53 protein-coding genes, 3 tRNA genes and 1 pseudogene (2 of these 57 cut by a window edge) are annotated in these 56936 nt (G+C 72.5%); 36 read left to right on the top strand and 21 right to left on the bottom strand.

The window, feature by feature from the left end:
- Nucleotides 1-78: the end of an aldo/keto reductase gene (locus AB0C25_RS21690; RefSeq protein ID WP_357375755.1), read on the top strand. The gene continues 921 nt to the left of window position 1, outside the view; only the last 78 of its 999 coding nucleotides appear in the window; the start codon falls outside the window, past its left edge; the stop codon is at nucleotides 76-78.
- Between the two features lie 73 nt (nucleotides 79-151).
- Entirely contained in the window at nucleotides 152-748 is a 597-nt protein-coding gene (locus AB0C25_RS21685) for a TetR family transcriptional regulator (protein ID WP_357375753.1), read from the top strand.
- Nucleotides 749-761: 13 nt separating this feature from the next.
- Here the strand turns inward: AB0C25_RS21685 and AB0C25_RS21680 are convergent, their stop codons facing one another.
- On the bottom strand, nucleotides 762-1628 hold the full coding sequence (locus AB0C25_RS21680) for a 3-methyladenine DNA glycosylase (RefSeq protein WP_357375751.1): 867 nt from the start codon (nucleotides 1626-1628) through the stop codon (nucleotides 762-764).
- 35 nt (nucleotides 1629-1663) lie between these two features.
- Nucleotides 1664-3172: a hypothetical protein gene (locus AB0C25_RS21675; protein ID WP_357375749.1), complete on the bottom strand. Its 1509-nt coding sequence runs from the start codon at nucleotides 3170-3172 to the stop codon at nucleotides 1664-1666.
- Nucleotides 3173-3346: 174 nt separating this feature from the next.
- On the opposite strand from AB0C25_RS21675, the gene AB0C25_RS21670 reads away from it, so the two are divergent.
- The 4 genes from AB0C25_RS21670 (at nucleotide 3347) to AB0C25_RS21655 (ending at nucleotide 4763) form a co-directional block, all read left to right on the top strand.
- Nucleotides 3347-4150 carry a fumarylacetoacetate hydrolase family protein gene (locus AB0C25_RS21670; RefSeq protein WP_357375747.1) on the top strand — a complete coding sequence of 268 codons (804 nt, stop codon included), beginning with the start codon at nucleotides 3347-3349 and terminating at the stop codon, nucleotides 4148-4150.
- 108 nt (nucleotides 4151-4258) lie between these two features.
- Nucleotides 4259-4330: transfer RNA gene (locus tag AB0C25_RS21665), tRNA-Gln, on the top strand.
- Nucleotides 4331-4465: 135 nt separating this feature from the next.
- Nucleotides 4466-4538: transfer RNA gene (locus AB0C25_RS21660), tRNA-Glu, on the top strand.
- Between the two features lie 152 nt (nucleotides 4539-4690).
- Nucleotides 4691-4763, top strand: a tRNA-Glu gene (locus AB0C25_RS21655).
- A 309-nt stretch (nucleotides 4764-5072) separates the two neighbouring features.
- Here the strand turns inward: AB0C25_RS21655 and AB0C25_RS21650 are convergent.
- On the bottom strand, nucleotides 5073-5759 hold the full coding sequence (locus AB0C25_RS21650; RefSeq protein WP_110562481.1) for an IclR family transcriptional regulator: 687 nt from the start codon (nucleotides 5757-5759) through the stop codon (nucleotides 5073-5075).
- Nucleotides 5760-5808: 49 nt separating this feature from the next.
- On the opposite strand from AB0C25_RS21650, the gene leuC reads away from it, so the two are divergent.
- The 4 genes from leuC (at nucleotide 5809) to AB0C25_RS21630 (ending at nucleotide 10854) form a co-directional block, all read left to right on the top strand.
- The gene (gene leuC, locus AB0C25_RS21645) at nucleotides 5809-7254 is read left to right on the top strand and encodes a 3-isopropylmalate dehydratase large subunit (protein WP_357375745.1); all 1446 of its coding nucleotides are present in this window, start codon (nucleotides 5809-5811) and stop codon (nucleotides 7252-7254) included.
- A 14-nt stretch (nucleotides 7255-7268) separates the two neighbouring features.
- The gene (leuD, locus tag AB0C25_RS21640) at nucleotides 7269-7856 is read left to right on the top strand and encodes a 3-isopropylmalate dehydratase small subunit (protein ID WP_357375743.1); all 588 of its coding nucleotides are present in this window, start codon (nucleotides 7269-7271) and stop codon (nucleotides 7854-7856) included.
- Nucleotides 7857-8028: 172 nt separating this feature from the next.
- Complete coding sequence (locus tag AB0C25_RS21635; protein ID WP_357375741.1) at nucleotides 8029-8733, top strand: HU family DNA-binding protein; 705 nt, start codon at nucleotides 8029-8031, stop codon at nucleotides 8731-8733.
- Between the two features lie 141 nt (nucleotides 8734-8874).
- Entirely contained in the window at nucleotides 8875-10854 is a 1980-nt protein-coding gene (locus tag AB0C25_RS21630) for an endonuclease/exonuclease/phosphatase family protein (RefSeq protein WP_357375739.1), read from the top strand.
- A 14-nt stretch (nucleotides 10855-10868) separates the two neighbouring features.
- Here the strand turns inward: AB0C25_RS21630 and AB0C25_RS21625 are convergent, their stop codons facing one another.
- From AB0C25_RS21625 to cofC, 5 genes are read right to left on the bottom strand one after another with little or no spacing between them, the layout of a single operon-like run.
- Nucleotides 10869-11747: an NUDIX hydrolase gene (locus AB0C25_RS21625; RefSeq protein ID WP_357375737.1), complete on the bottom strand. Its 879-nt coding sequence runs from the start codon at nucleotides 11745-11747 to the stop codon at nucleotides 10869-10871.
- Nucleotides 11735-13255, bottom strand: coding sequence for a CYTH and CHAD domain-containing protein (locus tag AB0C25_RS21620; protein ID WP_357375735.1), 1521 nt, complete (start codon nucleotides 13253-13255; stop codon nucleotides 11735-11737). The genes AB0C25_RS21625 and AB0C25_RS21620 overlap by 13 nt, the downstream gene beginning before the upstream one ends.
- 24 nt (nucleotides 13256-13279) lie before the next feature.
- The gene (locus AB0C25_RS21615) at nucleotides 13280-15640 is read right to left on the bottom strand and encodes an RNA degradosome polyphosphate kinase (RefSeq protein WP_357375733.1); all 2361 of its coding nucleotides are present in this window, start codon (nucleotides 15638-15640) and stop codon (nucleotides 13280-13282) included.
- A 54-nt stretch (nucleotides 15641-15694) separates the two neighbouring features.
- Complete coding sequence (locus AB0C25_RS21610; RefSeq protein WP_030335323.1) at nucleotides 15695-15892, bottom strand: hypothetical protein; 198 nt, start codon at nucleotides 15890-15892, stop codon at nucleotides 15695-15697.
- A gap of 36 nt (nucleotides 15893-15928) precedes the next feature.
- On the bottom strand, nucleotides 15929-16576 hold the full coding sequence (cofC, locus tag AB0C25_RS21605) for a 2-phospho-L-lactate guanylyltransferase (protein WP_357375731.1): 648 nt from the start codon (nucleotides 16574-16576) through the stop codon (nucleotides 15929-15931).
- Nucleotides 16577-16703: 127 nt separating this feature from the next.
- Between cofC and AB0C25_RS21600 the strand changes: the two genes are divergently transcribed.
- The 5 genes from AB0C25_RS21600 to AB0C25_RS21580 all read left to right on the top strand — a co-directional run bounded on the left by AB0C25_RS21600 (nucleotide 16704) and on the right by AB0C25_RS21580 (nucleotide 21833).
- Nucleotides 16704-17441: a lysophospholipid acyltransferase family protein gene (locus tag AB0C25_RS21600; RefSeq protein WP_357375729.1), complete on the top strand. Its 738-nt coding sequence runs from the start codon at nucleotides 16704-16706 to the stop codon at nucleotides 17439-17441.
- A 58-nt stretch (nucleotides 17442-17499) separates the two neighbouring features.
- Nucleotides 17500-18507 (top strand): NAD(P)H-dependent glycerol-3-phosphate dehydrogenase, encoded by a 1008-nt coding sequence (locus tag AB0C25_RS21595; protein ID WP_357250529.1) that lies wholly within the window; start codon nucleotides 17500-17502, stop codon nucleotides 18505-18507.
- Between the two features lie 7 nt (nucleotides 18508-18514).
- Nucleotides 18515-19633 carry a cystathionine gamma-lyase gene (locus AB0C25_RS21590; protein WP_357375727.1) on the top strand — a complete coding sequence of 373 codons (1119 nt, stop codon included), beginning with the start codon at nucleotides 18515-18517 and terminating at the stop codon, nucleotides 19631-19633.
- An 8-nt stretch (nucleotides 19634-19641) separates the two neighbouring features.
- On the top strand, nucleotides 19642-20421 hold the full coding sequence (locus tag AB0C25_RS21585; protein ID WP_357375725.1) for a putative protein N(5)-glutamine methyltransferase: 780 nt from the start codon (nucleotides 19642-19644) through the stop codon (nucleotides 20419-20421).
- 362 nt (nucleotides 20422-20783) lie between these two features.
- Entirely contained in the window at nucleotides 20784-21833 is a 1050-nt protein-coding gene (locus AB0C25_RS21580; protein ID WP_357375723.1) for an ROK family protein, read from the top strand.
- A gap of 101 nt (nucleotides 21834-21934) precedes the next feature.
- Here the strand turns inward: AB0C25_RS21580 and AB0C25_RS21575 are convergent, their stop codons facing one another.
- Together AB0C25_RS21575 and AB0C25_RS21570 are read right to left on the bottom strand one after the other, a co-directional pair.
- The gene (locus AB0C25_RS21575) at nucleotides 21935-22135 is read right to left on the bottom strand and encodes a DUF397 domain-containing protein (protein WP_357250519.1); all 201 of its coding nucleotides are present in this window, start codon (nucleotides 22133-22135) and stop codon (nucleotides 21935-21937) included.
- A 6-nt stretch (nucleotides 22136-22141) separates the two neighbouring features.
- Nucleotides 22142-22987 carry a helix-turn-helix transcriptional regulator gene (locus AB0C25_RS21570; protein ID WP_357375721.1) on the bottom strand — a complete coding sequence of 282 codons (846 nt, stop codon included), beginning with the start codon at nucleotides 22985-22987 and terminating at the stop codon, nucleotides 22142-22144.
- Nucleotides 22988-23265: 278 nt separating this feature from the next.
- Between AB0C25_RS21570 and AB0C25_RS21565 the strand changes: the two genes are divergently transcribed.
- Nucleotides 23266-23484, top strand: coding sequence for a hypothetical protein (locus AB0C25_RS21565; RefSeq protein WP_357250513.1), 219 nt, complete (start codon nucleotides 23266-23268; stop codon nucleotides 23482-23484).
- A gap of 194 nt (nucleotides 23485-23678) precedes the next feature.
- Nucleotides 23679-24779, top strand: coding sequence for a D-alanine--D-alanine ligase family protein (locus AB0C25_RS21560; RefSeq protein ID WP_357250510.1), 1101 nt, complete (start codon nucleotides 23679-23681; stop codon nucleotides 24777-24779).
- Between the two features lie 53 nt (nucleotides 24780-24832).
- On the opposite strand, the gene AB0C25_RS21555 is transcribed toward AB0C25_RS21560, so the two are convergent.
- Together AB0C25_RS21555 and AB0C25_RS21550 are read right to left on the bottom strand one after the other, a co-directional pair.
- Complete coding sequence (locus tag AB0C25_RS21555) at nucleotides 24833-25516, bottom strand: DUF3515 family protein (RefSeq protein ID WP_357375719.1); 684 nt, start codon at nucleotides 25514-25516, stop codon at nucleotides 24833-24835.
- Nucleotides 25517-25525: 9 nt separating this feature from the next.
- A complete protein-coding gene (locus tag AB0C25_RS21550) occupies nucleotides 25526-25759 on the bottom strand; it encodes an Lrp/AsnC ligand binding domain-containing protein (protein WP_013284547.1) in 234 nt (77 codons plus the stop codon).
- Nucleotides 25760-25855: 96 nt separating this feature from the next.
- Between AB0C25_RS21550 and AB0C25_RS21545 the strand changes: the two genes are divergently transcribed.
- Nucleotides 25856-26845 carry a thiamine-phosphate kinase gene (locus AB0C25_RS21545; RefSeq protein ID WP_357375717.1) on the top strand — a complete coding sequence of 330 codons (990 nt, stop codon included), beginning with the start codon at nucleotides 25856-25858 and terminating at the stop codon, nucleotides 26843-26845.
- A 29-nt stretch (nucleotides 26846-26874) separates the two neighbouring features.
- Nucleotides 26875-27336, top strand: a complete 462-nt coding sequence (locus tag AB0C25_RS21540) for a GNAT family N-acetyltransferase (protein WP_357375715.1) — start codon at nucleotides 26875-26877, stop codon at nucleotides 27334-27336.
- Between the two features lie 88 nt (nucleotides 27337-27424).
- Here the strand turns inward: AB0C25_RS21540 and rpmB are convergent, their stop codons facing one another.
- Nucleotides 27425-27616, bottom strand: a complete 192-nt coding sequence (gene rpmB / locus AB0C25_RS21535; RefSeq protein WP_091671657.1) for a 50S ribosomal protein L28 — start codon at nucleotides 27614-27616, stop codon at nucleotides 27425-27427.
- A 302-nt stretch (nucleotides 27617-27918) separates the two neighbouring features.
- On the opposite strand from rpmB, the gene AB0C25_RS21530 reads away from it, so the two are divergent.
- Nucleotides 27919-29532, top strand: coding sequence for a DAK2 domain-containing protein (locus AB0C25_RS21530; protein ID WP_357375713.1), 1614 nt, complete (start codon nucleotides 27919-27921; stop codon nucleotides 29530-29532).
- Nucleotides 29529-31727: an ATP-dependent DNA helicase RecG gene (gene recG, locus AB0C25_RS21525; protein ID WP_357375711.1), complete on the top strand. Its 2199-nt coding sequence runs from the start codon at nucleotides 29529-29531 to the stop codon at nucleotides 31725-31727. The genes AB0C25_RS21530 and recG overlap by 4 nt, the downstream gene beginning before the upstream one ends.
- 372 nt (nucleotides 31728-32099) lie before the next feature.
- On the opposite strand, the gene AB0C25_RS21520 is transcribed toward recG, so the two are convergent.
- Entirely contained in the window at nucleotides 32100-33134 is a 1035-nt protein-coding gene (locus AB0C25_RS21520; RefSeq protein ID WP_357375709.1) for an LPXTG cell wall anchor domain-containing protein, read from the bottom strand.
- 452 nt (nucleotides 33135-33586) lie between these two features.
- Between AB0C25_RS21520 and rsmD the strand changes: the two genes are divergently transcribed.
- From rsmD to AB0C25_RS21475, 9 genes and pseudogenes are all read left to right on the top strand, one after another.
- Nucleotides 33587-34150 (top strand): 16S rRNA (guanine(966)-N(2))-methyltransferase RsmD, encoded by a 564-nt coding sequence (rsmD, locus tag AB0C25_RS21515; RefSeq protein ID WP_357375707.1) that lies wholly within the window; start codon nucleotides 33587-33589, stop codon nucleotides 34148-34150.
- On the top strand, nucleotides 34147-34629 hold the full coding sequence (gene coaD, locus AB0C25_RS21510; protein WP_357375705.1) for a pantetheine-phosphate adenylyltransferase: 483 nt from the start codon (nucleotides 34147-34149) through the stop codon (nucleotides 34627-34629). Before rsmD ends, coaD begins: the two co-directional genes overlap by 4 nt.
- Before the next feature lie 245 nt (nucleotides 34630-34874).
- The gene (locus AB0C25_RS21505; protein WP_355391821.1) at nucleotides 34875-35372 is read left to right on the top strand and encodes a hypothetical protein; all 498 of its coding nucleotides are present in this window, start codon (nucleotides 34875-34877) and stop codon (nucleotides 35370-35372) included.
- A 110-nt stretch (nucleotides 35373-35482) separates the two neighbouring features.
- Nucleotides 35483-36046, top strand: a complete 564-nt coding sequence (locus tag AB0C25_RS21500; protein WP_110562455.1) for a YceD family protein — start codon at nucleotides 35483-35485, stop codon at nucleotides 36044-36046.
- A 5-nt stretch (nucleotides 36047-36051) separates the two neighbouring features.
- Nucleotides 36052-36225, top strand: a complete 174-nt coding sequence (gene rpmF, locus AB0C25_RS21495) for a 50S ribosomal protein L32 (protein WP_252416735.1) — start codon at nucleotides 36052-36054, stop codon at nucleotides 36223-36225.
- Nucleotides 36226-36339: 114 nt separating this feature from the next.
- Nucleotides 36340-37326, top strand: a complete 987-nt coding sequence (locus AB0C25_RS21490; RefSeq protein WP_357375703.1) for a phosphate acyltransferase PlsX — start codon at nucleotides 36340-36342, stop codon at nucleotides 37324-37326.
- Nucleotides 37323-38030: pseudogene (rnc, locus tag AB0C25_RS21485) on the top strand (ribonuclease III); the annotation flags it as partial. The gene AB0C25_RS21490 and the pseudogene rnc, both read left to right, overlap by 4 nt.
- 334 nt (nucleotides 38031-38364) lie before the next feature.
- Nucleotides 38365-39222 carry a bifunctional DNA-formamidopyrimidine glycosylase/DNA-(apurinic or apyrimidinic site) lyase gene (mutM, locus tag AB0C25_RS21480; RefSeq protein ID WP_357250480.1) on the top strand — a complete coding sequence of 286 codons (858 nt, stop codon included), beginning with the start codon at nucleotides 38365-38367 and terminating at the stop codon, nucleotides 39220-39222.
- A 221-nt stretch (nucleotides 39223-39443) separates the two neighbouring features.
- The gene (locus AB0C25_RS21475; RefSeq protein ID WP_357375701.1) at nucleotides 39444-41663 is read left to right on the top strand and encodes an MMPL family transporter; all 2220 of its coding nucleotides are present in this window, start codon (nucleotides 39444-39446) and stop codon (nucleotides 41661-41663) included.
- A gap of 251 nt (nucleotides 41664-41914) precedes the next feature.
- On the opposite strand, the gene AB0C25_RS21470 is transcribed toward AB0C25_RS21475, so the two are convergent.
- Nucleotides 41915-42757: an endo alpha-1,4 polygalactosaminidase gene (locus tag AB0C25_RS21470; protein ID WP_357375699.1), complete on the bottom strand. Its 843-nt coding sequence runs from the start codon at nucleotides 42755-42757 to the stop codon at nucleotides 41915-41917.
- Nucleotides 42758-42874: 117 nt separating this feature from the next.
- On the bottom strand, nucleotides 42875-44224 hold the full coding sequence (locus tag AB0C25_RS21465) for a CAP domain-containing protein (protein ID WP_357375697.1): 1350 nt from the start codon (nucleotides 44222-44224) through the stop codon (nucleotides 42875-42877).
- Between the two features lie 373 nt (nucleotides 44225-44597).
- Between AB0C25_RS21465 and AB0C25_RS21460 the strand changes: the two genes are divergently transcribed.
- The 3 genes from AB0C25_RS21460 to AB0C25_RS21450 all read left to right on the top strand — a co-directional run bounded on the left by AB0C25_RS21460 (nucleotide 44598) and on the right by AB0C25_RS21450 (nucleotide 49384).
- Nucleotides 44598-44792, top strand: a complete 195-nt coding sequence (locus AB0C25_RS21460) for a hypothetical protein (protein ID WP_030487463.1) — start codon at nucleotides 44598-44600, stop codon at nucleotides 44790-44792.
- A gap of 357 nt (nucleotides 44793-45149) precedes the next feature.
- Complete coding sequence (smc, locus tag AB0C25_RS21455; protein WP_357375695.1) at nucleotides 45150-48764, top strand: chromosome segregation protein SMC; 3615 nt, start codon at nucleotides 45150-45152, stop codon at nucleotides 48762-48764.
- The gene (locus tag AB0C25_RS21450) at nucleotides 48764-49384 is read left to right on the top strand and encodes an HAD-IA family hydrolase (RefSeq protein WP_357250465.1); all 621 of its coding nucleotides are present in this window, start codon (nucleotides 48764-48766) and stop codon (nucleotides 49382-49384) included. Before smc ends, AB0C25_RS21450 begins: the two co-directional genes overlap by 1 nt.
- Nucleotides 49385-49397: 13 nt before the next feature.
- Here AB0C25_RS21450 and AB0C25_RS21445 read toward each other — a convergent pair whose 3' ends face one another.
- The 5 genes from AB0C25_RS21445 to AB0C25_RS21425 form a co-directional block, all read right to left on the bottom strand.
- Nucleotides 49398-49928 carry a DinB family protein gene (locus AB0C25_RS21445; protein WP_357375693.1) on the bottom strand — a complete coding sequence of 177 codons (531 nt, stop codon included), beginning with the start codon at nucleotides 49926-49928 and terminating at the stop codon, nucleotides 49398-49400.
- 42 nt (nucleotides 49929-49970) lie between these two features.
- Entirely contained in the window at nucleotides 49971-50465 is a 495-nt protein-coding gene (locus AB0C25_RS21440) for a universal stress protein (protein ID WP_357375691.1), read from the bottom strand.
- A gap of 9 nt (nucleotides 50466-50474) precedes the next feature.
- The gene (locus AB0C25_RS21435; protein WP_357375689.1) at nucleotides 50475-52094 is read right to left on the bottom strand and encodes an MDR family MFS transporter; all 1620 of its coding nucleotides are present in this window, start codon (nucleotides 52092-52094) and stop codon (nucleotides 50475-50477) included.
- Between the two features lie 144 nt (nucleotides 52095-52238).
- Nucleotides 52239-52679 (bottom strand): MarR family transcriptional regulator, encoded by a 441-nt coding sequence (locus AB0C25_RS21430; protein WP_357250448.1) that lies wholly within the window; start codon nucleotides 52677-52679, stop codon nucleotides 52239-52241.
- 10 nt (nucleotides 52680-52689) lie between these two features.
- Nucleotides 52690-54417 (bottom strand): alkaline phosphatase D family protein, encoded by a 1728-nt coding sequence (locus tag AB0C25_RS21425; protein WP_357375687.1) that lies wholly within the window; start codon nucleotides 54415-54417, stop codon nucleotides 52690-52692.
- 150 nt (nucleotides 54418-54567) lie between these two features.
- Here AB0C25_RS21425 and ftsY point away from each other — a divergent pair, with 150 nt between their 5' ends.
- From ftsY to AB0C25_RS21410, 3 genes are all read left to right on the top strand, one after another.
- Nucleotides 54568-55755, top strand: a complete 1188-nt coding sequence (gene ftsY, locus AB0C25_RS21420) for a signal recognition particle-docking protein FtsY (RefSeq protein ID WP_357375685.1) — start codon at nucleotides 54568-54570, stop codon at nucleotides 55753-55755.
- 6 nt (nucleotides 55756-55761) lie between these two features.
- Nucleotides 55762-56625, top strand: coding sequence for an aminoglycoside phosphotransferase family protein (locus tag AB0C25_RS21415; RefSeq protein WP_357077819.1), 864 nt, complete (start codon nucleotides 55762-55764; stop codon nucleotides 56623-56625).
- Between the two features lie 275 nt (nucleotides 56626-56900).
- On the top strand, nucleotides 56901-56936 hold the 5' end (the start) of the coding sequence (locus AB0C25_RS21410; RefSeq protein ID WP_357375683.1) for an ammonium transporter. Its footprint extends 1377 nt past the window's final position; only the first 36 of its 1413 coding nucleotides appear in the window; the start codon lies at nucleotides 56901-56903; its stop codon lies beyond the right edge, outside the window.

Raw genomic sequence — 56936 nt, 5'->3', positions numbered from 1 at the left:
GCCGTCCCGGCCGGCGCGGCATCCGGCTCCCGTTACGACGAGGCGCAGATGGCGTTCCTGGACAGCGAGCGCGCATGACCGCAGGCCGTGGCGCGACCGTAGGTCGGGGGGCCGCGCCACGGTTGCCCGCGCGGTCAGGGAGGCTGGGCTGATGAGCGACGCCACCGCCCTGACCGCCGACCGCATCCTCGACACCGCCGAGGAGGTACTGCGCCGCTACGGGCCGGCGAAGGCCACGGTGCTGGACGTCGCACGTGCGCTGGGCGTCAGCCACGGCAGCGTCTACCGGCACTTCGCCAGCAAGGCCGCCCTGCGCGAGGCGGTCGCCGAACGCTGGCTGGCCCGGGTCTCCACCCCACTGATCGAGGTGGGCACCGGCCCCGAGCCGGCCGCCCTACGGCTGCGTCGGTGGCTGGCCGAGCTGAGCGGCACCAAACGCCGGATGGCCCGCGAGGACCCGGAACTGTTCGACAACTTCCACCAGCTCGCCACGCTCTCCGAGGGCGCCGTCGCCAACCACTTGGAGGTGCTCGCCGGTCAGCTCAGCCTGATCGTCGCGGACGGGGTGGCGGCCGGAGAGTTCAGCGTGCCCGACGCGGCGGTGGCCGGGCGGGCGCTGCTCCAGGCCACCGCTCGGTTCCACCACCCGTCACACCGCACCGAGTGGACCGAGCCCGGGCTCGACGACGACCTGACGGCAGTGGTCGACCTGCTCGTCGACGGGCTGCGTACCCGCACGGCCGGTTGAGCCGAACCCTCGATCAGGCCGCGACGGCGGCGAGCAACCGGTCACGCAGTACGGCGGCCCGGTCGGCGAACCCGCGTTGCGCCGCCGCGTACTCCGCCCGCCCGTCGGCGGTCTCCACCCGCACCGCTGGGTAACCCAGCGCCGCCAGGTCGTACGGGCTGGCCCGCATGTCCAGCGTGCGGATGTCCCGGGCCAGCTCGAAACAGTCCGCGACCAGCTCCGAGGGCACCAGCGGCGACAACTTGTACGCCCACTTGTACAGGTCCATGTTGGCGTGCAGGCAGCCCGGCTGTTCGTGCGCGTGCTGCGTCTCCCTGGTCGGGGCGAGCAGGTTCAACGGCCGGGCCGGCGGCGTGAAGAACCGGAACGCGTCGAAGTGGCTGCACCGCACGCCCCGCTCCTCGACGACGGCGGCGGTCCGTTCCGGGGTCAGCCGCAGCGCCCAGGCGTTGTGTCGTACCTCCTCGTGGGTCTGCCGGTAGACCATCGCCCACTCGTGCATCCCGAAGCAGCCGAAGTGCGGCGCCCGCCCCGCGGTGGCCGCCAGCAGGGAGCGGATCCAGGCGATCGAGTCGCCGCGCCGCGCGCGTACCCCATCGGTGTCGAGGGTGACCCCGGCGGTGGTGGCGCGGTAGTCCCGGCCGAACTCGGCCGGGTCGGCATCGCGCAGCTCGACCCCGGCACCCGGATGCCAGCGACGGAGCTGGGCCGGGCGGTGCGAGTAGTAGGTGAACAGGAAGTCGGCCACCGGATGCCGCTCGCCGCGTCGCCGGCGGGCCAGGTGCGGGGTCAGCCAGACGTCCGCCCGCTCCTCGTGGGCGCGCCGGCGGGCCTGCCACTGCGCCGCGTCGAGCACGACGGGGGCGAGGGCGGCGGTCACGCACCCCAGGGTACGGCCGCCGCCCGCGCATCCGGTCAGGGCATGTGCACCCGCACACCAGCGGAGAACACCCCACTGCGCAGCTCCAGCTGCTGCGGCGGGTCCCGTCCGTCGACGGTGAAGACCAGCGGCAGCACCATCCGACTGCCCGCGGCCATCGGGTCGGCGAAGATGTCCCGACCCAGATTGGCCGCCCGGGTGGCCGACTCGTCGGTGCTCACCCAGCGCCCGCCGGGCAGGTACGCCCGTTGCAGCTGGCCGTGCCAGGGTTGGTGGTCACCTGTGACGTTGCGGACACCCACGGTGGCCTGGCAGCGTCGACCGTTGGCCGGCGCGGCGCCTCCGCCGTCGGCCTTACCGGCGGTGCCGGGCGCTCCGCACGACATCCGGTACACGGTGAACTCGAACGCCGACTCGCGAAGGGGCACCCCCACCGGCCCGGTGACCCCGGTGCCCGTCCACGCGCCGCTGGTGGGCTGCTTCTGCGTGTCGATCGCCGAGACCTGCCGGGTCGCCGTCCAGCCCGCGGTGCCGACGATGCCGGCGAGTACCGCCACGGCCGCACCCACCAACAACCAGACCGGCGGGGTACGCCGACGCCGCGTCGCACTCGGAGCTGCCGGTCGCGGATAGATCGTTCCGCGACCACCGTCGGGGGGTCCGCCCCGGCTGGCGAGCGCGGTGGCCGTGACCCGGCCCGCGCGCCGACGTCGCCACACCCACACCAGGGCGGCGCTGATCAGCAGCAGGACCGCCAGTCCGGCGAGCAGCACCGGGTACCGGCGCCACGGCGGCGCGTCGGTGACCTCGGCCGCGGGTGCCGCCGCCGCGTTCCAGGTGGCCGTGGCGCAGTCGTACGGCCGGGTGCCGTCACTCGTGAACGCGCAGGCCGGCGCGGTCAGTGGCCGGCCGGGTGCGGTCGCCGCGAGCGCGGTGCCCAGCGTGGCGCTGCTGTGTGCCGGCAGTCTCAACCGCCAGGTCACCTCGGTGGTGGACCCGCCCGCCTGGGTGGACCGGCCACCGGCGCTGATCGCGGTCGCAGAAGACCCGGGCGGCAGTTCCTGCCGCACGGTGGTGTCCACCGGGGCGTTGCCCACGTTGCGCACCTGGATCCGGTACTTCGGTGCGGGGCTGCTCTCCGGCGCGACCGCCACCGTGACCTGCTGCGGGGGCGCCGACGCGGGTGCCCGGGACGGAGGCGCGACCGCCGGTGGCGCCGACGGCGGGGTCGGCTCGGCGGACATCCGCGCGACCACCGCGACCGGTGGGTGCGTGGTTCGCGCCGGCGCGGCCGTCGGCGCCCCGGTCGGCGCGGCGCTCGATCGGGTCGCGCCGCCCGGTGGTGGCACGGTGGCGTCCGGCGGTCGGGCTGTCGCGGCCGGTGGTCGTGCGGTGGCGTCCGGCGGTCGGGCTGTCGCTGCCGGTGGTCGCGGCGCGGCCGAGGCCTCCGGCGCCACTGCCGGCAGGGCCGGCACGGCGGCGAGGATGCCGAGGCAGTGTACGAACACTGCGAGGGCTCTGTGGTGTCGTGTCGATGCAGGCATACGAACGAACCTCCGGAGCCGACGCTAGGGGCGCGCTGCCTCCGTGCGGGTACGAAGCTGCGAACCCCACCCCGGTCACCTTCAGCTCCGGTAGGGTGCCGCGCGCTGACGGGTTGCGCACACCCGACGGCCGGTCCTGGCCGGTCGAGGGGGCGGCGGGGCTAGATTGGCGGGGTGCGTATCGCTCGTTTCGCCCATGCCAAGGGAATGTCGTTCGGAGCCGTCGAAGGCGAACCGGAGGCCGGGCCGCAGGGCCTGACCATCGCCGAGATCGAGGGCCACCCGTTCGGCAACCTCTCCTTCAGTGGGGCCCGCTGGGCCCTCTCCGACGTCCGACTGCTCTCGCCGATCCTGCCCAGCAAGGTCGTCTGCGTCGGCCGCAACTACGCCGACCACGCCGCCGAACTCGGCAACGACGTGCCCAAGGAGCCGCTGCTCTTCCTCAAGCCCTCCACCTCGGTGATCGGCCCCCGGGACGCCATCCGACTGCCGATCTTCTCGAAGCAGGTCGAGCACGAGGCGGAGCTGGCGGTCGTCATCGGTGCGCCGGGCGCGCGCCGCGCCGACCGGGCTGCCGCCGAACGCGCCATCTTCGGCTACACCTGCGCCAACGACGTCACCGCCCGCGACCTCCAGCGTTCCGACGGGCAGTGGACCCGGGCCAAGGGCTTCGACTCCTTCTGCCCGATCGGCCCGTGGATCACCACTGGACTGGACGTCTCCGACGTGGAGATCCGGTGTGAGGTCGGTCGCAACCCGGAGGAGATGGAGGTACGCCAGCTCGGCCGCACGAAGGACATGGTCTTCGACGTGGTGGGCCTGGTGTCGTACATCTCGCACGTGATGACCCTGCTGCCCGGCGACGTCGTTCTCACCGGCACTCCGGCCGGGGTTAGCCCGCTCACCGAGGGGGATACGGTCACTGTGCGGATCGAGGGCATCGGCGAGCTCACCAACCCGGTGGTTCCCGTCGCCTGATCCGTCGGATGCCCCCGTTTTCGCAGCTCACACGCGTTTCGGGGGGATCCGATTTGGCCTGCTGGCACCGGGAGGGTAAAGTTCACTCCCGGCACCGCAAGGGGCCAATGGGGTATGGGGTAATTGGCAGCCCGACTGATTCTGGTTCAGTTAGTCTAGGTTCGAGTCCTGGTACCCCAGCGCTGCTGGAATTCGCGAGAGTTCCAGACGCTGGATTCTGACGGAGTTCGGCTCCGTCCCTTCGGGGGCGGAGAGTGGTCTTCGGTAGAGTGCAGCTCCTCCGCCCGGCAGGGTGGGGGAGCAAGAGCTAGTTCTGGCCCCGTCGTCTAGTGGCCCAGGACGCCGCCCTCTCAAGGCGGTAGCGCCGGTTCGAATCCGGTCGGGGCTACATCGTGCACAGCCCGTCTCACCAGGTGAGGCGGGCTGTTTCGTTTCTTCGTGCCGGCTCTGCTGGCCCCCGCACCCCGCGATCATGCCGGTGCGACGGTGCCGCTAGACTACAGCCGTACCGCCCGCGAGGGCGGTGAACGGAAAAGTTCTGGCCCCGTCGTCTAGTGGCCCAGGACGCCGCCCTCTCAAGGCGGTAGCGCCGGTTCGAATCCGGTCGGGGCTACAACCAAAGGCTCATCTCGCTCCGCGAGGTGAGCCTTTCTCGTCCCCGCCCCGCCCCCGCGCCCCCACCCCCTGCGCCCCCGCCCCCACCCCCACCCGCCATCCCGCGTTGATCATGGGGTTATAGCCATCGACCTCGGCGTGTCGTGACAATAACTCCATGATCAACGCGGGGAGGGGTGGGTGGGGGCCGTGGGGAGGGGGCTGGGGGCTGGGGGCAGGGTGGGGTCGGGGGCCGGGGTGGGGTTAGTCGCTGTCGCTCCGCTGCGCGAAGCGGCCCTAATCGGGAGGAAGTGGGTCTACTTCCGAGTTAGAGGCCGGATAGGCGTTGGCCGGCTCTTACCACGGCCATGGCGTGGCGTTCGCCGGGGCGCCGGCCCAGGCGCTCGATCGGGCCGGAGATGCTCACCGAGGCGATCACCCTTCCGGTGCGGTCGCGGATCGGGGCGGAGACGCTCGCCACACCGGCCTCCCGCTCGGCGACGCTCTGTGCCCAGCCACGGCGGCGTACCTCGGCGAGTGTGCGGCCGGTGAACTTGCTGCGCGGCAGCAGCGGCATCACCGCCTCCGGCGGCTCCCAGGCGAGCAGGATCTGCGCCGCGGAGCCGGCCGTCATCGGCAGCACCGAGCCGACCGGAACGGTGTCCCGCAGGCCGCTGGCGCGTTCCGCCGCGGCCACGCAGATCCGCTCGTCAGCGCGGCGCAGGTAGAGCTGTGCGCTCTCGCCGGTGGCGTCGCGCAGCGCGGCCAGCAACGGCTCGGCGGCGGTCAGCAGAACGTCCGGTGCGGCATTGGCCAGCTCGCCGAGGCGGGGGCCGGGGCGCCATCTGCCCTGGGTGTCCCGCACCAGCATCCGGTGTATCTCCAGGGCCTGGGCCAGCCGATGTGCGGTGGCTCGGGGCAGCTTGGTGCGATCAACGAGTTCGGCCAGGCTGGCGCCGTCGACGCAGGCGGCCAGGATGACGACCGCCTTGTCGAGAACGCCGACACCGCTCATACTGTGTCCCACAAGCCGAAACTTACCTCCCAGAATTTAGGATGTCCAGATGGTGGGAGTCACTCCTGAGCCGAGGACCCTGGCCGAGAAGGTCTGGGACGCGCACGTCGTACGGTCCGCCGCTGGTGAGCCGGATCTGCTCTTCATCGACCTGCACCTGCTGCACGAGGTGACCAGCCCGCAGGCGTTCGACGGGCTGCGGCTCGCCGGTCGCCGGGTGCGTCGTACCGACCTGACCCTCGCGACCGAGGACCACAACACCCCAACCGGGTACGCCGACCCGGCGTTCCGCCTGCGCCGTGGTGACCTGCTCACCATCGAGGACCCCACGTCGCGTACGCAGATCGAGACGCTGCGGCGTAACTGCGCCGAGTTCGGGGTGCGGCTGCACCCGCTCGGCGACGAAAACCAGGGCATCGTGCACGTGATCGGCCCCCAGCTCGGTGTCACCCAGCCGGGCATGACGATCGTCTGCGGTGACTCGCACACCGCCACCCACGGCGCGTTCGGCGCGCTGGCCTTCGGCATCGGCACCAGCGAGGTGGAGCACGTGCTGGCCACCCAGACGCTGCCGCAGAGCCGGCCGAAGACGATGGCCGTGAACGTCACCGGGCGGCTGGCCCCGGGCGTCACCGCCAAGGACCTGGTGCTCGCGCTGATCACCCAGGTCGGCACCGGTGGAGGGCGCGGGCACATCGTCGAGTACCGCGGCGAGGCGATCGAGGCCCTCTCCATGGAGGGGCGGATGACCATCGCCAACATGTCCATCGAGTGGGGCGCCAAGGCCGGCATGATCGCGCCGGACGAGACCACCTTCGCGTACCTCAAGGGTCGGCCGAACGCGCCGCGGGGCGCGGACTGGGACGCGGCGCTGGCGTGGTGGCGGACGCTGCCCACCGACGACGGCGCGAGCTTCGACGCCGAGGTGACCCTGGATGCCAGCCGGATCACCCCGTTCGTCACCTGGGGCACCAACCCGGGGCAGGGGGCGCCGCTGAGCGCGCCGGTGCCGGACCCGGAGGACTTCCTCACCGACTCGGAGCGCACCGCCGCCCGCCGCGCCCTGGAATACATGGACCTGCGCCCCGGCACCCCGCTGCGCGAGCTGCCCATCGACGTGGTCTTCGTGGGGTCCTGCACCAACGGCCGCCTGGAGGACCTGCGCGCCGCCGCCGACGTGCTGCGGGGCCACCAGGTCGCCGACGGCGTCCGGATGCTCGTGGTGCCCGGTTCCGCAGCCGTCCGGGAGGCCGCCGAGGCCGAGGGACTGGACAAGGTCTTCGCGGACGCCGGGGCTGAATGGCGGTTCGCCGGCTGCTCCATGTGCCTGGGCATGAACCCCGACACGCTGAAGCCGGGCCAGCGCTCGGCCTCCACCTCGAACCGCAACTTCGAGGGCCGTCAGGGCCGGGGTGGGCGTACCCACCTGGTCTCCCCGCCGGTCGCCGCCGCCACCGCCGTGGCCGGCCGACTGGCCGCCCCCGCCGACCTGTAGAAGGGACCGAGGAGATGGACAAGTTCACCACCCACACCGGCACGGCCGTGCCGCTGCGGCGGTCCAACGTGGACACCGATCAGATCATCCCCGCCGTGTACCTCAAGCGGGTGACCCGAACGGGCTTCGCCGACGGGTTGTTCAGCGCGTGGCGGGAAGATCCGACATTCGTTCTCAACGATGAGCGCTATTCCGGCGCGTCGATCCTGATCGCCGGCCCGGAGTTCGGCACCGGCTCCTCCCGGGAGCACGCCGTCTGGGCCCTGCGGGACTGGGGCTTCCGCGCGGTGGTGGCGCCGCGCTTCGGCGACATCTTCCGCGGCAACGCCCTCAAGGAAGGCCTGTTGCCGGTCGAGTTGGAATTGAAAGCCGTCGAGGAGTTGTGGGACCTCATCGAGGCCGACCCGACCACCCCGGTGACCGTCGACCTGACCGCCCGCCAGCTCCGGGCCGGGGACGCCAACTGGTCGTTCCCGCTTGACGACTTCAGTCGCTGGCGGCTGCTGGAAGGCCTCGACGACATTGGACTCACCCTCCGCAACGTCGCCGACATCGACTCCTACGAGGCCCGACGACTGCCGTTCCTGCCCTCCGTGGCATAGCCGTACGCCCGGCCGCACAGCGGATTCCACCCCCATCGGTCCGACCGGTGGGGGTGAATCCGTTACGACACAAGGGCTTTTTTCTACCGAATGTTTGTGTCCCGGCAGCACAGGGCATAACGTGCGCGCAGAATGGCTCGCGAAGAGTCAGTTGCACAATCGGGAGGAAGTCGTGAACAAGGCCGAGCTCATCGAGGCGCTCGCCGTTCGCCTGGGGGACCGGAAGACGGCGACGAACGCCCTAGAGGCGGTCCTCACCGAGGTCCAGGCGGCGGTCACCAAGGGCGAGAAGGTGGCGATCACCGGATTCGGAGCGTTCGAAAAGCGTGTGCGTGGTGCGCGAACAGCGCGCAACCCGCGTACCGGCGAGGCGGTGAAGGTCAAGAAGACATCCGTCCCGACCTTCCGCCCCGGCGCCGGGTTCAAGGAGATGGTGGCCAGCGGCAAGGTGCCGAAGGCCACGGTGGCGACGAAGAAGGCCGCCACCACCACCGCCACGGCGAAGACGGCCGGCACCAAGGCGGCGGGCACCAAGACGACAGGCACGAAGGCGGCGGGCACCAAGGCCACCGCGGCCAAGACGGCCGCCAGTAAGAAGACCGCCCCGGCCAAGGCGAGCAAGACCACCACGGCGACCAAGACGGTCGCCAGCAAGAAGACCGCCCCGGCCAAGGCGAGCAAGACCACCACGGCGACCAAGACGGCCGCCAGCAAGAAGACCACCACCGCGGCGAAGAAGACCACCGCGGCGACCAAGTCGAGCGCGGCGAAGAAGACCACCGCGACGGCGAGCAAGAGCACGGCGGCCAAGAAGGCGCCGGCGAAGAAGGCTCCGGCCAAGAAGGCTCCGGCCAAGAAGGCGGCCAGCAAGCGCTGACCGACCAGCTCCGTCAGGGCGTCCACCCTTGGGTGGACGCCCTTTCGGCGTACGGGGACCGTTGACCCGGTCGGCGCGCTCGCGCAGAATCGCCGTGCCGGTCCCCTCCGCCGGCCCCGCCGACACCGAAATGGGGCGCCGGTGCGCTACCGCCAGGTCACCACCGGGACGCTCGCGCTGGGCGTCATCCTCCTCATCGACGTGCTGCGCATCTGGCTGCCCGGCATCATCACCATCTTCGGTCAGGCGGCGTCCACCCCGGCCGAGCTGATGGGCGCGTTCGCCCTCGGCTGGTTCGTGCTCGCGCTGGGCGCACCCGCGGTGGTTCGCCGGGTCGGCGCCCGCCCGGTCACCGTCGCCGCCGCCGTCGCGCTCGCCGTCGCCCGGCTCGCGCTCACCGCCGCCCCCGGCGGTCGTACGCAGCTCTGGCTGGCCACCGCCGGGCTGCTCGCCGGGCTCGTCTGGTTGGTCGGCGTCGCCGCCGACACCGACCGACCGGTCCCGGGGCTGGCGTTGGGGTTCGCGGTCAACGCGGCCCTGCACGCGGTGCTGGACACCGTCGACCTGGTCTGGCGGGGCGACTGGGTGGCCTGGCTGCTCAGCTCCGTCGCGGTGGCCCTGTTCCTGCTCGGTGCGGCGCGGCTCGGCAGCGGGGACGGTGCGGCGCGGTCCGGTGGCCGGGCGGGCGTCGGTGGGGTTCGGGCCTGGCTGCTGGCCGGACCGGCGCTGCTGCTGGCCGGAATGGTCGCGCTCTCCCCGGCGCTGGCTGAGACCGGAATGTCATACCTGCAGGTCGGCGGTGCGGTGGCGCGCTCGCCGCTGTTCGGCATGGCACCGGTGCCGGTGGCCGTGGCGGTGTTCCTGTGCACCGCGTTGACCCGACCGCAGCGGTGGAGCTGGGTGTACGGGCCGGTGGCGATGGTGGCCGGTGCCGTGCTGTTCGCCCTCGACCAGGGTGACCTGCTCCTCCCCGCCATTCTTCTCGCCGCCGTCGGTCTCGGCGCCTGCCTCGCCCGCACCGACGACGCCAGCCTCCCGAACAGCGACACCGCCGCCGGTACAGCGGACAGTGCCGGTCTCGCTGCTGCCGGTCCGGCTGATGTTGGGGGCGACGAGGGAGTCGACGGGCGGTGGGCGGCTCGCCGGGGGTACGCGGTCGCCGCCGGCATGCTCGTCTTCGCGCTGGGCGCCGTCGGGTACTACTCCGCCTACGACCTCGGCTACCCCAACGCTCCGGTGCCCGTGCTGGTGGCCCTGCTGGTCGCCGTGGTCGCGTTCGCCGCCCGTCCCGTGGTCGACCCGACCCCCGGGCCGTTTCCGCCGCTCCGGGCCGCTGGCGCGGTCACCGCGCTGGCCCTGCTGGCGCCGGTGTTCGCCGACGAGGTGCCGGTCACCAGCAACCGGGAGGGTCCACCGGAGCGGCTGACCGTGGTGGCGTACAACATCCGGATGGGTTTCGGGCTGGACGGCCGGTTGGACCTGGCCGGGCTCACCGACGCCGTCGACGGACAACGACCGGACGTGGTGCTGCTCAGCGAGGTGGACCGGGCCTGGCTGCTCAACGGTGGGCACGACACCCTTGACCTACTGGCCGACCGGCTCGGCATGTCGTACGTCTTCGGGCCGGCCGCCGACCCGGTCTGGGGCGACGCGGTGCTCAGCCGTTGGCCGGTCACCGATCCGCGGACCCTTGCCCTGCCGGCCGTCGGGGCGCCCACCGGCGCGCAGGCGCTCGCCGTCACGCTTGACCTCGGTGACGGCGTCCGCACCGCCGTGGTGAGCACCCACCTGCAACCTCCACCCGGGCGGGGTCCGGTGGTCCAGGCCCGCGCGGTCGCCGACTTCGCCACCGGGTACGCGGCCGGCCGGCCCCTGGTGGTGGCGGGTGACCTGAACACGGAGCCGGGCGACGAGGCGTTCGGACAGTTCACGGCGGCCGGTCTGGTCGACGCGTTGGCGTCGGCCCGACCGCTGGCGACGAGCCCCGCCGACGATCCGCGCGAGCAGATCGACCACGTCTTCGTCTCGCCCGATCTCACCGCGACGAACCCGGTCGCACCACGCGGCACGGCCAGCGACCACCTGCCGGTGGCGGTGACCCTGACCCTGCCACCCCGCTGACCCGGCCGCCCGCGCTACAGGCGGTCGGCGGCGAGCAGCCGGTCGCCGCCGAAGGCGAGCAGCCAACCGCCGCCCTTGGGGGTGCTGAAGTCCTCGTCGGTGCGGCCCGTCAACCGTTGCAGGGCACCCGGCAGCACCTTGCCCTGGCTGCACACCGCCACCTGCCCACCGGCGGTGGCCAACTCCAGCAGCCTCGCGGCGGTGGCGAGGATCTGCTCGTCGGCCTGCTGGCCGGGCTGTGGCTCGTCCAGGTCGCCGCAGATCTCGATCGGCAGGTCGAGCAGCGCGGCGGCCGGGTCCAGTGTCTGCACACAGCGTCGCGGTGACGCCGACATCAGCCGGGCCGGTCGGATCAGGGCCACCAGATCGGCCAGCGCGGCCGCCTGCGCCCACCCCTCGGCGTCCAGGGGCCGGCCGACGTCCGGGCCGGACCAGGTTGCCCGCTTACCGGCGTGCGCGTGCCGGACCAGCGCGACAGTCGCGGTCACCGCCGGCAGCGCGGCGAACGCCGCCAGCACCTCGGCATCGTGCGGGTAGCTGACCAACTGGATCGCGTCGTCCACCGCGAGCCACCGAATGTCGTCCACCTCGGTGTTCGGTTGGAAACCGCCGCGGGCCACCGCGAGCATCGACCAGTAGTCGACGAGCTTGGCCTGCCCCTCGCTGCGATACCGCACCGACGGCAGCCGGACCTGCGGTACGCCCCGGACGTCGGCCTCCTCGGCGACTTCGCGTACGGCGGCGGCCAGCGCGTGCTCACCCGGCTCCAACTTGCCCTTCGGTAGCGTCCAGTCGCCGTAGCGGGGGCGGTGCACCACGCAGACGCGTACGCCCTCGGGGGTCGGCCGCCAGGCCACCCCGCCCGCCGCCCGGATGCCGGTCACGGCAGCCAACTGGTCCGCCGCCGTCGGGTGGCCCGGTGCCAGGCGGCCGGGAAGAGGTCCCTCATCCGGCGTACCGACAGGCGTTCCCGCTCGGCCAGCCGCCCGGCGGTGACCGCCAGTTCGTGGTCGTCCGGCCGCTCGGCGGCGATCTCCAGCCAGGTGTCCGCCGCCACTGCCGCGTCCTGGTGCTCGCCGAGCACGTCCTGCACACCGGCCAGGGCGCGGGACAGCCGGCGTGCACCCTTGCCGACGGTCGTCGCCACCGCGTTCACCGCGTACCGGGTCTGTTTGCCCTCCTTGCGAACGGCGTGCCAGCGCTCGTCCGGCGAATCGGCGTCGAGCCCGTCGACGCCGTCCGGCCCGGTCAGCCGCCGCCAGGGCCGGGCCACCAGCGCGGGCAACGCCTCCGCCGCGGGGGCAGCCGCCGCGCGGGTGAGCCGCGGCGCGCGGGCGGCCAGCACCAGAGCGTCCACCAGGGCCAGGTAGCGGGGGGAGCGCATCGCCTCGTCGATGGCGGCGAGCGCCGGCCCCTGCCGTTGGGCGAGCACCTCGTCCAGCCGGTCCACCGCGCCCTGGTCGAGAGGGCTGAGCGGATCGGCGCTGGCGGTGTCCCGCAACCGCTTGCGCAGCACCTCGGCGTCGCGGGCCGCGCCGAGGACACCCGCCAGCCAACGCAGCTCGTCGCGCAGCGGACGGGACCAGGTCTTGCGGATGAGCGGCTTGAAGGTACGCAGATCACTACGCAGACGCCGACAGGCCACCCGCATCTGGTGCACCGCGGTGTCCCCACTGCCGGCCGGGGCACGCAGCCGGACCAGGGGGTCGTGCGCCAGCAGCCGGCGGATCTCCTTGCGGACCGCTTCGGTCACCACGTCGCCGGCGCTCGCCTCGGCGGTCAGCCCGGCCGGCGCGACCAGGTCCGGATCGGCCTGCGCCGTCGCGCCCAGCGCCCGTACGTGCTTCGGGGTGAACGACCCGCCCTGGGCGCCCGCCTCGCGCAGCACCGCCCCGATGCGGTCGAGCAGCTCGCGGTCGCCGGCCTTGCGCTCCACCTCCAGCTCGCGGAACGTGTCGGTGGTGGCGCCGGAGTCGTCCAGCACGGTCACCCGGTCGTCCACCACCTCGGCGAGCACGGTGCCGGCCTTGTCGCACACCTCGTACGCGTGCCGGACCGTCCGCACGACGACAACCGGGGCCAGCGGGGCGCCTCGGTGCAGGACGGTGACCAGCTCCACCAGCTCCGGTGGTGGCTGCCCCTTCGGCCCGGGGCGGGAGATCTCGTGCCGGACGCCCGGCGTCCCGGTCGGCAACTTCACCGTCCAGGGCAGCTCGTCGCCCTTGCGGTGACGCAGTGAGGCGCCGGCGCGGGCCAGCCGCAGGTCGACGGTGTCGAGATAGCGGGCGACAAGCGTCACCGCCGGCAGCGCCCGGACCCGACCCCCGGCCGGGGCCGTGGCGGCCAGATCCGGCAGCACGTAGGCGTCGTCCACCTCGTACTTCTGCTCCTCCTCGACCATCAGCCCAGCCTATGCGGTGATCGGTCAGCCGGCCGTGCCACCGACGCGGCGCAGCAGCAGTTCCTGCAGATGCGCCCGGGCGTTGTCGTCGACGCTGGTCCGCCGGGTCCAGCTGCCGTCACCGGCCAGCTCGAACGCGTCCACGTCGGGGCTCATCGCGGCCGTCAGCACGTGATCCAGCTCGGCGCGGGCGATCGGGTCGGTCACCTGCACCAGCGCCTCCACCCGACGGTCCAGGTTGCGGTGCATCAGGTCGGCCGAACCCATCCAGAACTCGGCCTCGCCGTTGTTGCCGAACCGGAAGACCCGCGAGTGCTCCAGGAAACGGCCGAGGATCGAGCGGACGCGGATGTTCTCCGACAGCCCGGGCACCCCGGGACGCAGCGTGCACATGCCCCGGATGAGCAGGTCGACGTGGACGCCGGCCTGGGAGGCCCGGTACAGCGCGTCGGTGACCCCCTCGTCGACCAGCGAGTTGACCTTGAACTGGACCAGGCCGGGCATGCCCAGTCGAACGTGGGAGATCTCCCGCTCGATCCGCTCGATGAGCCCGCTGCGAATGCCCTGCGGGGCGACCAGCAACCGCCGGAACGCGGTCTGCCGGCTGTAGCCGGTGAGGACGTTGAACAGATCGGTGAGGTCCGCGCCGATCTCCGGGTCGGCGGTGAGCATGCCGAAGTCCTCGTACAGTCGGGCGGTCTTCGGGTGGTAGTTGCCGGTGCCGATGTGGCAGTAACGGCGGATCTGGTTGCCCTCCTGGCGGACCACCAGCGCGGTCTTGCAGTGCGTCTTCAGGCCGACCAGGCCGTACACCACGTGGCATCCGGCGCGTTCCAGCGTGCGGGCCCAGCCGATGTTGGCCACCTCGTCGAAGCGGGCCTTCACCTCCACCAGCACCACCACCTGCTTGCCGGCGGCGGCCGCGTCGACCAACGCGTCGACGATCGGGGAGTCGCCGCTGGTGCGGTAGAGGGTCTGCTTGATGGCCAGCACGTTCGGGTCGGCGGCCGCCTGCTCGATGAAGCGCTGCACGCTGGTGGCGAACGAGTGGTACGGGTGGTGCACCAGGATGTCCCCGTCGCGCAGGGTGGAGAAGACGCTGCGCGGCACCTCGCCCTCGGCGAGCCGGGGGTGGGTGGAGGGCACGAACGGTGGGTCCTTGAGGTCCGGCCGGTCGGCCTCGCCGTAGACCTGCCACAGCGCGGACAGGTCCAGCAGGCCGGGCACCCGCAGGACGTCCTGGTCGTCCATGTCCAACTCGCGGACGAGCAACTCCAGCACGTGGTCGGAGATGGACGCGGCCACCTCCAGGCGCACCGGCGGGCCGAACCGCCGCCGGGCCAGCTCCCGTTCCAGGGCCTGCAACAGGTCCTCGTCGCGGTCCTCGTCGACCTCCACCTCGGCGTTGCGGGTGACCCGGAACAGGTGGCACTCGACCACCTGCATGCCGCTGAACAGCTGGCCCAGGTGCACCGAGATCAGATCCTCCACCGGCAGCATCCGCACGCCCGGCTGGTCCCGGTCCACGCGGACGAAGCGGGGGACGTTGTTGGGCACCTTCACCCGGGCGAACAGCTCCGAACCGCCATCGGGGTCGCGAACCGCCACCGCCAGGTTCAGCGAGCGCCCCGAGATGTACGGGAACGGGTGCGCCGGGTCCACCGCGAGCGGGGTCAGCACCGGGAAGATGTGCTCCCGGAAGTAGGTGCGCAGGCGTTCCCGCTCCGGGTCGCCCAGCTCAGCCCAGCGCAGGATGCGGATGCCCTCGTCGGCCAGCTTGGGCAGCACGTCGTCGACGAAGCAGGCGGCGTGGCGGGCACCCAGTGCCCCGGTGCGCTCGGCGATCAGCTCCAACTGGGTCCGCAGTGGCAGCCGGTCCCCGCCGCGTACCGGCAGGCCGGCGGAGAGCCGCCGCTTCAGCCCGGCGATCCGCACCATGTAGAACTCGTCCAGGTTGCTGGCGAAGATCGCCAGGAACTTGGCCCGTTCCAGCAGCGGGGTGCGCTGGTCCTCGGCCAGGGTGAGCACCCGGGCGTTGAAGTCGAGCCAGGACAGCTCCCGGTTGAGGAACCGGTCCTCCGGCAGCGGCGTCGGCGGCGCGGCGTCCTCGTCCTCGTCGCCGGCACCGGTCGGCAGGTCGTCCGGCAGGACCTGGTGGACGCCCCCGGCGGTCGGGCCGGTCGCCTCGACGGTCGGCCCGGGGTCGAGGACCTCGTCGAGCCCGGAGGAGGCGCCGCCGGGATCGTCGGCGAGGGTGTCGGCGCGGGCGGCGCCGGCCCGTTCGGCGCGGGTCGGGCGGAAGCGGCCGTCGGTGCCGCGCGTACGGGAGCCGTTGCGGAGGTCGGTGGCGGGCGGGTGGGCCGGGTGCTCGCGAGGGGTGCTCACCCGCTCATAATCACCCGATTACGGTTAACGCAAAATGAACTTGGGCCCGCCGGCTCAGATCATCGTCGGCAATGTCACCCGGACGACCTCTCCGTCGGGATCGGTGTCGATGCGAACCCGCTGGCCGAGCCGGAGCAGCCGCAGCCCGGAGGCGTCGAAGGCCCGGGCGGGGAAGCGCATCTCGGTGCCGTCGTCGAGCAGCAGGACACCGCTGCGCGTCGCCGCGTCGTAGCTGGCCACCGTGCCTTGCATGCTGGCACCGTACACCCGGCGGTCGGGCTGGGCGGGTCACCCCGTCGAGCGGGCCGGGCGGGCGGCGGTGACCAGTGCGGCGGTGCGCGGCCCCAGCCCGAGCCGGGCGGCGGCGGTCAGGTCCGCGGCGGTGTCCACGTCCCGGCGCAGGCTGGGCCAGTCGCCGTTGAGTGGCAGCGCCCCGCTCGCCGCGTGCGCGACCGCCGAGCCCACCCCGAAGCGGGGGTCCAGCGGTACCGCCGGCGGCGCGGTGAGCAGCACGGTGCCGGTGCCCGGCGCGTCGGGCACGAAACGGCGTACCACTTCTCGCCCGTTCTGTGCCGCGAGCAGCGCGCCGGCCAGCTCGGCCGGGCGTAGCGCCGGCAGGTCCGCCGTGAGCCCGGCCACCCACCCGGTGGTCGTTCCGGCCGCGCCGTGCCGGAACGCGGCGTTCAGTCCGGCGGCCGGCCCGTCGGGCAGCACCCGCGCGCCGGCGGACCGCGCCGCCGCCGCCACCCGGTCGTCGTCGGTCACCACCAGGGCCTCGGCGACCGCCGGGCAGGCCAGCACCGCGCGGAGCGTGTCGGCCGCCAGGGCCAGCGCCAGCTCCTCGTGGGGTACGCCCGGCAGAGCGCCCCGCAGCCGGCTCTTGGCCGCCGCCAGATGCTTCACCGGCACCACCACGGCCCACCTCGGCTGACTCACGCCCGCAATCCTGCCAGCCCGACGGCGGGACCCTCGCTGGCCGTACCGGGGGCGAGCAGGCATGATTTCCGCTGCGGGTGTCGCGGGCGGGGTTTCGCGGCGGGTTGGGGCGCGACGAGGAGGCAGAGTGGCACGGCGGAGGCTGGGGTTCTGGCAACGGTTCGCCGTGGGGCTGGTGAAGCCGGTGATGACCGTGTGGACCCGGCGGACCTGGCGTGGCCAGGAGCACCTTCGACGCGACGGCGGCATGATCATCGTGGCGAACCACATCTCGCACGCCGACCCGCTGGTCTCCGCACACTTCATCTACGATTCCGGGCGCTGGCCGCAGTACCTGGGCAAGGCCAGTGTGTTCCGGGTGCCGGTGGTCGGGTGGATCCTGCACCGGTGCCGGCAGATCCCGGTCGAGCGGGGCAGCGTCGACGCGGTCCGCTCACTGGACTCCCTGGTCGCCGCGCTCGACCAGGGAGGCGCCGTGGTGATCTACCCGGAGGGCACCACCACCCGGCAGCCCGAGCTGTGGCCGATGAGAGCCAAGACCGGTGCCGCTCGGCTGGCCCTGGCCACCGGCGCTCCCGTCGTACCGGTGGTGATGTGGGGACCGGAGCGGCTCTTCGACCCCCGGACGAGCCGCGTCAACCCGCGCCCCCGGATTCCGGTGACAGTTGTCGCCGGGGAACCGATCGACCTGAGCCGGTGGGCGGACGCCCAGCCGACCCGGGCCACCCTCGAGGAGATGACGGACACCATCATGTTGCGGCTGCGGGACATGCTCGGCGAGGTCCGCGGCGGCACCCCGCCGCCGCTGTGGGAGCGACCGGCCCGGTCCTCCGGCGGGCACGAGCAGCAGGGCGAGGCGGCGTGAGCGGGCGAAGCGTCACCTCGGGCACCGGGGTCGCCCCGACGCGCTCCGGAGCGGTCGCGTGACCGGCCACGTCGCCGTGCTCGGTGCTGGTTCCTGGGGCACCGCGTTCGCCAAGATCCTCGCGGACGCGGGGCGGGACGTGACCGTGTGGGCCCGTCGCGCGCCGGTCGCCGAGAGCATCCGCACCGAGCGCCGCAACCCGGAGTACCTGCCCGGTGTGCTGCTGCCGGCTCGGGTCACCGCCACCGCCGACGCGGCCGAGGCGATCACCGGCGCCGAGGTGGTGGTGCTGGCCGTGCCGTCGCAGACCCTGCGCGGCAACCTCGCCGAATGGGCCGGTCACCTGCACCCCGACTCAACCCTGGTGTCGCTGATGAAAGGTATCGAACTCGGCACCACCAAACGGATGAGCGAGGTCATCGTGGAGACCGCCGGGGTCGCCGCGGACCGGGTGGTCGTGGTCTCCGGCCCGAACCTGGCTCCGGAGATCGCCGCCGAGCAACCCGCCGCGACAGTTGTCGCCGGGACGAACAGCCACCGCACCGTTCTCGTGCAGTCGTCGATCCGGACGCCCTACCTGCGCCCGTACACGAACGACGACGTGATCGGATGTGAGCTGGGCGGGGCCGTCAAGAACGTGATCGCCCTGTCGTACGGCATCGCCACCGCGATGGGTTTCGGCGACAACACCCGGGCCATGCTGATGACCCGGGGGCTGGCCGAGACGGCCCGGTTGGGCGTGGCACTCGGCGCGGACCCGATCACCTTCGCCGGCCTCGCCGGCATGGGTGACCTGGTCGCCTCCTGCTCGTCCCCGCTGGCCCGCAACCGCACCTTCGGCGAGCACCTGGGCCGGGGGGAGACGCTGGAACAGGCCCAGGCCGCCACCCGGCAGACCGCCGAGGGCGTGAAGAGCTGCCTGGCGATCCGCGACCTGGCCCGGGCGCACGGTGTGGAGATGCCGATCACCGAGCACGTCGAGCGGATCTGCCACGAGGGGATGGACCCGCGCCTCGCCGTGGACACGCTGATGAGCCGGACCGCCAAGCCCGAGTCGTACGAGTGAGGTACCGATGAGCGAACTGGGTGACGGCACCCGCTGCGTACGCGCCGGCCTGCCCGAGCCGGCGCCGGGGGACCCGTTCCTGCCCGGGCCGGTCTTCGCCGCGCCGTACCACCTCGACCCGTGGCAGGGCCAGGGCGAGTCGCCGAACGGCTACGGCCGCCCGGACAACCCGACCCGGCGGCTGCTGGAGGCGGCCGTGGGCGAGTTGGAGGGCGGGGACTGCCGGGTCTTCGCCAGCGGCCAGGCCGCCATCACCGGGGCACTGCTCACCCTGCTGCGCCCGGGGGACACCGTGGTGCTGCCCGCCGACGGTTACTTCCCGGTCCGGGCGTTCGCCACCTCCGTGCTGGAGACGATCGGCGTGCGGGTGCTCTTCGTGCCGACCGTGGGGCCGTACCCGTCCTTCGAGGGGGTCCGGCTGGTGCTGGTGGAGACCCCGGCGAACCCGGGTCTGGACGTGGTCGACGTGGCCGCCCTGGCCGAGCGGACCCACGCCGCCGGCGCCCTGCTCGCGGTGGACAACACCACGGCCACCCCGCTCGGTCAGCGCCCGCTCGACCTCGGCGCCGACCTGGTGGTGGCCTCCGGCACCAAGGCGCTCACCGGCCACTCCGACCTGCTGCTGGGCTACCTGGCCAGCCGGTCCGCCGAGGTGATCGAGGCGGTGACGGTCTGGCGTACCGGCACCGGTGCGGTCCCGGGCGCGTTCGACGCCTGGTTGGCACACCGGTCGCTGGCCACCCTCGACCTGCGTCTGGCCCGGCAGAGCGCGAACGCGGCCGCCGTCACCGACCTGCTCGCCAGCCGGTCGGACGTGACCGGGCTGCGCTGGCCGGGGCGGCCGGACGACCCGGCGTACCCGGTGGCCTCGGCGCAGATGCGCCGGATGCCCGGGGTGCTCTCCTTCGACCTGGGTACCGCCGACCGGGTGGGCCGATTCGTCGAGGCCGCCCGGTTGGTGGCGGCGGCGACCTCCTTCGGTGGCCTGCACACCACCGCGGACCGGCGGGCGCAGTGGGGTGACGACACCGCGCCCGGCTTCGTCCGGTTGTCCTGCGGTGTCGAGGACACGCCCGACCTGGTGGCCGACATCGCCGCCGCCCTGGACGCGGCCGGACCGCTCTGAGGGGGCCTGTGACAGTCACCGATCGGCCTGCCCTGGTACGCCGACTGCGTGCGGCCGGCTGCGTCTACGCCGAGGACGAGGCCGATCTGCTGCTGGCCGCCGCCGACTCCCCGGCGACGTTGGTCGACCTGACCGACCGTCGGGTGGCCGGCGAGCCGTTGGAGTACCTGCTCGGCTGGGCGGAGTTCTGCGGTCTGCGGATCGCCGTCGACGCGGGCGTCTTCGTGCCCCGCGGTCGGACGGCTCTGCTGGTCGAGGTGGCGGCCGGGTTGACCGGGCCGGCGCCGGCGGTGGTCGATCTGTGCTGCGGCTCCGGGGCCACCACCGTCGCATTGGCGCATCGGCTCGCGCCGCGCTGGCTGGCCGCCGCCGACATCGACCCGGCGGCCGTGGCGTGTGCGCGCCGCAACCTCACCGGCCTGTCCGCCGAGGTGTACGAGGGTGACCTGTTCGCGCCCCTGCCCGCCCGATGGCGGGGTCGGCTGGACCTGGTGGTGGCCAACGCCCCGTACGTGCCGACCGACGCGGTGGCGCTGATGCCGCCGGAGGCGCGGCTGCACGAGGCCCCGGTGGCGCTCGACGGCGGTCCGGACGGGCTCACCGTGCTGCGCCGGGTGGGTGTCGGGGCGGCCGACTGGTTGGCCCCCGGTGGGCACCTGCTCGTCGAGGTGGGCGTCACGCAGGTGGACGCGCTCTGCGCGGCGTTCGAGGCAGCCGGCCTGGTGCCGGACGTGCGGCAGGACGACGACCTGGACGGCACTGCGGTGACCGCGCGACGTCCCGACTGAGTGCGCGTCGCGGATGGCACCGCGTTGGGCCGCCGCTCGGCGGAAGCCACGGCCTGGCCGGACCAGTTGGTGGCCCCTTTGCTCTGCTTCAACCCACGCAACGAACGCCTGCCGGCATTGGTGCGCCGGTTGAAGCAGAGCAAAGGACGCGTCAGGGGAGGGCAGGGGACGCGACCTGGCGGCGACACTACGGAACTCTCGAAACTCGTCGCGTCACGCGCGGAACCTGACTTTGTGGTCAAACGGGACGTGCGGTACGCCTGCCGGTGCCTCTGCCAGCAAGCGGGTGGCCGGGCGTGGCGGGGAAGAGGGGTTGGCACTAGCCTCGGCTCACACTCATGACGGGCGGGAGGCGGTTTTCGGTGGGCAGCGCAGGGGTGCCGGTGGTCGTCGGGCTGGACAACGGCGGCACCAGCAACAACGCCACCGTGCTGACGGTGGACGGCCGCTTCCTGGTGGACGGGCTGTTGGAGATCCCCAGCGAGGTGCGGTCCGGGCCGGAGGCGGCGATCGAGGCGCTGGCCCGAGCGCTGGACGGCGCACTGGCGCAGACCGGCGTGCCGCGCGAGCTGGTCCGGGCGGTCGGGCTGGACACTCCCGGCCCGGCCAGCGCCGACGGCGTCATCTCGTCGCGGGGTTCCACGAACTTCTCCCAGCCGGCGTGGCGGGGCTTCGACGTGCGGGGCGCATTGGAGCGACGGCTCGGCCTGCCGGTGGTCTACCACAACGATGGCAACGCGGCCGCGCTCTACGCCCACCACGTGCACTTCGGCGACGACGCGATGAGCCGCTCGTCGGTCTCCGCGATCGTCGGCACCGGCCTCGGCGGCGGTGTGGTCGAGAGCGGTCGGGTGATCGCCGGCGCCGCCGGGATGGCCGGGGAGCTTGGTCACGTGCACATCCCGCTGGGCGGGCTGCTCGGCCCGGGGCAGTCGGAGCCCACCTGCGCCTGCGGCTTCACCGGGGACGTGGAGAGCATCGCCTCGCTGACCGGCATCGAACGCAACCTGCTGCCGTACTGGCTGACCCGCTATCCCGACCACCCGCTCGTCGCCGAGCCGGTGGCCCGGGCGGCGAAGTTGGTCCGGGGGTACGGCGAACGGGGGGACGCCCTCGCGCGGGACCTCTTCACCCAGCAGGCGATGGCGTTGGGCCGGCTGTTCACCGTCGCGGCGAACTTCACCGATCCGCACGCGTACTTCGTCGGTGGTGGGGTGGTCGAGGCGGCAGCGGAGTTCCGTGACTGGTTCCTGGCGACGGTCCGTGAGCACACCGTGCTCCGCGAGGAGCAGGCGGCGGTCGCGACCTTCGCGCTGGTGCCGGAGCGGGACATGGCGGGTGCCCGGGGCGTGGCGATCGCCGCGTTGGAGGCGCTGCGTGCCGTCCCGGAGCCCCGGCCGCTGGTCGCCTGAGACCGGCCCCGCCCCGGCCGCCGCGCCGAGTGGTCGACGGCGCGGCGGCCGGGGCGGCGGGTGCTGGCGCAGCCGGTCGGATCAGCGCCTCGGCCTCCCGATCAGCCCAGAGGCGGCGCCTGGGCGAAGGCGGCCCAGGCGGCCGGCGGGAACAGCAACGCCGGCCCGGACGGGTCCTTGGAGTCGCGGACGGCCACCAGCCGCGGGATGGCGGCCACCTCCACGCAGGCGCCCTGGTCGCCGCTGCGGCTGCTCTTGCGCCACGCCGCCGCGGCGATGGCCGCTGTGATCGTCGGTGTCATCGGTCCTTACCGTCCCTTCAGGGTTGTCAGGAGCATTCCGCGGCTGTCCGCCGGGCTGAGCGCCACGCTTCGGAGATGCTCCATGATCTTGGTGCAGGTACGTGTCTCGCCGGCGCGGTCGAGGATCATCTGACCCGCCACGGTCTCCACCGACGCGATGATCGGGTCTTCCGGGTCGGCGAACTCGAGGATGTGCAGGGAACCCCGGGTGCCCCGGTGGTAACCGGCGGAGAGCGGGATCACCTGGACGCTGATGTTCGGCAGCTCGGCCATCTTGACCAGGTGCCGGAGTTGCCCGTTCATCACCGACTGGTCGCCGACCGGGCGTAGCAGCGCGCCCTCGTCGATGATCGCGTCGAGGATGGGTGGTTGGTCACCGGTGAGCCGCTGTTGCCGGTCGAGCCGGACCTTGACCCGCTGCTCCACCAGGTCGTCGCCGAGGGTGTGCGGCCCGCCGCGCATCACGCCTCGGATGTAGTCCGCGGTCTGGAGCAGACCGGGCACCACGGAGGGCTCGAAGTTGGCGATGGCGGTCGCCTCGGCCTCCAGCGCGATGAAGTCGATGGTGCGGGGATCCAGTAGGTAGGAGTACGACACCCACCAGCCCGGTTTGCGGGCGTCCTTGGCGAGTTGCACGGCCGCGGACACCTCCTCGGCGCCCACCCCGTACGACGTGAGCAGCGCGCGCACGGTGGCCGGGGTGATCAGGGTCTGGGCGTTCTCGTAGCGGGAGAGGGTGCTGCGGGTGCTGTTGATCTCATCGGCGGCGGTTTCCAGCGTCAGGCCGGCGGCTTCCCGGTGGTGGCGCAGGGCGATGCCGAGCCGGCGGGCACGGGCTGTCTTCGGGGCCATGCATCGATGGTCGCACACATCGATGGGAACGTCTGCATGGGAGGAACCTCGACGAGAGTTGCATTCATAGCCGTGAACGTGTCAATCTGTTAGCGCGTCCTCACCGCCGGTTGTCGTGGCGACGGTGGTGGTGAGCGACCGGAGGGATGGGGCGCGCGGCGATCGGGTTTCTCCCCCGTGCCCGATCGTCGCGTGCCGCGCCATCCCGGCCCGCCGGAAGGAGACGACGACGTGCGTACCGTTCCGGAGTCCTGTGCCGTTCACCCGGTCAGCCGCTGATGACCCGCTTCCTGGTGGTGCTCACCGACGTGCGTCCGGTCGAGGGCGTCGACCGCGACGAGCGGACCGTGCCCGAGCGGCGGCGGCAGGTGGTCGGTGCCAGCAGCCGGGAGGCCGCCGACCGGATCGCCGGAGCGTTCATGGCGCTGGGGATGGTGCGCGCCGGCCGGCAGCGGGTGAAGGTCATCGCGGTCGGCCGCCGCCACTCCCGCGACTGAGCACCTACGGCCACCCATCCACCGCACGGCAATAGTCCCATCACGCACCGTATATGCTCCGCTGACCGATCGCCGTGTCGCGCCGTGGCTCGCCGGGTATCGCCTCGCCCCATCGCCACGCACAGTAAGGTCAACCGGGTGAGCGCCATCGGCGAGCACGACCAGCCGCAGTCGCGTACGAAGAGGTGACCGGAGTGACCACCCCAGGCAAAACCCGCGTGGCGATCGTCTTCGGCGGCCGCAGCCCGGAGCACGGCATCTCCTGCGTCAGCGCCGGCAGCGTGTTCGGCGCGCTCGACCCGGACGAGTTCGAGGTGGTGCCGGTCGGCATCACCCGAGCCGGCCAGTGGGTGCTGACCAGCGGAGACCCCGCCCAGCTCGCGATCGACGCCCGTCGGCTGCCGGAGATCACCGCCGACTCCGGGGACGACATCGTGCTGCGTGCCGACCCGACCGGCAACGGCCTGATGGTGCTCGACCCGACCGAAGGCCCCCGGGTGCTGGCCGACGTCGACGTGGTCTTCCCGGTGCTGCACGGCGCGTACGGCGAGGACGGCACCATCCAGGGAATGCTGGAGATGGCCGGCATCCCCTACGTCGGTGCGAACGTCTTCGCCTCCGCGGCCGCCATGGACAAGGAGTTCACCAAGAAGCTCTGCGCCGTCGAGGGCATCCCGGTCGGCACGTACGCCGTGCTGCGCAGCGGGATGACACTCAGCGAGCAGGACAAGGAGCGGCTCGGCCTGCCGGTCTTCGTCAAGCCGTCCCGGGCCGGATCGTCCTTCGGAGTCAGCAAGGTCACCGACTGGGCGGATCTGGACACCGCGGTCGCCGCCGCCCGGCAGTTCGACCCCAAGGTCATCATCGAGTCCGCGATCGTCGGCCGCGAGATCGAGTGCGGCGTGCTGGAGGGCGAGGCCGGTGGCACGCCCGAGGCGTCCGTCCTGGCCGAGGTGCGGGTCGTCGCGGACCACGACTTCTACGACTTCGAGGCGAAGTACCTCGACGACTCCTGCGAGTACGACATCCCGGCCGAACTGCCGGAGCGGGTGACCCGCCAGGTGCAGGAGTACGCGGTCCGCGCATTCACCGCGCTGGACTGCGCCGGCCTGGCCCGGGCCGACTTCTTCGTCACCCCCGAGCTGGACGTCTATCTCAACGAGATCAACACGATGCCCGGGTTCACCCCGACGTCGATGTTCCCGCGGATGTGGGCGGCCTCCGGCCTGGAGTACCCGAAGTTGGTCAACCGGCTGATCCGTACCGCCCAACGGCGCGGCGTCGGCCTGCACTGAGCCACCCGGTCCCCCCGCGCAGCAGCCCAGTCGGCGTGGCGTGGGGGGTCAGCTCAGCGTTGGCAGCCGGACGGAATGGCGCCGCCGGAGGGCACGCTCGCCACGATCGTGCTGGAGATCGACGGCACCCACTGCAACGGCTGCGCGTACGCCCGCGGGACCCGCACCTCGATCGACGTCTCGCGGTCGACGGTGGTGAGCACCGTCTGCTCGCCCTGCTCGGCCAGGTGCCAGCAGACCCGGTTGACCGTCCAGACCTCGTCGGTGGCGGGGAAGGTCGGCTCGGTGCCGCCGCAGGCCACGGTGAGCGCGGGGTCGCCGTACGCCGCGTTCTGCTCCGGGCCGGCGGTGACCGGCCGCTGGGCCAGGTCGCGGATGCTCGTCGGCAACTGGGAGAGCAGAGCCCGGCAGACCGTCGCCGGGCGGGCGGCCAGCGCCGGGGCGGCCATCTCCACCGGTGCGGTGGACTGCACCCGGGCGGTGGTCGCGGACGGCGACGGCGTGGCGGCCGGTGCGTCCGGGGTGAGCTTGGTGAAGGCCAACACGGCCACCAGCAGCGTGATCGGCAGCGCGATCAACGTGGCCAGCAGGGCGGCGCCCCGAATGGTCCGGTCCCGCCCGGCCGGCGCGGCGGCGGTCGGGTCGGCCGACGCCCCGGTACCGTCAGCCGGCTCGGGTGTCCCGTCGGACTCGTCGCGCGCGCCGTCGTCGTCCACCGCAGCGGAGGAGTTCGTCATCTCGTCCACCTACAGCCGCACCACCGAACACGTGAGGGTGCGGGTGATGCCGGGCACCATCTGCACCTTGCTGACAATGAGTTTGCCGAGTTCGTCGACGGTGTTCGCCTCGGTGAGGACGACCACGTCGTACGGACCGGTGACGGCGTCGACGCGCACCACGCCGGCGAGGTCCGCGATGAGACCCGCCACGTCACGTGCGCGGCCCACCTCGGTCTGGATGAGGATGTACGCCTGTACCACGACTAGACCTCCGTCCGTCGCCGCCCGGGAGCGGCCCGAAGGGTGAAACTACCTTACGGACCAGGTCTGATCCCTATCGGTCGTCAAGGAGCAGCGGTGAGCGAGCACGGCGGGGCCGGGCGGAACGGGCGGAACGCCGGCGGCGGTGCCAGCGTGTCCGGGATCGGGGAGTTCGGGCTGATCGACAAGATCACCGCCCGACTGACGTACGGGCCGACGACCCTGCTCGGCCCGGGCGACGACGCGGCGGTGGTGGCCGCGCCGGACGGACGGGTGGCGGCCTCCACGGATGTTCTGGTCGACGGACGGCACTTCCGGCGGGACTGGTCCTCCGCCCGTGACGTCGGACACCGGGCGGCGGCGGCCAACCTGGCCGACATCGCGGCGATGGGGGCCACCCCGACCGCCCTGCTGGTCGCCCTCTGCATGCCGGCGGACCTGGACACCGGCTGGGCGGAGGAGTTGGCCGACGGCCTCTCCGCCGAGGCGGCCACGGTCGGCGCGAGCGTCGTCGGCGGCGACATGTCGGCCAGCCCCACCCTGACCGTCGCGGTCACCGCGCTGGGCGACCTCGCGGGCCGCCCGCCCGTGCTGCGCTCCGGTGCCCGACCCGGGGACGTGCTCGCCCTGGCCGGGCGCACCGGGTACGCGGCAGCCGGCCTGACCGTGCTCACCCGGGGCTTCCGCACTCCCCGGCTGCTGGTCGAGGCGTACCGGCGGCCGGAGGTGCCCTACCCGGCCGGCCCGCAGGCCGCCCGGCTCGGCGCCACCGCGATGATCGACGTGTCGGACGGGCTGCTCGCCGACCTCGGGCACGTGGCGGCGGCCAGCGGCGTCGCGATCGACGTGCGCCGCGACGCGTTCGAGGTGCCCCGGCAGATGGCCGACGCGGCGCGGGCGCTCGGCGTCGACCCGTACACCTGGATCCTCGCCGGTGGCGACGACCACGCGCTGGCCGCGACCTTCCCGCCGGCGGTGGTGCTGCCGTCGGACTGGCGGCCGATCGGGATGGTCACGGACGGTGTTGGCGTGACGGTCGACGGTGCGCCCTACGACGGCCCGGCCGGCTGGGACCACTTCCGGTGACGCCCGGCGCCGGTCGTATTCTGGGTACCGTGAGTGAGATTGAGATCCGGACCGTGCGGTTCGACGCACCGGTGGCGCAGCAGTTGATCAACGCCGCACTGGGCGACCTCGCTGTCCGCTACGGGGGCTCCGGTGACGACACCCCGGTCGACGCCACCGAGTTCGAGCCGCCCGACGGCGCGTTCCTCGTCGCCTACCTGGCCGGCGAGCCGGTCGGCTGCGGAGGCTGGCGCAGCCACGGCGCGGACACCGCCGAGCTGAAGCGGATGTACACCGCCCCGGCGGCGCGGGGGCGGGGCGTGGCCCGCGCGGTGCTGGCTGCCGTCGAACGTTCGGCCCGCGAGCAGGGCCGCAAGCGGGTGGTCCTGGAGTGCGGCGACAAGCAGCCCGAGGCGATCGCCATGTACGGCTCCACCGGTTACGAGCGGATCCCGAACTTCGGCTTCTACAAGGACTCGGAGGGCTGCGTCTCCTTCGGCCGCACGCTCTGACCGGCGGCGTTCGGCGGGCACACGACACAGCCGGCGGACCTCAGGGTCCGCCGGCTGAGCCGTACGAGAAGTGTGTGGTGCCGCCGCGTCAGGCGCGGGTGACCTTGCCGGCCTTGATGCACGAGGTGCAGACCTGCAGCTTCTTGGTGTTGCCGCCACCGGCCGGGGTGCGCACCGACTGGATGTTCGGGTTCCAGCGGCGGTTGGTCTTCTTCTTGGACCAGGGCACGTTGTGGCCGAAGCCCGGCCCCTTGCCACAGACGTCGCACACGCTAGCCACGGGATACTCCTGGGATTGAAACGTTCATGAGGTTGTCGGCAGAGGTGCTGCACGGGCAACCGCGTCAGCCTACCCGATGTCCCGCCGAGGTGACCAACCGCCCTGGCCCGGTGAAACGGCCGCTCCTCCGCGAGTGGGTGGTGGTCGGCCCGCCGGGTGACGGCGGTGGTTCCGGCGGCAACTGTACCTGGAGGGCGGATCCCGTCCGTCCGGGCCAGGGGGTGGGCCTGCCGCGCGCGGGGGCAACCGGACACGCCGGACGAGCCCGGCGCGTGTCGGTGCGCGCCAGTAGGCTTCGGGCCGTGCTGGACACCCTCGACGCCGCCGCGGTGCGCCGTTGGTGCGCGGGTGGGTTGGCCGCGCTGAAGCGTCACCAGGGCGAGATCGACCAGCTCAACGTCTATCCGGTGCCCGACGGCGACACCGGCACCAACCTGGTGCTCACCCTCACCTCCGCCCAGCAGGCACTCGCGATGGATCTGGACACCCTCCCCGACAGCGGCCCGACGGCGCACGGGCACGCGCTGCGGCTGATGGCCCAGGGCGCGTTGCTCGGCGCCCGGGGCAACTCCGGGGTGATCCTGTCGCAGATCCTGCGAGGTTTCGCCGACGAGGTCGCCGTGGCACCGGCGGTGCGCGGCCGGGAGTTGGCCGCCGCGCTGCGGTCCGGCGCCGCCGCCGCGTACACCGCGGTTGCCCGGCCGGTCGAGGGCACGCTGCTCACCGTGGTCGCGGCGGCCGCTGCCGCAGCCGAACGGGCGGACAGCGACGACCTGGTGGCGGTGGCCCAGGTCGCGGCGCGGGCGGCGGCCGAGGCCCTCGCCCGGACCCCGGAGCAGCTGCCGGCGCTGGCCCAGGCCGGTGTGGTCGACGCGGGTGGGCGTGGGTTCTGCGTGCTGCTCGACGCTCTGGTCGAGGTGCTGACCGGGCAGAGCGCCGGCCGGCCGGCACCGACGCCGCGCACCGCCCGTCCGGCGGCCACCGTCGCCCGGGAGACCGGTTCCGACGAGTACGCCTACGAGGTGCAGTTCCTGCTCGATGCCCGGTCCGAGGCGGTGGCCGGGATGCGACGGGCGCTCGACGCACTGGGGGATTCGCTCGTCGTCGTCGGCGACGGGCGTGAGCCGGAGGGCACCTGGAATGTGCATGTGCACGTCAACGACGTGGGCGCGGCTGTCGAGGCGGGCGTCGCGGCCGGCCGCCCGTACCGGATCTCGGTGACCCGGTTCGCCGACCAACCGGAGCCGCCCCGCGGCCCGGTCTCGGACGGCCGGGCAGCGGTGGTGGTGGCCACCGGCGGCGGCATCGCCGAGTTGTTCGCCGCGGAGGGCGCCAGCGTGGTGCCGGGCAACCCCTCCACGGGTGAGCTGCTCGACGCGATCCGCGGCACCGGCGCGGCCCGGGTGGTGGTGCTGCCCAACGACCCCGACACGGAGGCGGTGGCGAACGCGGCAGCCCGCGAGGCCCGTCGGCACGGCATCACGGTGAGCGTGGTGCCGACCCGCTCGCCGGTGCAGGCGCTGGCCGCCCTCGCTGTCCGCGACGGCGACCGCCGCTTCGAGGACGACGTGATCGCGATGGCCGAGGCCGCCGGGGCCTGCCGTTATGCCGAGGTCTGCCACGCCGGGCGCGAGGCGCTGACCGTGGCCGGCCCGTGCCGTCCGGGCGATGTGCTGGCGCTGGTCGAGGGGGAGGTGCACCTGATCGGCACCGACCTCACCGACACCTGCGCCGCCGTTGTCGACCGGATGCTCGGCGGCGGTGGCGAGATGGTCACCCTGCTGTCCGGGCTGGACGCCCCGGCCGGGCTCACCGATGCCGTCCGCGCGCACGTCGCGCGACGTTGGCCGTTCGTCGAGGTGCACGCGTACCCGGGCGGCCAGCCGTTCTATCCGCTCCTGGTAGGGATCGAATGACCGAACCATCCACCGTCGACACTCCGCTGAAGAAGCTGGTCGGGGACAAGACAGCCAAGGCGCTGGCCGCGCACCTCGACCTGCACACGGCGGGTGACCTGGTCTACCACTTCCCGCGTCGCTACGACGAGCGGGGCGAGCACACGGACATCCGCTCGCTGGACGTCGGCGAGCAGGTCACCGTGCTGGCCCAGGTGCAGCGCACCGCCGTACGCCCGATGCGGCAGCGACGGGGCAACCTGCTGGAGGTGACCGTCGGTGACGCCTCCGGTGGATCGCTGACGTTGACCTTCTTCGGCAACCAGGCGTGGCGTGAGCGGGAACTGCGCCCCGGCCGGTGGGGGCTGTTCGCCGGCAAGGTCACCGAGTTCCGGGGCAAGCGGCAGCTCAACGGCCCGGAGTACGTCCTGCTCGGTGAGGGTGGTGACGGCGAGGTGGCGGCCAGCGACGAGATCGAGGAGTTCGCCGGTGCGCTGATCCCCGTCTACCCGGCCGCCGCGGCCGTGCCGACCTGGGTGATCGCGCGTTGCGTGCGGGTCGTGCTGGACACGTTCACCCCGCCGGACGATCCGCTGCCGGACGGCGTGCGGGCCAGCCGCAAGCTGGTCGGGCTCGGCACCGCCCTGACGGAGATCCACCGGCCGTCCAGCAAGGAGGCACTGCACCGGGCGCGGCGGCGGCTCAAGTGGGACGAGGCGTTCGCCGTCCAGGTGACGCTTGTGCAGCGCAAGCACCGGGCGGCCGACTGGCCGGCGAAGGCCCGCGAGGCCCACCCGGGTGGGCTGCTGGACGCCTTCGACGCCCGACTGCCGTACGAGCTGACGGACGGTCAGCGTGACGTCGGCGTGGAGATCGCCGGGGATCTGGCCAACCCGCACCCGATGCACCGGTTGTTGCAGGGTGAGGTGGGCTCGGGCAAGACGGTGGTGGCGTTGCGGGCGATGCTCCAGGTGGTCGACGCGGGTGGGCAGGCGGCCCTGCTGGCACCCACCGAGGTGCTGGCCGCCCAGCACCACCGCGGCATGCTCGACCTGCTCGGGCCGTTGGGGCGGGCCGGTGAGCTGGGGTCCGCGGAAAACGCCACCCGGGTCGAGCTGGTCACCGGCTCGCTCGGGGCGGCGGCGCGGCGGCGGGCGCTCGGCGAGGTGGCCAGTGGTGCCGCCGGCATCGTGCTCGGCACCCACGCACTGCTCTACGAGGGGGTCGACTTCGCCGACCTCGGCCTGGTCGTCGTCGACGAGCAGCACCGCTTCGGCGTGGAGCAACGCGACGCGCTGCGGGCCAAGGCCGACCAGCCGCCGCACGTGCTGGTGATGACGGCCACCCCGATCCCGCGCACGGTGGCGATGACCGTCTACGGCGACCTGGAGGTCTCCACCCTCTCCCAGTTGCCCCGGGGCCGGTCGCCGATCGCCTCGCACGTGGTGCCGGCCGCCGAGAAGCCGGCCTACCTGGACCGGGCCTGGCGTCGGCTGCGCGAGGAGGTGACCGCCGGCCATCAGGCGTACGTGGTGTGCCCGCGAATCGGCGATGGGCCGACCAGCGACGAGGAACCGCCACCCGAGGACGACAATGGCCGACGGCCACCGCTGGCGGTGACCGAGGTGGCCCCGCTGCTGGCCGAGGGGCCCCTGCACGGGCTGCGGATCGGGGTGCTGCACGGTCGCCTGCCGGCCGACGAGAAGGACGCGGTGATGCGCTCCTTCGCCGCCGGTGACCTGGACGTGCTGGTGGCGACCACCGTGATCGAGGTCGGCGTGGACGTGCCGAACGCGACCGTGATGATCGTGTTGGACGCCGACCGGTTCGGTGTCTCCCAACTGCACCAGCTCCGGGGCCGGGTCGGCCGGGGCGCCGCCGCGGGCCTCTGCCTGCTGGTCAGCGAGGCGGCCGAGGGTTCGTCGGCACGGGAACGCCTGGACGCGGTGGCGTCCACCAGCGACGGCTTCACGCTCGCCGAGCTGGATCTGGAGCAGCGCCGCGAGGGCGACGTGCTGGGGGCCACCCAGTCCGGGCACCGCTCACACCTGCGACTGCTGTCGCTGCGGCGCGACGCCGACCTGATCCGCGATGCCCGCGCCGAGGCGATCACCCTGATCGAGGAGGACCCGGACCTGACCGGCAACCCGGCGCTGGCCGCCTCGGTCGCCGCGCTCGTCGACGAGGAACGCGCCGAATACCTGGAGAAGGGCTGACCCGACTGTCGACTGTCTCCTAACGAGGAAATTCCCCAACCCTGGCTGGTGCGGTGAGCCCAGGCGGCACCTGCCGGTGACCCTCGGTCACCCCAGCAGGGGCGGGAGGCGACCGTCGGTCACCGCCGTGGGGGCGCGTATGCGGTAGTGAGCGGTATACCTGTGAGTCATAAATATGACTCACAGGTATACCGCTCAACAGCACATCAACATGGCGGGCAGCCAAAGCGGAGGGCCAGCGCCGTTCGCCGCGACGCAGCCCTACTCGGCTCGCGCAGAGCGCTGGCACTACTTGGGTACTGCCAACAATGACTGAGGGCGCGTCGACCGGATGGTCGACGCGCCCTCAGTTGTTGGTCAGAGCGGGTTGTCTCAGGCGGTGAAGCGCACCCGACGACGACGCGCCATCACGAACAGACCAGCGCCAACGGCGAGCAGCACGGCGGCACCAGCGATGATCCCGCCGGTCGCGGCACCGGTCAGCGGCAGCGCCGGCCCGTCGTTGTCGCCGCCACCCTGACCCGGGGTGCAGTTGGCCGGCTTGACCCACTTGACGGCGTCGGCCGGGTCAGCCTGCTCACCATCGACGCTGGGGGTGACGGTCAGGCCCTCGTACGCCTCGAAGGAGACCTCGGTCTTCTTGCCGGGGACCAGCTCGAGCTTCTTGACGACGTTCTTCTCCGAGGTCAGCACAACGGTCTCGGTGATGCCGTCAGCCGGGTTGTCGGCGGTGATGACAAGCACGTCACAGTCGAAGACGATCTCGAACACCGGAGCGTTGGGCTCCTCCGGCACCAGCGGGCCGGTGGGCTCGCTCGGCTGCGTGGTCGGCACCGGGCTGGTCGGGACCGGGGTGCTCGGCGTGGTGGTCGGCGTCGCGCTCGGCGTCACCGACGGGGTCGCGGACGGCGTCGCGGACGGGGTGGCGCTCGGCGTCGCGGACGGGGTCACGGTCGGCGTGGTCGTGGGCTTCGGCGTCGGCGTCGCCGTCGGCGGCGTGGTGCAGTTCCTGCTCAGCTTCGCGGTGCCGGAGGCGGTGTTGGTGATGAGCTTGCCGTTCCGCGTCCACTTGGCGGTGACCTTCAGCTCGAGCTGCTTGCCCTTGGTGGTGAGCTGAGTGCCGGTCACCTTGCCGTTGGCGGCAATCTTGGTGCCCCCGCCGATGCCGTTGATGGTGGTGCCGGAGGGGGTCCACACCTCGGTGATGGTGGCTTCGAGGTCACGCTCGCTGTTCTCCACCTTCCACTCGACGCGGTGCACGCCGTCCGTGGTCTTGCAGGCGGTGCCGCTGATGGTGGTGTGGTGCGCGAGTGCCGGGCCGGCGAACGTCGCCGCGCCGGTGAGGCCGATCAGCGCGCCTGCGGCGATGGCCGCGACACGCCGCATCGGAGACTTGGGGAGGTTCAACGCCTGCTCCTGGTGAGGGGTACGGATCGCGAGCGGGAGGCCGGGAGGCGGGGCGACCGGGTGGGTCGCCTGCTCACCGGCGCGTCGCGCGACGCGGGGGTGTTCCCGCGCGAAGCGGGGACAGAGGGTGACTGTACTGACGAGTCATGAATGAGGGGAGTTCTCATCATTGCCATCGGGCAATGTAATTGATTCGTGATCTTTGATGAACGGAAGGTCGCTGATTGATCACTGAGGACGAGTGGTGGCGACTGTCGGTCGGCGGCTCCGTAGTGGACCGAACGGTGGCGGGCCAGGTCACCGGCCTTTCCGGCACGACGGAGGACGTCAAGACCCGACGGAGGCGTCGCCGGTCAGATCAGGGGGACGGTCACCGGCCCGGCGATACCGGCGGTGTCGGACGTGGTCGGCGTGGACTCGCGTAGCGTCGCGGGCATGAACAGGAGGAGACGGTGACCCGGATCGTCGCCGGGACGCTCGGCGGGCGGCGGATCGCCGCACCCCCCGGCGCCGGCACCCGACCGACGTCCGACCGGGTCCGCGAGGCGCTGTTCAGCGCCGTCCAGGCCGAGGTCGACCTCGACGGCACCCGCTTCGCCGACCTGTACGCGGGCTCCGGCGCGGTCGGGCTGGAGGCGCTCTCCCGGGGAGCCGAGCACGTCCTGCTCGTCGAGTCCGACCCCCGGGCGGCGCGGGTGATCCGGGAGAACGTGGCGACCCTGCGCGTCGGCCCGGCCGTTCGCCTGGTCACCGGGAAGGTGGCGACCGTGCTGGCCGCCGGTCCGGACGGCGGGCCGTACGACGTGGTCTTCGCCGACCCGCCGTACGCGGTGCCGGACGCGGAGATCACCTCGCTGTTGACGACGCTCGTCGATGGTGGCTGGCTGGTGCCCGACGCGCTGGTGGTGGTGGAGCGGTCCAGCCGTACCAGGCAGTTCGACTGGGTGGAGGGGATCACCCCCGAGCGCAGTCGCCGGTACGGCGAGACCACCCTTTGGTACGGTCGCCGATCATGAGACGTGCGGTCTGCCCCGGTTCGTTCGACCCGGTCACCAACGGACACCTCGACATCGTCGGGCGGGCCAGTCGGCTCTTCGACGAGGTGGTGGTCGGCGTCCTGGTGAACCAGTCGAAGAGTGGCCTGTTCACCGTCGAGGAGCGGATCGACATGCTCCGCGAGGTGACCTCGTCGTACGGGAACGTGCGGGTCGAGTCGTTCCGCGGGTTGCTTGTCGACTTCTGCCGGGCGCAGCAGGCGAGTGTGCTGATCAAGGGCCTGCGGGCGGTCAGCGACTTCGACTACGAGTTGCAGATGGCGCAGATGAACATCGGGCTGGCCGGCGTCGAGACCCTCTTCATGCCGACCAACCCGCTCTACTCGTTCCTCTCCTCCAGCCTGGTGAAGGACGTGGCGAAGTGGGGCGGCGACATTTCCGCCCACGTACCCGACCTGGTCCGTGAGGCCCTGCAGGCCCGCCTACGCCCGAACCCCTAACCACCCCACCCCACCCCCGGCGGCGATCTTGCAGTTTCGGTCGCCGCATCGTGGTTGTTTGCGCCGATTGTCGCGGCAGAACGCGCAAGATCGGCGGAGCGTGGGCGGGGGCGGCGATGTCGCGACGCGCCGGATTGGGGCGGATGGGGCTTGTGTGGGGCTGGCACGACATGATTGATGACGCGGGGAACGGCCGTAGCCCGCATCATGGAGGTCGGCCGAGGAACGACAGGAGTGAGGTACCGGTGGACCCGCTCGATCGCATCGACGAACTGATCGCCATGGTGGAGCAGGCCCGCTCCGTCCCGATGTCGCGCAACAACTGCATGGTCGACCGGGGCGAGATGATCGCTGCCCTCGACGAGATGCGCGCCGATCTCCCTGCCGACCTGCGTCGCGCCGCAGCGCTCCTGGAGGAGCGCGACAAGATCATGGATGCCGGCAAGCGCGAGGCGGACCGGATCATCAGCGAGGGTGAGGCAGAACACGCCCGCCTGGTCTCGGTGAACGAGATCACCGTGTCGGCCGAGCACGAGGGCGCCCGGATCATCGCCGAGGCCCGGGCCGAGGCCCAGCGCCTGCGTGAGGAGGTCGACGACTACGTCGACACCGCGCTGGCCAACTTCGAGCAGTTCCTCACCCGGGCGCTGGCCTCGATCGAGCGAGGCAGGGACAAGATGCACGCCCTACGAGAGATCGGCACCTTCGGTGGGGATGAGGCGGATCGCCCGCTACCCTTCTGAGCGGCACCTCACCAGCCGACATTCTCACCCGGGTGTCGCCCCCGGTTCGACGGTCCGGTGGTCACCCAGGTAACCTTTTTTGTCGGCCTCTCACCGGCCGGAGTCTGACTATGCCCAAGCACTCGCCATCGACACTCAACCCCAGGTCGCCGCTGGTCCTCGACACGAGAGACCTGCCGCGCCGCCCTGGTGCGTTGCGTGAGGTCCAGCGGGTCGTGCCGGCACCGGCGGACCTCGGTGTGGAGTTGATCGGCGTGCCGGAGGGCGCGGACCTCGACCTCGATCTGAGGTTGCAGTCGGTGTCCGAGGGCGTGCTCGTCTCCGGGACCATCACCGGTCCCGTCCGGGGCGAGTGCGGCCGTTGCCTGCGCGAGATCAACGACTCGATGGGCGTGACGATCCAGGAGCTGTACGCGTACGAGGACAGCACCACGGACGCCACGACCGACGAGGACGAGGTGGGCCGGATGCAGGGCGATCTGATCGACCTGGAGCCGGCGCTGCGGGACGCGTTGGTGCTCACGCTGCCGACCAACCCGCTCTGCCGGGAGGACTGCCCAGGGTTGTGCCCCGAATGTGGGGCGCACTGGGACGATCTGCCGGCCGACCACAGTCACCAGCAGATCGACCCGCGTTGGGCGGGCCTGTCGCAACTGACCGTTACAGAGGAGTAAGAACCGTGGCCGTCCCGAAGCGCAAGATGTCGCGCAGCAACACCCGGTCCCGCCGGGCGAACTGGAAGGCGACGGTGGTCGCGACCATCGCGTGCCCGCAGTGCAAGTCCCCGAAGCTGCCGCACGCCGCCTGCTCCGTCTGCGGCACCTACAACGGCCGCCAGGTTCTCGAGGTCTGACCTGGACGCCGAGTGACGCCCCCGACCTCAGGTCGGGCGGCGCGCGCACCCTGGCATTCGCCCGGTGCCCCGGCTTCCTCCGACGCTGGCCGGCCCACTCCGGCCGGCGTTCCGATGGAGCCGGGCACCGCGCGGATCGCCGTTGACCTCCTCGGCGGGGACGACGCTCCCGCCGTCGTGGTTGACGGCGCTCTGCGGGCCATGCGCGCCGACCCTGACCTGCACCTGCTCCTCGTCGGCCCGGCCGAGGTCGCCGACGAGCTGATTGCTGCCCTCGATCCGCCGCAACGTGCGCGGATCACGGTGCGGCCCGTCCGCGATGTCGTTGGCATGGCCGACCATCCCAGCGCCGCCCGCGCGGAGAGCACGGTCCGGGCGGCGGTCACCGCCGTGCGCGACGGGACCGCCGACGCCCTGGTCTCCGCAGGTGCCACCGGTGCCACCGTCACCGCCGCCGTGCTCGGCCTCGGCCGCTGGCCGGAGATCCGCCAACCCGCGCTCGCCGCGACCCTGCCCACCGTGGCCGGCCCGGTCGTGCTCCTCGACGTCGGCGGCTCGCTGGAACCCCGCCCGGCCACCCTGGCCCGCCACGCCGTGCTCGGCGCCGCGTACGCCGCGGTGGCGCACTCGATCGCCGCGCCGCGGGTCGGGCTGCTCTCGGTCGGCACCGAGGCCGGCAAGGGCGACCGGGTCCGTCGGGCCACCGACCCGTTGCTCGCCGTCGAGCCGCTGCCCGGTGGGGCGCGCTACGTCGGCCTGGTCGAGGGGTACGACGTCACCCTCGGCGCGCGCGTCGATGTGGTCGTCACCGACGGCTTCACCGGTAACGTGCTGCTCAAAGCCATCGAAGGCGCGTACGCGATGGCCGGTGGCCCGCCCGCGGAGGGCGGCGCGCCCCGCGCGGCCGCCCTGCTGGGCGTCGCGGGGACGGTGGTCGTCTGCCACGGTTCCGCCCGCGCCGACGATGTCGCCTCCGGCATCGCCCTCGCCGCCCACCTGTGGCGGCGGCGCGCCACCGATCTGGTCTCGGCGTTGCTCGACGGCGACGCCGCGATGGACCGCACCGACCGCTCCACCGACACCGAGGTACGCACATCATGAGCAACGACAAGCGGCGGCGGGCGTCCGTCGGTCATCTGGAAGCCGCGTTCGGCGTGAGCCTGGAACCCGAGCTGCTGGAGCGCGCCCTGACCCACCGCTCGTACGCGTACGAGAACGGCGGGCTGCCCACCAACGAGCGGCTGGAGTTCCTCGGCGACTCGGTGCTCGGCGTGGTGATCACCACCGCGCTCTTCCACAACCACCCGGACCTGCCCGAGGGGCAGTTGGCCAAGCTGCGGGCCAGCGTGGTCAACATGCGGGCGCTCGCCGACGTGGCGCGTGGCCTGGGCCCGGACGGCCTCGGCGCGTACCTGCTGCTCGGCAAGGGCGAGGAGACCACAGGTGGCCGGGACAAGGCGAGCATCCTCGCCGACACGCTCGAAGCGCTGCTCGGGGCGATCTACCTCCAGTACGGGTTGGACACCACCGGGATCGTCATCCACCGGCTCTTCGACCCGTTGATGGCCGAGTCGGCCGGTCGGGGCGCCGCACTGGACTGGAAGACGAGCCTCCAGGAGCTGACGGCGGCGCTCGGGCTCGGCGTTCCGGAGTATCGGATCGAGGGCACCGGCCCGGATCACCTCAAGACGTTCACCGCCTGGGTGGTGGTGGCCGGCAACCGGTACGGCGGCGCCGAGGGGCGCAGCAAGAAGGAAGCCGAGCAGCGGGCTGCCGAGGCCGCGTGGCGAACGCTGGCCGAGCAGAACGGCCAGGCCGGCGACGACGGCCAGGCCGGCGACGACGGCCAGGACGGCCGGGCCGGCGACGATGGTGGCGCCGGCGACGACCGGACCGGCGGCGACGACCGGACCGGCGGCGACGACCGGACCGGCGGCGACGACCGGACCGGCGGCGACGACGGTCGGACCGGCGACGACGGTCGGGGCCAGCTGATCGACCCGGACGGTTCGGCCGACCGGGAGGAGCCGTTCGGGCCGTTGGAACGTGCCGGGCGGGCTGCCCAGGACGAGCAGGCCGACCACCTGGCGCAGGCCCTGCCGGCCGGGGGTGCCGACGGCCACGAGACGGGCCTGCGGCGTGCCTGAGCTACCCGAGGTGGAGACCGTCCGGCAGGGGTTGGCCCAGTGGGTCATCGGCCGTCGGATCGCCTCCGTCGAGGTCCGTCACCCGCGCGCCGTGCGTCGGCACGTCCCCGGCGGCGTGCACTTCGCCGACGTGCTCGCCGGCCGGACCGTGCTGGACGTTCGCCGTCGCGGCAAGTACCTGTGGCTGCCACTGGACAGCGGCGACGCGATCATCGGGCACCTCGGGATGTCCGGTCAGCTGCTGCTCCAGCCACCCGGCACCGCGGACGAGACCCATCTGCGGGTCCGGTTCCGGTTCACCGACGACGGGCCGGAGCTGCGCTTCGTCGACCAGCGCACGTTCGGCGGGCTGTCGGTGAGCGAGGGCGGCGCCGAACTGCCCGACGAGATCGCGCACATCGCCCGCGACCCGATGGACCCGGAGTTCTCCGACGCGGAGTTCGTCGCCGCGCTGCGCCGCCGGCACACCGAGGTGAAGCGGGCACTGCTCGACCAGACCCTGATCTCCGGGGTGGGCAACATCTACGCCGACGAGGCGCTGTGGCGTGCCGGGCTGCACGGCGGCCGACCCACCGACGCGCTGACCGGGCCGGCCGCGCAGCGCCTGCTCGGCCACGTCCGCGACGTGCTCGCCGAGGCGATCAACGTGGGCGGCACCAGCTTCGACGCCCTCTACGTCAACGTCAACGGTGAGAGCGGCTACTTCGACCGCGAACTGAACGCCTACGGTCGCGAGGGCGAGCCGTGCCGGCGGTGCGGAGCGCCGATCCGCCGCGAGGCGTTCATGAACCGGTCCTCGTACAGTTGCCCGCGCTGCCAGCCACGGCCCAGGGGTTCCCTTCGGGGATGACCCGGAGTCGGCTCCGGGTCGGCACCGGCGGGTCGCGGCCGGACCCTCCGGGCCGCACCCCGGTGTACGCCCGAATCGCGTCTGATGCCCGTCTGGTGGGCCAATCGCCCTCGGTGTAACGGCTCCGGGGCGGGCCAGGGCCGTTCCCCGATGTGACCGCCTCGTCACGCACCTAACGTCAGCACCGTTGACAGGGGGTTGACGTGACAGGGGGACCCGAGATGGGGAGAAGACCGGTGACGGTGCGGCTGGCGCGGTGGAGCGCCGAGCACCCGTGGCGGGCGATCGCACTGTGGGTCGTGTTCGTGGCGGTGTGCTTCGTCGGTGGCAGCGCCGCCGGCCTCAACGAGGCCACCAGCGCCGACGAGGGGATCGGCGAGGTGGGGCGGGCCGGCCTGATCGTGGACGCCGGAAACTTCGACGATCCGGCAGTGGACAACGTGCTCGTCACCGCGCGGGGCGGGGCACTGGACCCGGCGGCGGCGAAGGCGGCGGCCGACGACGCGGCAGCCCGGCTGCGTACGGTCACCGGGGTCGCCGAGGTGGGTCAGCCGGTCACCGCCCGGGACGGTTCGGCTCTGCTGCTGCCGATCACCATGTCCGGCGACCCGGAGACCGCCTCGGATCGGGTCCAGCCGCTGCGCGACGCCACCGCCGCCGTGCAGGCCGCGCACCCACAGGTGCGGGTGGAGCAGGTCGGCGGGCCGTCGATCGGCCAGGCGCTCGACGACACCCTGGGCAAGGACTTCAAGCGTGCCGAGCTGCTCAGCCTGCCGGTCACCCTGGCCATCCTGATCATCGCGTTCGGCGCGTTGATCGCGGCCAGCGTCCCGGTGCTGCTGGCGCTCTCCTCGGTCGCCGCCGCGATGGGCCTTTCCACGCTCGCCTCGCACCTGGTGCCGGCCACCGACACCACGGCACCGGTGATCCTGCTGATCGGGATGGCGGTGGGGGTCGACTACTCGCTGTTCTACATTCGCCGCGAGCGGGAGGAACGGGCCAAGGGCCGCTCCGGCCTGGACGCGGTGGAGATCGCCGCGGAGACCTCCGGGCACGCCGTGGTGGTCTCCGGCATTGCCGTGATCATCGCGATGGCCGGGCTGCTGCTCGCCGGTGACGTGGTCTTCTCGTCCCTGGCCATCGGCTCGATCCTGGTGGTCGCCGTGGCCGTGACCGGTTCGCTGACCGTGCTGCCCGCCCTGCTGGCCAGGCTCGGCCGCTGGGTCGACCGGCCCCGGGTGCCGCTGCTCTGGCGACTGACCGCCCCGCGCACCGACCGGCACGGCGAGCCCCGCCCGCCCCGGCTCTGGCCCGCAGTGCTGCGGCCGGCGCTGCGCGCTCCGGTGGTGACGCTCGTCATCTCGGTCGGCCTGCTGCTCGCACTGGCCGCGCCGGCGCTCGGCATGAAGCTGAAGTTCCCCGGCTCGGAGGACCTGCCGCGCACCACCCCGGCCATGCAGGCGTACGACCGGCTCACCGCCGCGTTCCCGAGCAACGGCACCAACCACGTGGTGGCCGTCCGGGCACCGGCCGAGCAGGCCGACCGGGTCCACGCCGCGCTCACCGACCTGGCCACCCGGGCCGCCGGGGATCCGCTGTTCGCCCCGGCCGAGGCGGACGGACCGAAGATCGAGGTGTCGGCCGACCGGCGGGTGTCGGTGCTCGACGTCGCCACCCCGTACACCAGTCGGGACGACCGGTCGGTGCAGTCGTTGGAGAAGCTGCGCGGGGACCTGGTCCCGGCCGAGCTGCGGGACATCCCCGGCATCGAGTACGCGGTCGGCGGCGGCGTGGCCGAGAATGTGGACTACGCGGACCACGTCCGGGACAAGTTGCCGCTGGTGATGGGCTTCGTGCTGGTGCTGACCTTCCTGGTCATGGTGTTCACGTTCCGGTCGGTGGTGGTCGCGGCCAGCTCGATCGCGTTGAACCTGCTCTCCGTCGGCGCCGCGTACGGGCTGCTGGTGCTTGTCTTCCAGGGCGAGTGGGCCGAGGGTCTGCTCGGCTTCACCTCGATGGGCGCGATCGTGTCCTGGCTGCCGCTGTTCCTCTTCGTGGTGCTCTTCGGCCTCTCGATGGACTACCACGTGTTCGTGGTCAGTCGGATCCGCGAGGGGATCCGGGCCGGCATGCCCAACCGCGAGGCCGTGTCGTACGGGATCACCTCGTCGGCGGGGGTGGTGACCAGCGCGGCGATCGTGATGGTCGGCGTGTTCTCGATCTTCGCCACGCTGAGCACGATCGACATGAAGCAACTCGGCATCGGTCTGGCCGCGGCGATCCTGCTGGACGCCACGATCATCCGGGGAGTGGTGCTGCCGGCGTTGATGACCATGCTCGGCGATGCCAACTGGTGGGCCCCGCGTTTCCTGCGCCCCCGCCCGGCGGCCGCTCCGGCCGACCCGCCGGCCGCCACCCCGGAGCTGGTCCCGGTCTCCTGACCGCCCCGGGGCACCGCCCACGGCGCACCGCCCACGGCGTCCCCACCTCCGCCGTGCCCGCCCACGTCGTCCCGCCCTCGCCGCTTGATCAACTCGGTTTCATTGATGTCGCGCTATCCCAGGCCGCTTGATACCGCGACATCATGAAAGTCGAGTCGATCAAGCGGCGGGCTGGGCAGCGGCGGCTGGGCCGGGCGAGGGCGGGGCGGGGGGTGTGGCCGGGCGGCGATCGCGGCCCGGCCACCGCCGTGTCAGGGCAGGGGGCAGGCTTCCCGCCAGGCGTCCAACGGACGGTCCTTGCGGATCGACGCGAAGCCGTAGCCGACGGTGGTGACGCAGAACTCGTCGGTCGAGCTGGCGTACTCCACGTGGAAGACCGGTTTGCCGGCGTCGACGAACGGCAGCAACTTGGCGCACTGGCCCAGCCGGACACACTCCTCGTTGACGACGAAGTCGAAGTCCGGAGCCAGTGCGGCGAGCTGGGGCACGTCGTTGACCAGCCCGGGGGAGAGGCTCAGTGAGCGGGCCAGTTCGGCGAGTCGGCGGTTGAACAGCAGTTGGTCGTCGAAGTCGAGGGGGAAGCCGGTGCGGGACGCGTACCCGTCGGCGTCGGCGAGCGCCACCGCGCCGAAGCCCTTGCCCCGGCAGAGTCGAAAACGGTCGGCCAGCACCGGCTCGAGCGCGTCCCAGCTCCGTACGTCCAGCCACCGGCTGCCGGGCCGACGCCCGGTCGAGCCCTGGACGATGTCCGGGAACCGGCTGGCGTCCGGGTCGGCGGTGCCGACCGCCCCGACGTGCACCTGGCAGATCAGCCGGCGGTCCCGGGACCGCAGCTCGGCGGTCTGCGCGGCGGTGGTGACCACCGGGTCGAGCAGGAAGACGTCCGATTCCACAGTCGGGTCGAGCGGGCCGGTGAGCTGCCACTGCCACTGCCAGGTGCGGGCCGACGCGGCCGGCCACGGGGTGGGCGCGCCGGGCGGGGTCAGCTCGGGTCGGCATCCGTACGCCGGCACCACCAGGACGAGTGCGACGCCGGCCGACAGGACACGGCGCAGTGGGCGTACGGCGACGCGTCGCCGCGGCCGGATCCGCATCGGCAGCTCCCGGGTCCCGGACGGCCCGTCGCCGCCCGCACCGGTACGCCGCCCCCACGCTCCGGCCCGGCGTACCTCACCGGGTCAAACGAGCGCGGGGGCGCGAACGACGCGCGGTCAGCGCGGCGCCGCGAAGACCTGGGTCCAGTACGGCCCGTTGCTGGTGGCGATCCCGACACCGATCTCGGTGAACGCGCAGTTCAGAATGTTGGCCCGGTGACCGGAGCTGTTCATCCAGGCGTCCATCACCGCAGCCGGAGTCTGCTGGTTCCAGGCCACGTTCTCGCCGTACGTGCGCCAGGCGTAGCCGACCCGGTCCAGCCGCGTGCCGGCGTTGCTGCCGTCGCTGCCCGTGTGCGACATGTTCTTGTGGTCGGCCTGGTCCTGGCTGTGCTTCTGGGCGGCGGTCATCAACTTGTCGTCGATGCTCAGTGCCCCGCAGCCGGCCTTGGCACGCTCGGCGTTGACCAGGTCCACCACCTCACGGGCCTGGGCGCTGACCGTGCCGCTCGGCTCGCTCGGCCCGCTGGAGCCGCTCGAACCGTTGGAGCCGTTGCTCGTGGCCGGCGCGCTGGTGCGCGCCGCGCCGCGCCGTGACGCGGCGGTGGTACGCGACGCCTCCGGGGTGGGCTTGACGACTCTGCTCGGTGTCGGGCTCGGCGGGGTCGGGCTGGGCGTGCTGGTCGGGGACGGTGCCGCGAGGGTGTCGAGGGTCGGCTCCTCGGTCGGCGTCGTCGACGGGGCGAAGGTGTCGTCGACGGCCGTCGGCCGGCTGGCCCCGTCGTCACCGCCGGGCAGTCCGAGCGCGCCGACGCCGAGACTCACCACGAGGGTGGCCGCCGCGGCGGCCCCACCGATCAGCACCGGCCGTCGCCAACGCCGGCGGGAGCGGTGTCGTCCCTCGCTGGGCCGGTCGGTGCCGGCGGGCCAGTCATCGGTCGTCTCCGGGCCGGCGTCGGGTCGCCAACCACCAGTCGTCTCCGTGCCGGCGTCACTGTGCCAGCCGTGGCTGGGCGGCCCGTCGGGGCTGCCGCCGTGCCAGGAGTCGGCGGCCGCCCCGGCCGGGCGATCGTCGTGCCAGGCGTCAGCGGCCGCCCCGGTCGGGCTGCCGTCGTGCCAGGCGTCGGTGGTCGGGCCGCCGGGTCCGCTGTCGTGCCAGCCCCCGGTGGCCGCCCCAGCCGGGCGGGTGTCGTGCCAGCCCTCGGTCGGCTCGTGCTCCGGGTGCTGGTCCGGCCAGGAGGCGGCGGTCTGAGCGTCGGCCGGCCCGCCGGAGGTCTCTGGGTCCGACTGCCAGCCGGTCGGGGGCTGCTCCCGGTGCCACCCGTCGCCGGGCTGGTTCGGGTCGTCACCGAACAGGTAGGCCGAGCGGGGCTCCGGACGGTCGTGCAGCCAGTTCGGCTCGTCGGTCGGCCGCTCGGCGCGCCGGGAGGCGCCGTTCGGGTCCATCGGGTCGGTCCAGCCGTACACGCCTATGCCTCCACGGGTCGGTTGCGGGCCGGGGTGACGCTACGGCGCGCCCGCGACCTGCGGCAACGTGGCTAAGGAAGAGTTAAGGGGAAGTCGGACGCCAGGGTGCGGAATTCCGTGGATCCGGGCGTACAGTAAAGGCGTCCGGACAGAGAGTGTCCGTGCCATTGCGGCAGCCCCCCGACAAGTGGACAGGTCGACGTAGAGATGATCTACGGCCTGCGAGAACTTGACGAAGGAGGGGTTTGCGGCTCAATATATAGGTGTCGCCAGTCGCGCCCGGTCATGCCCAGATACAGCCTGGAATGACAGCCGCGTACAAATGGGCGCGCGTTGGTCCGGCCTTTCCGGCAGCGCATATCAAGGAGTCAGCATGGCGAAGGCCCTCTACGGCCACGTAGGTGCAGCGCCCGACCGGCGTCTGCTCGACGAGGTCACCCGACTGCGTTCCAGGGTTCAGGCACTGGAGTTCGAGATCACCCGGTTGCGTGCCGACAATGATCGGCTTGCGGCGGCTGCGGCGGAGGCAGACGATCTGCTCCGTCTGGCCGAGCCGGCGTTGACCTGATCTTCGTGTCGCAAAACTGAATCGCACTCTCGCAAAATGCGCGCCGACACCTGTGTGCCGGCGCGCAACACTGTCCGGCCCCTTTCGGCGCCGGCTAATTGTGATCTTGCGGCCGGTTCCGCCCTTACCGCGTCCTCGGTATCCGAATAGCACGCCCAGCGATAAGCGATCATGAACGGCCCTCGTCCCTGACGTGATCGACAGAACAACGGCGGACCCACGTCTCGCGCCCGGGGCTGCACGCGGCCCGGGGCGGGTCGCGTGCCCGACCGCTCCCACCACCGGGTTAGTCTGCGAGTTCACCCAGGTCCCCACAGCCGGCGACGGTACGGCGGCCCCCGGACGAGGATCGAGAAGGTGTATCTCAAGAGCCTGACGGTGAAGGGCTTCAAATCCTTCGCCTCCGCCACGACGTTGAAGCTGGAGCCCGGGATCACCTGCGTGGTGGGCCCGAACGGCTCCGGCAAGTCCAACGTCGTCGACGCCATCGCCTGGGTGCTCGGCGAGCAGGGCGCCAAGGCGCTGCGGGGCGGCAAGATGGAGGATGTCATCTTCGCCGGCACCGCCGGCCGCGCGCCGCTGGGCCGTGCCGAGGTCACCCTCACCATCGACAACACCGACGGCGCGCTGCCGATCGAGTACACCGAGGTCTCCATCACCCGCCGGATGTTCCGCTCCGGCGAGAGTGAGTACGAGATCAACGGCAACACCTGCCGACTGCTCGACATCCAGGAGCTGCTGTCCGACTCCGGCATCGGCCGGGAGATGCACATCATCGTCGGGCAGGGCCGCCTCGACGGCATGCTGCACGCCAAGCCGGAGGACCGACGGTCGTTCATCGAGGAGGCGGCCGGCGTCCTCAAGCACCGCAAGCGCAAGGAAAAGGCGCTGCGCAAGCTCGACGCGATGCAGACCAACCTCAACCGCCTCACCGACCTCACCGCCGAGCTGCGCCGCCAGCTCAAACCGCTGGGCCGCCAGGCCGAGGTGGCCCGCCGGGCGGCCGCCATCCAGGCCAACCTGCGCGACGCCCGGCTGCGCCTGCTCGCCGACGACCTGGCCACCCTGCGGACCACCCTGGACCGGGAGATCGCCGACGAGACGGCGCTGCGGGAACGGCGTGAGCAGATCGAGGGCGAGCACGTGGAGGTGCAGGGCCGGCTCGGCGAGCTGGAGGCCGCTCTCGCGGAGGACGCTCCGCTGCTCGCCGCCGCCCAGGACACCTGGTACAAGCTGTCCGCCCTCCAGGAACGCTTCCGTTCGATCGAGCAGTTGGCCCGGGAGCGGCTGCGGCACCTCAGCGCCAGCGGCGACGACGAACGGCCCGGCCGCGACCCGGACCAGCTGGAGGCCGAGGCGGAACGCGTCCGCGAGCAGGAGGAGGAGCTGCGCGCGGCGCTCACCGACGACCAGATCCGCCTGGCCGAGGCGGTCGAGCACCGCCAGGAGCTGGAACGGCAGCTCGCCGCCGCCGAGCGGGAACTGGTCGCCGCGGCCAAGGCCATCGCCGACCGGCGCGAGGGGATGGCCCGGCTCACCGGTCAGGTCAACTCGGCCCGCGCCCGGACGACAAGCGCCGGCGAGGAGATCGAACGGCTCGCCGTCGCGCACGCCGACGCTCTGGGCCGCGCCGAGCAGGCGCAGGCCGACCTGGACGCGGTGGCCGCCCAGTCCACCGAGGCCGACCGGGACAACGCGGACCTGGACGCCCGGCATGCCGAAGCGGTCGCCGTGCAGGAGCGGGCGCAGGCCACCGTGCGATCGCTTGCCGACGCCGAACGGACGGCGGAGAAGGACGCCGCCACCTGGAAGGCCCGGGAGGAGGCGCTCGCCCTGGGGCTGCGGCGCAAGGACGGCGCCGGGGCGCTGCTCGCCCGCGCCGACGACGTGCCCGGCCTGCTCGGCAGCCTCGCCGGGCTGCTCACCGTCGCGCCCGGCCACGAGGCGGCGCTGGCCGCCGCGCTCGGCGGTCTCGCCGACGCGGTCGCCGTCAGCGGTGTGGACGAGGCCGTCGAGGCGATGCGGCTGCTGAAGATCTCCGACGCCGGCCGGGCCGGTCTGCTCGTCGGCAGCCCGGCGGGACCCGGCATGACCGGCTCCGCCGACGCGCTGCGCCCGAAGCTGCCCGACGCCGCCAGGTGGGCGCCCGACCTGGTGGAGTGCGGCGACGAGCTGCGTCCGGCGGTGCACCGGGCACTGCGGGACGTGGCGCTCGTCGACGATCTCGCCGCGGCGGCCGACCTGGTCGCCAGCAACCCCGAACTGCGGGCGGTCACCCCGGACGGTGACGTGGTGGGGGCGTACGCGGCGGCCGGTGGGTCGGCCAAGGCCCCCAGCTACATCGAGGTGCAGGCGGCGGTCGAGGAGGCCCGCAGCAACCGGCTCACCGCCGAGCGCGGTGGCGCGGAACTGCGTGACCAGCTCGTCGAGGCGCGCGCCGAGGTGGCCGCCGCCAAGGAGGCCGTACAGCACGCCGCCGCCGAGAAGCGCGAGGCGGAGAGTCACCGCAACGCCGCCGCCCGCCGGTTGGCCGAGCTGGGCGCGGCGGCCCGCTCGGCGAAGGCGGAGACCGACCGGCTCGGCGAATCCCACTCCCGCGCCGAGGCGGCCCGGCAGCGGGACCTCACCGCACTCGCCGAGCTGGAGGAACGGCTGCGGCTGGCCGAGGAGACCCCGGTCGACGCCGAGCCGTCCAGCGAGGAACGCGACCAACTCGCCGCCATGGTGCCGCAGGCCCGGCAGAACGAGATGGAGGTCCGGCTCGCCGTGCGTACCGCCGAGGAGCGGGTCTCCTCGATCGCCGGCCGGGCCGACTCGCTGACCCGGCAGGCCACCGCGGAGAGGGCCGCCCGCGAACGCGCCGCGGCCCAGCGCGCCGCGCGCACCCGGGGCGCGGGCATCGCCCGCGCCGTCGCCGGCGGCGCCCGCGAGGCGCTCACCCGACTCACCACCTCGATCGCGACGGCCGAGGAACACCGGGACGCGGTCGCCCGGGAACGCGCCGCCCGGGAGGCCGAGCTGCAGGAGGTACGCGGGGCCGCCAAGCGGCTCGGCGCTGAGCTGGAGCGGCTGACCAGCCAGGTGCACCGCGACGAGGTGGCCCGAGCGGAGCAGCGGCTGCGCATCGAGCAGTTGGAGGCGAAGGCCGCCGAGGACTTCGGGCTGGACGTGGAGACGCTTGTCGCCGAGTACGGCCCCACCCAGCCCGTACCACCGACCCCGGTGGACGTGGCGGCGGCCGAGCGCGACGGCCTGCCGGTGCCCGAGCCGGTGCGCTACGAGCGGCCGGTGCAGGAGAAGCGGGCCGCCAAGGCGGAACGCGAGCTGGCCCTGCTCGGCAAGGTCAACCCGCTCGCGCTTGAGGAGTTCGCCGCGCTGGAGGAGCGCTTCAAGTTCCTCTCCGAGCAGCTGGAGGACCTCAAGGCAACCCGTCGGGACCTGCTCACCGTGGTCAAGGACGTGGACGAGCGGATCCTGGAGGTCTTCGCCAGTGCCTTCGAGGACACCGCCCGGGAGTTCGAGCAGGTGTTCACCGTGCTCTTCCCCGGCGGCGAGGGCCGACTGATCCTCACCGACCCCGACGACCTGCTCACCACCGGCGTCGAGGTGGAGGCCCGCCCACCGGGCAAGAAGATCAAGCGGCTGTCCCTGCTCTCCGGTGGCGAGCGGTCGCTGACCGCGGTGGCCATGCTGGTGGCGATCTTCCGCGCCCGGCCCAGCCCGTTCTACATCATGGACGAGGTGGAGGCGGCCCTGGACGACGTGAACCTGGGCCGGTTGATCACGTTGCTGGCACAGTTGCGGGAGAAGAGTCAGCTGATCGTCATCACGCACCAGAAGCGGACGATGGAGATCGCCGACGCGCTCTACGGAGTGACCATGCGCAGCGGGGTCACCCAGGTGATCAGCCAACGGCTCAACCGGGCCGACGAGGACGACCAGCGGCACCGCCGCGGCGAGGAGAACGGGTAGTGGCTCGGGAACGCGCGACGGCGCTCCTGCTGGACTTCGACGGCGTACTGCGCCGGTGGGACCCGGCGGTGGCCGCCGTTGTCGAGCGGGAGTACGGCCTCTCCGAGGGGGTGCTCGGTGAGATCGCCATGCAGTGGGGGCGGCTCCAGCCGGTGCTCACCGGCCAGGTCAGCCACGCCGAGTGGATGAGCAGCGTGGCGGACGCCCTGGCCGAGTCGGTGGGCAGCCCGGAACGGGCCCGCGCCGCCGTCGAGCAGTGGCAGGGCTACCGGGGCGAGGTCGACCAGGAGGTGCTGGCGTTCGTCCGCGAGGTCCGCGCGGCGGGCGTCCGGGTCGGGCTGGGCACCAACGCCACCGACCTGCTCGACGCCGACCTGGCCGCGCTCGGCCTGGTCGGCGAGCTGGACGTGGTGGTCAACTCCTCCACGATCGGCGTGCACAAGCCGGCCCCGGAGTACTTCCAGGCCGCCTGCGTGGCGCTGGCCACCCCGCCGGCCCGGGTCCTCTTCGTCGACGACGAGGACTGGGCCGTGCGGGGCGCCCGCGCCGCCGGGCTGTCGGCGCACCGCTGGGGCGGCCACGCCGACCTGCGTTACCTGCGGGCGGCCCTGGACTACTGAGCCGGTCAGTCTCTCAGTCGCCGGTGACGCCGTCGATGCGTTCCCGGATCAGGTCGGCGTGACCGTTGTGCCGGGCGTACTCCTCGATCATGTGCACGTACGCCCAGCGCAGGTTGAAGGTGGGGTTGCCGTCGTGGCGGGTCAGCGTGAACGTCTCGTCCAGGGACCGGCCGGCGGTCGCGGCCCGGGCCGCGTCGACCTCGGCACGGAAGGCGGCGAAGGCGGCCTCCGGGTCGGCGTCGGCCGCGGCGTGGAACTCAGCGTCGTTGTCGGCGTCGAAGTCGTAGAGGTCGGGCAGGTCCTGGCCGGCGAAGCGCTGGCGGAACCAGGAACGCTCGACCTCGGTCATGTGCAGGACCAACCCGAGCAGGCTCAGGCCGGACGGCTCGACACTCGCCGTGCGTAGCTGCTCGGCGGTCAGGCCGGCGCACTTGTGCAGCAGGGTGTCGCGGTGGTAGTCGAGCCAGCCCTCCAGCATGGTGCGCTCGTCAGCTACGAGGGGCTCGTGGGTGCGGTCGATCTTTGGTGCCGTCCATGTCGTCATCGGGCCATCCTGGGGCTCGGGTACGACAGTCGCGACAGGTTTTCAGGGCACCACGACGACGGGCCAGCGGCCGGTGCGGACCAGACGGGTGGCGACCGAGCCGACCAGCCGGTGACCGGCCTGCTCGGAGGTGCCCACCACGACCATGTCGGCCTGGAACTCGTCGGCCGCCGCGCACAACTCGCCGTACGCGTCGCCGCGTCGGAACAGGAAGGTCACCGGGATGCCCCACTGCTCGGCCGCTCGCCGGCACTCCCGGCGCAGCTCGCCGGCCAGCTCGTCGTGGGTGCGCTGGACCGCTCCGGCGTCCATACCGGGCACCAGCGCGGTCAGCCCGCTCGCCGAGCCGACGAAGACCACCACCAGGGCGGCGCCCTGCCGGCGGGCCAGGCCGGCGGCGTAGGCACCGGCCCGCTCGGAGGTGCGGGTGCCGTCGACGCCCACCATGACCACCCGGGGACCGTCCGTGCCGCGCTCGAACGGCAGTGTTCGGGTCCGGGGGCCGTACTCCTCGCGGTCCGGTGCTCCCACGCTCATGGCTCTACCTCACCTCTGCTCGCCGGTGCGGACCACGGCGGCGCCCGCGGCGGCTGCGACTGTCGATTCCCGCTCGACCTCGTCGGAAACCGGGGAGCCGTTGTGCTGACGCAGTGGCACCTCCTTGATGAAGACCACCGCGATCAGCGCGATCAGCGCGAAGGGGGCGGCGGCCAGGAAGATGTCTCCGGCGCCGTGGCCGTACGCGCTCTCCACCACGGCACGCAGCGGGCCGGGCAGGGTGTGCACGTCGGGCAGGGTGCCACCGCTACCGGAGCTGGACGCGGGGATGCCGAGCTGGGCCAAACCGTCGGCGGTGTAGTCCTTGACCTTGTGGGCGAGCACCGCGCCGAGGGCGGAGACGCCGATCGCGCCACCGAGGCTGCGGAAGAACGCCACCACCGAGCTGGCCGCACCGAGCTCGTGCGGGCCGACGGTGTTCTGCACGGCGAGGACGAGGTTCTGCATGGTCAGGCCCAGGCCGACGCCGATGAGCGCCATGTAGACGCTGAGCAGGGTGAAGTTGGTGTCCGCGCGGAGCGTGCCCATCAGCGCGAAGCCGACGGTGAGCAGCGCCGAGCCGACCACCAGGAAGCGCTTCCAGCGGCCGGTCTTGGTGATGATCCGCCCACCCACGGTGGAGGCGACCAGCAGGCCGAGGATCATCGGCAGCGTCATCAGGCCGGACATGGTCGGGCTCTGGCCACGGCTGATCTGGAAGTACTGGCCGAGGAAGATCGACGCCCCGAACAGGCCCACACCGACCGCCACGCTGGCGATCACGGCGAGGGTGATGGTGCGGTTGCGGAACAGCCGCGGCGGGATCATCGGCTCGGCGGCCCGGGTCTCCACCCGGATGGCGAGGGCACCGAGGGCCAGCGCGCCGACGACCATGACGGCGGTCTGCCAGGAGGCCCAGGCGAACTGGTCACCGGCGAGGGAGACCCAGATCAGCAGGACCGAGACGGCCGCGGTGATCAGGGTGGCGCCCCACCAGTCGATCTGCGCCTTCCGCTTGACCACCGGCAGGTGCAGGGTCTTCTGGAGCACGATCAGGGCGACGATGGCGAACGGCACGCCGACGTAGAAGCACCAGCGCCAGCCGAGCCAGGAGGTGTCGACGATCACGCCACCGATCAGCGGGCCGCCGATGGTGCCGACGGCCATCACGGCGCCGAGGTAACCGCTGTAGCGGCCCCGCTCGCGGGGCGCGATCATCGTGGCCATGATCACCTGGGCCAGCGCGGTGAGGCCGCCGGCGCCGACGCCCTGGAGCACCCGGCAGGCGATCAGCTCTCCGGTGCCCTGCGCGAGGCCGGCGAGCACCGAACCCAGCACGTAGATCCCCAGGGCGAGCTGGACCAGCGTCTTCTTGTTGACCAGATCGGCCATCTTGCCCCAGATGGGGGTGGTCGCGGTGGTCGCGAGCAGGGCCGAGGTCACCACCCAGGTGTACGCGGACTGGCCGCCGTGCAGTTCGGTGATGATCCGCGGCAGCGCGTTCGAGATGACCGTGGACGAGAGGATCGCGACGAACAGGCCGAGCAGCAGGCCGGAGAGCGCCTCCAGGATCTGCCGGTGGGTCATGGTGACGGCGGTCGCCGAGCGGGGCACTGTCGCCTGGCTCATCGTTGTTGCCTCCGAGCGGAGTCGAGGTGGAGCGGCGGCGGATGGTGCACATGGGCCGCCTGAGAGTTGCCTGAAGCAACCGTATGCCTTGGTTGCCTGAAGCAACAACTTGGCGGACCGGCACCATATTCCCCGCCGAGGGGGCTACTGCCAGGAGTCGTTGAACCGGCCGAGCAGCCGGGCGAACTCCTCGACGTCCCGGCTCGGCCAGCCGTCCAGCGCCCGCAGGAACTCACCCAACCGGGCCGCACGGGCGACGTCGAACCGGCGCTGACCCTCCTCGGTGAGGCGGATCTGCGCGGCCCGCCGGTCGCTCGGATCGGGGTCGCGGTGGACCAGCCCGAGGGCTTCCAGCGCGTTGATCTGCCGGCTCAGTGTGCCCTTGCCCACACCGAGCCGCGACGCCAGCTCCGTCAACCGGATCGACCCACTGCGCCGCAACCAGAGCAGCAGCCCGTAGGTGTTCGGCTCCAGATTCGGGTGCACCTCCCGGGCGATCTCCCAGGAAACCGCCCGCCCACGACGCAGCAGAGCGGTCAACTCGTGCTCGACCGCCCGGATCGGCTCCGGCAGGTGCTCATCCACGGCGTAGAGACTACGGCGCGGTCGGCTCGCCGCTACCGGAGAGTCGACGCCGCATCACCGGGCGTAGGTGCCCGTCCTTGGTGGTGCCCTCGATGACCACGTCCGCGCCACGCCCCCGGTGGGTGAGCGTGGCGACGGCGTTGCCGAAGTAGGGGCCGGCCAACTTGCGCCAGCGCACACCAGGCCGCCGTACGCCCGCCGAGCGGGCCAACGCCCGGGTGGCCCCGGCCGGGCCGGCCGACCAGCCCAACCGCATCAGCGGACGGATGCCGGCCGGCACCTGGTTGTGGATCGGCGAGCAGGTGAGCTGGTGCACGGGCGTGACCACCGCAGGGTCGAAGAACCGGGCCCGAGCCACGTACGAGTGGTGCACATCCCCGGAGAGCACGCTTATCGACGCCGGAGGGGCGTACGCCGGACCGGCGCCGACCCGTGCGCCGGACTGCCTCGGGGTGCCGGTGCCGATCCGGGCGAAGGTCTCCCCGAGCGCCTCGAACGAGCGCCGGAACGCCGCCCAGTGCTCCAGGTCCAGGGCGCGGCGCAGCTTCTCCGCGCCGCGGGCCACCCAGGGGCGACGCGAGTCGGCGAGCTTCTCGTTCCACGCCTCGATGTGGTGGATGCCCTGCGGGAGCAGCCAGGGCAGCGACGCGCCGACCACCAGGTGGTCGTAGACGCCGTGCGCCTGGTCCAGGAACCAGGACCACTCGCCCGGCGGCAGCATGGCCCGGCTGCCCGGGTCGAGTACCCGGCTACACCTGTTGTCCAGCATGACCAGCCGGGTCCGGCCCAGGTCCAGCGCGTAACTCCACTGGTACTGCACCGCGCGCCAGCGCTCGGTGTCGTGCGCCACGTCCGACTCCTGGTCCACCCGGTGCCCGAACTCGCGCAGCACGCCCGTGGCGTCCTCGGCGGCGGCGACCTTGGCGAAGACCGGGTCGGCGGCGATCTCGTCGGGGGACAGGTTGCCCAGGTGCTGGTAGACCCAGTACGAGGCGAGCCCGCTGCCGATCCGCTCCTGCCACCACGGCTGCTCGCGCACCTCCGCACGCCAGGCCGCCGAGGTGTTCCAGTCGTCGATGATCTCGTGATCGTCGAAGATCATCACACTCGGCACGGTGGAGAGCAGCCACCGAATCTCCGGATCGCGCCAGGACTCCAGGTAGAGCTTGGTGTACTCGTCGAAGCTCACCACCTGGTCGGCCGGTGCGCCCTTCGGCCGCCGCCGGCGCCGCCGCAGCAGCCGGCGCACCGTGGGCGAGGTGACATCGGCGTAGACCTGGTCACCGAGCAGCACCAGCAGGTCGGGCAGCGGGTTCGACTCCGGGTCGGCCATCAACCGTCGGGCGTACGCGTCGAGCGCGTCCGGCGGCAGCTTCCGGGTGGTGGCGTGCTGGGTGGTCTCCCGGCACGAGCCGAAGATCAGGTTGACCGGCTGGTCCCGGTCGTCGGCGGCCCGGGTGCGGATCACGCTCGAAGGGAAGCCGCTGCTCGGCACCGGCCAGACCAGCTCGTCGTCGACGAGCACCTCGTAGGTGGTCGCGCTGTCCGGGGTGAGCCCCTCCACCACCACCAACGCGTAGTGGTGCTCGTACGCCGAGAAGGTGGGCGCGGTGCCGGTGGCGCCGTCGGCGGTGCGGACGGTGACCACGGCGGGCCCCGCCGTCTCCACCCAGATGGTGGCGCGGGTGTCCACGACTCGCCGCAGGAGGGGGCCGATGAGGAGGTGTGCGGCGGACATGCGGCCGAGCCTACCGCCGGTTCCGGGCACCGTCTGGGTGCGGTGGCTGAGACCCCGGGCACCGCCCGGAGGTGCGGTGGCTGAGACCCGGGCACCGCCCGGGGGTGCGGTGGCTGGGACGCCGTCGTCGCCATCTGACAGGATTCCGGCATGGCCGAATATCTCGTCCTCGCTCTGGTCCTGCTCGGTGTGCTGATCGCCGGCACAGTCGGGCTGGTCGTGCCGCGACTGCGGCGGCGGCCCGAGCCCCCGCTGCCGCACACCGAGGTCGACACCCGGGCCGAGGAGGATCTCGCCGGCCCGCCGGTCGAGGCACCGGAGTCCGATCTGTCCACCGGCGTCCTGGTCGAGCCACCGCCGGTCATCGAGGCGCCCGCGCCGGTGGAGGTGCCCGAGCCGACCGCCGGACGGCTGGTGCGGCTCCGCTCGCGGCTGTCCCGCTCACAGAACGTCTTCGGCAAGGGCCTGCTCGGCCTGCTCGCCCGCGACCACCTCGACGAGGACGTCTGGGAGGAGATCGAGGACAGCCTGATCACCGCCGACGTCGGCGTCGACGCCACCCGCGACATCGTCGACCGGCTCCGTGAGCGCACCCGGGTGCTGGGCACCCGCTCGGCCTCCGAGCTGCGCGCGCTGCTCGCCGCCGAGCTGGTCAACGCGCTCGACCCGAGCCTGGACCGGTCGCTGCGGACCGCCCCGAAGGACGGCGTACCGGCAGTGGTCCTGGTCGTCGGCGTCAACGGCGCCGGCAAGACCACCACCTGCGGTAAGATCGCCCGGGTGTTGGTGGCCGACGGCCGGACCGTGCTGCTCGGCGCCGCGGACACCTTCCGGGCCGCCGCCGCCGACCAACTGGAGACCTGGGGCTCCCGGGTCGGCGCGGAGACCGTCCGTGGACCCGAGGCCGCCGACCCGGCAAGCGTCGCCTTCGACGCGGTCAAGCGCGGCATCGACACCGGCGTGGACACCGTGCTCATCGACACCGCCGGCCGCCTGCAGAACAAGGTCGGCCTGATGGACGAGCTGGGCAAGGTCAAGCGCGTGGTGGAGAAGCAGGGCCCGATCGACGAGACACTGCTCATCCTGGACGCCACGACCGGCCAGAACGGCCTGGAGCAGGCCCGGGTCTTCACCGACGTGGTGAACGTGACCGGGGTGGTGCTCACCAAGCTCGACGGGACCGCCAAGGGTGGCATCGTGATCGCCGTGCAGCGCAAGCTCGGCATCCCCGTGAAGTTGGTCGGCCTCGGCGAAGGCAAGGACGATCTGGCCCCGTTCGACCCCGCGCAGTTCGTCGACGCGTTGCTGGGGACCGAGGCCACCGGACGGGACGCGTAGTCTCGGGTGACCACCGACGATCGCGCGTACGCGGGCTGGCGCGAGCCCGGCCACCCCTCGCAGCGCCTCGGGAGACCGTACGTGACTTCGCAGGAGATCCCGCTGCACGGCGGCAACGTCAGCACCGTCGTCCGCGTCGGTGACACGGTCCGCCGCAACGCCGGGCCGTGGACACCGTCCGTGCACGCCCTGCTGCGCCACCTGGAGTACGTGGGCTTCACCGGCGCCCCCCGGGCGCTCGGGATGGACGAGCGCAACCGTGAGGTGCTGTCGTACCTGGAGGGGGAGTGCGGTGAATATCCGCTCGCCCCGCACTGGGTGACCGACGAGGCGCTGGTCACCGTCGCCACCATGCTGCGGATGTTCCACGACGCGCAGTACGGGTTCACCCCGCCGCCGCAGGCGGTCTGGCGCTCGTTCGGGCCGCCGCCACCGGACACCGAGGTGATCTGCCACCACGACGCCGCGCCGCACAACGTGATCTGGCGGCCGGACGGCACCCTCGGGCTGATCGACTTCGACCTCGCCTCGCCGGGGGCGCGGATCTACGACGTGGCGTACGCGGCCTGGACCTGGGTGCCGATCTTCGCGGACCGCGACTCGATCACGCTGGGCTGGAAGCACCCGGACCGGCCGCGCCGGCTGCGGCTCTTCGCCGACGCGTACGGGTTGATCCCGCGCGACCGGCACCGGCTGATCCGGACCATCCGCAAACGGATCGTGGACCACGTCGAGGGGATCCGCCGGATGGCCGCCGCTGGCGAGCCGGCGTTCGTCCGGATCGTGCACAAGGGCCACCTGCGCCGTCCGATGCGGGATCTGCGGCTGCTCGACTACGAGCGGCACGCCCTGGAGAACGCCCTCCGCTGAGCGCGGACCGGTCGATGCTCGGCCGGTCCCGTCAAGCGGACCGGTCGATGCGCCTGGCCGGTCAGCCATCGACGTACGCCGTCCGAACGATCCACCATTGTCCATGTCGGTGACTGTGCGGACTTCGTGACACGTACGAAACAACCCGTCACGAACCGGAAACCCGCACGGGACCGTGGGTGAAACAGCCGGCCGCGAAGCTTCCGCGCAACCGGCCTACGGGCGACGCTGCCCCGGAAAGCCGCGAAGGAGGACTTCACCTTTAGGAGGCCAGCGTGCCTGAAGCACCGACGATCGACGGCGCCAATACC

It is taken from the genome of Micromonospora sp. NPDC048839, from assembly GCF_040649915.1.
Lineage (GTDB): Bacteria > Actinomycetota > Actinomycetes > Mycobacteriales > Micromonosporaceae > Micromonospora.
Note: the sequence above shows the minus strand (reverse complement) of the source record. Positions and strands in the feature narration are given on the sequence as shown.

Excerpts from the sequence above, each read along its gene's own strand:
- AB0C25_RS21685 (WP_357375753.1), top strand. The coding sequence starts at position 152 with ATGAGCGACGCCACCGCCCTGACCGCCGACCGCATCCTCGACACCGCC.
- AB0C25_RS21675 (WP_357375749.1), bottom strand. The coding sequence starts at position 3,172 with ATGCCTGCATCGACACGACACCACAGAGCCCTCGCAGTGTTCGTACAC.
- AB0C25_RS21650 (WP_110562481.1), bottom strand. The coding sequence starts at position 5,759 with ATGAGCGGTGTCGGCGTTCTCGACAAGGCGGTCGTCATCCTGGCCGCC.
- leuC (WP_357375745.1), top strand. The coding sequence starts at position 5,809 with ATGGTGGGAGTCACTCCTGAGCCGAGGACCCTGGCCGAGAAGGTCTGG.
- leuD (WP_357375743.1), top strand. The coding sequence starts at position 7,269 with ATGGACAAGTTCACCACCCACACCGGCACGGCCGTGCCGCTGCGGCGG.
- AB0C25_RS21620 (WP_357375735.1), bottom strand. The coding sequence starts at position 13,255 with ATGGTCGAGGAGGAGCAGAAGTACGAGGTGGACGACGCCTACGTGCTG.
- AB0C25_RS21610 (WP_030335323.1), bottom strand. The coding sequence starts at position 15,892 with ATGCAAGGCACGGTGGCCAGCTACGACGCGGCGACGCGCAGCGGTGTC.
- AB0C25_RS21590 (WP_357375727.1), top strand. The coding sequence starts at position 18,515 with ATGAGCGAACTGGGTGACGGCACCCGCTGCGTACGCGCCGGCCTGCCC.
- AB0C25_RS21575 (WP_357250519.1), bottom strand. The coding sequence starts at position 22,135 with ATGACACCGACGATCACAGCGGCCATCGCCGCGGCGGCGTGGCGCAAG.
- AB0C25_RS21570 (WP_357375721.1), bottom strand. The coding sequence starts at position 22,987 with ATGGCCCCGAAGACAGCCCGTGCCCGCCGGCTCGGCATCGCCCTGCGC.
- AB0C25_RS21565 (WP_357250513.1), top strand. The coding sequence starts at position 23,266 with ATGACCCGCTTCCTGGTGGTGCTCACCGACGTGCGTCCGGTCGAGGGC.
- AB0C25_RS21555 (WP_357375719.1), bottom strand. The coding sequence starts at position 25,516 with ATGACGAACTCCTCCGCTGCGGTGGACGACGACGGCGCGCGCGACGAG.
- recG (WP_357375711.1), top strand. The coding sequence starts at position 29,529 with ATGACCGAACCATCCACCGTCGACACTCCGCTGAAGAAGCTGGTCGGG.
- coaD (WP_357375705.1), top strand. The coding sequence starts at position 34,147 with ATGAGACGTGCGGTCTGCCCCGGTTCGTTCGACCCGGTCACCAACGGA.
- AB0C25_RS21500 (WP_110562455.1), top strand. The coding sequence starts at position 35,483 with ATGCCCAAGCACTCGCCATCGACACTCAACCCCAGGTCGCCGCTGGTC.
- AB0C25_RS21490 (WP_357375703.1), top strand. The coding sequence starts at position 36,340 with ATGGAGCCGGGCACCGCGCGGATCGCCGTTGACCTCCTCGGCGGGGAC.
- AB0C25_RS21475 (WP_357375701.1), top strand. The coding sequence starts at position 39,444 with ATGGGGAGAAGACCGGTGACGGTGCGGCTGGCGCGGTGGAGCGCCGAG.
- AB0C25_RS21470 (WP_357375699.1), bottom strand. The coding sequence starts at position 42,757 with ATGCGGATCCGGCCGCGGCGACGCGTCGCCGTACGCCCACTGCGCCGT.
- AB0C25_RS21460 (WP_030487463.1), top strand. The coding sequence starts at position 44,598 with ATGGCGAAGGCCCTCTACGGCCACGTAGGTGCAGCGCCCGACCGGCGT.
- AB0C25_RS21445 (WP_357375693.1), bottom strand. The coding sequence starts at position 49,928 with ATGACGACATGGACGGCACCAAAGATCGACCGCACCCACGAGCCCCTC.
- AB0C25_RS21440 (WP_357375691.1), bottom strand. The coding sequence starts at position 50,465 with ATGAGCGTGGGAGCACCGGACCGCGAGGAGTACGGCCCCCGGACCCGA.
- AB0C25_RS21435 (WP_357375689.1), bottom strand. The coding sequence starts at position 52,094 with ATGAGCCAGGCGACAGTGCCCCGCTCGGCGACCGCCGTCACCATGACC.
- AB0C25_RS21425 (WP_357375687.1), bottom strand. The coding sequence starts at position 54,417 with ATGTCCGCCGCACACCTCCTCATCGGCCCCCTCCTGCGGCGAGTCGTG.
- ftsY (WP_357375685.1), top strand. The coding sequence starts at position 54,568 with ATGGCCGAATATCTCGTCCTCGCTCTGGTCCTGCTCGGTGTGCTGATC.